The organism is Bacteroides caecicola, assembly GCF_023337095.1.
GTDB classification, from domain to species: Bacteria; Bacteroidota; Bacteroidia; order Bacteroidales; family Bacteroidaceae; genus Phocaeicola; species Phocaeicola gallinarum.
This window is the reverse complement of the sequence record NZ_JAMBLM010000015.1, coordinates 1-57,671: the sequence shown is the minus strand read 5'-3', so window position 1 is coordinate 57,671 and position 57,671 is coordinate 1. Positions and strand designations below refer to the sequence as shown.

The following is a 57,671-nucleotide window of genomic DNA, read 5'->3' as shown; positions in this document are numbered from 1 at the left end:
TGGTCATGTGGGTAGAAAGGGCATTAACACACGATACACCCACTCCGTGCAAACCTCCGGATACTTTATACGAACCCTTGTCGAATTTACCTCCGGCGTGAAGAACGGTCATAACTACTTCCAGTGCCGATTTCTTTTCTTTCTCGTGGAAATCTACCGGAATACCGCGACCGTTGTCTTGTACGGTGATTGAGTTGTCTTCGTTGATGGTCACTTCGATGTGGGTACAATAGCCTGCGAGGGCTTCATCAATCGAGTTGTCCACCACTTCGTATACCAAGTGGTGCAGACCTTTTTCACTGATGTCGCCGATATACATGGCGGGACGTTTGCGTACGGCTTCCAGTCCTTCCAGTACCTGAATACTGCTTGCCGAATAGCTGTTCCCGCTGTTTTGATTTACTTCTTCACTCATTTTTTATAACTTCTATTTTTAGCGTTCAAAGTTACTAAAAATACTTCGTTTTCCGAAGTGGTTCGATAAAAATTCAACTTCTATAAGTTTATTTCAATATCGTATCGGCGGATAAAAAATTAAGGTCTGTCGGCGAGAGCGTTTTGCCGACAGACCTTTGCGTATGGAAAAGACCTTCCTTGGAAAGTGTCTTTGGGGGATTTTCGTTTGATTTGTTTAGGATGCGTTCGGGCGACCGGGAACGGTAGCTGTAACCAATCCTACATGATGCCAAGTTCTATTACCTGAGATTGTAGTCCAATAAATAGTACTACCGACGTTTACACTGCTGATAGGTACTGTGCCCATATAGTTAGCATTTGTAAGGTAACAGTCTAAGTCTCCGAGTCCGTCAGTTCCGGTTTCTACCATTCTATTTGGTGTTCCATCGTCATTAAGTTTTATAACTTGGTTATTACTTGCTCCGCAGTGGGCGGCATCATGGGTACAACCTCTATCCCACCAAGTTTCCCCTCGATTTGCATAATGGGTTTGTTCATAATAATTGGCAGCATCTACGTTGCAAGCCACTCCCCAACATGCTGCTATATACTCATCGGGAATAAACGCTTCAATCTCCGTTCTGGGTGTAATCCATTTTGTTTTCATGATTTCTCCTCCGTTATAAAGTTATATTGAACATAATCGTTTACGAAACATCTGATTTCATTCTCCATGCTTCCGTCCTCATCATCGTGTGCAGCGCGGGCTTTCGCAAGAACCTGAGGGATGGTAGACGGCGTTTCAAACTGTTTCCACAGAAACTCCGCCGTGGGGTTAAGCGTTATCAGTGCGTTGATGTCTATCTCGAAGTTGGTGGGAACTAATACGCATTCGTCTCCCACCTTGCGCATAATCAGATTCGGATTGGCTTTATACACTTTGGCATACTCTATTTCTTTGCTTTTTTGCATGTATAAAGCAAACTCATTGTCAGAGAGAGGAATGAGTTGGGCGTTCGACAAACTTCCCATATTGGGAAGAATGTACAATTTAGGCTTTCGGTAAATTCGTTTCATGTGCCATAATTTTAAAGGTTTTTGTTCGTGTCTTTTTCCTACTTTTGTTCTTCATTCATACCTTTGGCCCATATCACTTTTAAAAGTTGCCTGTTTAGTATTAGTTGTTTATCCTTGCAAATTTGTACAGATTCGACAAGTGTTAACAGATGTAAAGCATACGTAAATTTGCTTACATAACAAATAAGAAGCTGTTTTTGAATTTACTGCCCGTGCACACACGAAAACGGATGCATCAGGCAAGAAAAACTTTTTGTAGAAATTCAAAACAGTTTCAAAGACAAGAAAATAGCCGGGAGTAGTTATCCGCCTGTGTCAGGAAATAGGATGTATTTCAGAAAGAAATAGAATCAGTTCAGACCGAACGCATCGGGGTAATGCACCGTTCCGCTTATCCCGTTCAGCCCGTTTGCTTTCAGTTCCATCGCCATGCAACATGCGTCGGGGGCATCGAATGGGAACTTAATGCCGAATGCCGATGCCTTCTTATAGCCAAACCTCGGATAATAATCTTCATGCCCAAGCAGCAGTACGCCGCCATAGCCTAACGCCGACGCCCTTTGGTGGGCTTCACGAAGAAGCATTCCGCCGATTCCCCGCCTTTGAAATTCAGGCAATACAGACAGAGGGGCGACAGACAAGACTGTATGCGTGCCGTTGGCGGATACGATTGTTACTTTCGACAGCAAAACGTGTCCCACGATTTTTTTGTCACCCGTTTCGGCCACTAAAGACAGCTCCGGAATGTAAGCGTCCGATTGCCGAAGCCGTTCAACCAAGATGTGTTCCGTGTGGTCGCTTTCTGGCATGTTACCGAACGCAAGGCGTACCACTTCTTCTACTTGTCCGAAATCTTTTTCCGTTTCTTGCCTGATTAGGATAGAATCATTCATTGCTTTTTTTTGTTAATCTGTTTTTACTGCCGGAGGGTGTCGTTTAAACGTGATCCGGCTTGGCGGGAAGCCTGAAAACGCTACCCATAGAACGAGGCAACCGTATGGGTAGAACCGGGTAACTCTACCGTTAGGAACAGCCAACGCTAACGGTAGCGTTTTGGGGGGCTGTGGAGGCGGTGAAAAACAAAAGCCGCAAAGACGTTGTTTTTATCTTTGCGGCTTTTGTCTTATTTTCTTTTCCTGAGAGAATCTTACGCTTTAACGCCGTTGTATTCGTCAGATACGGTCAGTTTCTTACGACCTTTAGCGCGGCGTGCAGCCAATACTCGGCGACCGTTTGCAGTAGCCATTCTTTCACGGAAACCGTGTTTGTTTCTTCTCTTTCTGTTCGAAGGTTGATAAGTTCTTTTCATTGTTCGTATATGTTTTATGTTATTATTCTAAGCGTTCGGGCTGCAAAATTAGTGACTTTTTTTAAATAAACCAATAGCTAATTCATTTTTAGACAAATCTTTTTGTGTTTTTTCGTGATTTCAATTAATTTTGCATCCGAATTGTTGTCGACGAATCTATAATTACACATAATAATAAAGAATACAACATTATGATTAATGCTCAAGACATTAAAATCGGAACCGCTATCCGCATGGATGGCAAATTATACTTTTGTATCGATTTCTTGCATGTAAAACCGGGAAAGGGTAACACGTTCATGCGTACGAAGCTGAAAGACGTAGTTGACGGATACGTGTTGGAACGCCGTTTCAACATCGGTGAAAAACTGGAAGACGTGCGCGTAGAACGCCGTCCGTACCAATATCTGTATAAAGAAGGTGATGATTATATCTTCATGAACCAAGAAACGTTCGAACAAGTGCCCATCGCTCACGACCAAATCGAAGGCGTTGACTTCCTGAAAGAAGAAATGGTGGTAGACGTTGTGTCTGACGCTTCTACTGAAACAATTCTGTATGCCGAACTGCCGGTTAAGGTTCAGCTGAAGGTTACTTACACCGAACCGGGACTGAAAGGCGATACGGCTACCAATGCCACGAAACCTGCAACCGTAGAAACCGGTGCAACGGTACGTGTTCCGCTGTTCATCAACCAAGATGAAATCATCGAAGTAGACACACGCGACGGTTCATACGTAGGCCGTGTAAAGGCGTGATGAAATACTAACCGGCATCGTGCGCCACTTGTGCGCACCCCGCCGTAACAAGGACGCGGATTAGCGCGGTAACGACAGACTCTTCCGTCTGTGAAGCCGGCGTTAATCCGCGTCTTTTTGCATTCTTTCCGTGCTTATCAAGCCCGTCTGAACGCTACCGCTTGCGTTCCATTACGCTACCGCAAGCGCAGATGAAAACTACCGCTTGCGTTCCATCGTCCTACGGCTTGTATTTTTCCGCCTTCCGATTCGTTTATTACGCGGCTTTTCCCTATTTTTGTCCGGTAATGTTTTAAGAAAAAATACCCCATGCGATACTCCGTTATTGTTCCCGTATATAACCGTCCCGACGAGGTGGACGAACTGTTATGCAGCCTGACGAAACAGACCTTTCGTGATTTTGAAGTCATCATTATAGAAGACGGGTCTTCGCTGCCTTGTAAGAATGTGGCAGAGAAATACCGGGACAGTCTGGATATACATTATTATATGAAGCCGAACTCCGGGCCCGGGCAAACTCGAAACTACGGAGCGGAACGGAGCAATGGTGAATATTTGCTGATTTTAGATTCGGACTGCATTTTGCCCGAAGGCTATCTGGCTGCCGTCGAAGCCGAGTTGCAGCGTGAGCCTGCCGATGCTTTCGGAGGTCCCGACCGCGCCCACGATTCGTTTACCCCCGTACAGAAAGCCATCAACTACGCGATGACCTCTTTCTTTACCACCGGAGGCATACGGGGCGGCAAGAAAAAAATGGACAAGTTTTATCCCCGCAGTTTTAACATGGGCGTGCGTACGGAGGTATACCGGGCGTTACACGGATTTTCCGACATGCGTTTTGGCGAAGACATCGACTTCAGCATCCGTATTTTCAAAGGCGGATACCGTTGCCGCTTGTTCCCCGAAGCATGGGTGTGGCACAAGCGCCGCACCGACTTCCGCAAGTTTTTCAAACAAGTGCATAACTCCGGTATAGCCCGAATCAACCTGTATAAAAAATACCCCGAATCGTTGAAGCTCGTTCACCTGCTTCCGACAGTATTCACCGTGGGCGTGGTTTTAATCTTGCTTGCCTCATTGGTTTGTGCATGGAGCCTGACGCTGTTGGCATTGTTTGCATTGATCATCTTTTTGGATGCTTCTTTTCAAAATAAAAGTATGAAAATAGGTATACTTTCCGTACTTGCCGCGTTTATTCAGTTAACGGGCTACGGGACGGGCTTTCTTCGTGCATGGTGGAAACGCTGTGTGTTAGGGAAAGACGCCTTTTCCGCTTTTGAAAAGAATTTCTATAAATGACGGATAAACTGAATATCAACCAATGGGCGGAAGAAGACCGCCCGCGCGAAAAAATGATGCTTCACGGTGCAGCTGCGCTGACCAACGCCGAACTGCTTGCCATCTTGATAGGCTCAGGAAATACCGAGGATACGGCAGTAGAACTCATGAGAAAGGTGTTAGACGGTTGCCGGAACAGTTTGAGCGAATTGGGTAAATGTACGGTCGACGACCTCTGCCGCTACAAAGGCATCGGGCCGGCAAAAGCCGTCACCATTCTGGCTGCTTCCGAACTTGGAAAGCGCCGCAAAGAAGAAGAACCCGCCCGGAGGAAACAAATCCGCTGTTCCACGGATATTTACGACTGGTTTCATCCGCTGATGTGCGACCTTCCGGTAGAAGAATGTTGGATAATGCTGCTCAATCAAGCCTCGAAAGTGATTGATACGGTCCGAATCAGCCGGGGCGGACTGGCATCGACGCAGGTAGACGTGCGCTGCATCCTGCGCGAAGCCCTGCTGAAACGCGCCACGGCGTTTGTGCTCTGCCACAACCACCCGTCGGGCAACAGAACTCCCAGCACAGACGACGACCGCCTTACCCAGTCGGTAGCTGTGGCAAGCAAAACCATGAACATCCGCCTGCTCGACCATCTGATTGTGACAGACGGCGGGTATTATAGCTATGCCGATGAAGGCAGGCTTTGATATTCAATCTTTTTTATTACATTTGCAATACAGAATAATATAATGAATATGGATAACGAACAGAAATTAAAAATAGAGGAAAAGATAATCGAGATGCTGAAGACGGTATACGACCCGGAAATCCCTGTCAACGTATACGATTTAGGTCTTATCTACAAAATAGACTTGCAAGACGACGGTGAACTGGTTATCGACATGACGCTGACCGCTCCCAACTGTCCGGCGGCAGATTTCATCATGGAAGACATCCGCCAACGGGTAGAATCAGTAGATGGAGTAAAGTCGGCACAAGTCAATCTGGTATTTGAGCCCGAATGGGACAAAGACATGATGACCGAAGAAGCAAAGCTGGAGTTAGGTTTCTTATAACGACTAAAAGCAGGAAGGTATTTATGAAAAACGTATATTTTCTTTCGGACGCCCATTTGGGTTCGCGGGCCATTCCGCACAGCCGTACGCAAGAACGCAGGCTGGTGAATTTTTTAGACAGCATCAAGCATAAGGCGGCAGCCGTCTATCTGTTGGGTGATATGTTCGACTTCTGGTACGAATTTAAACTGGTAGTACCGAAAGGATATACGCGCTTCCTCGGCAAAGTGTCTGAACTGACGGACATGGGCGTAGAGGTACATTTCTTTATCGGCAATCATGACATCTGGTGCGGCGATTACTTGGAAAAAGAGTGCGGGATGATAATCCATCGCGAGCCGCTGACTTGTGAGATTTACGGCAAAGAGTTTTTCCTTGCCCACGGCGACGGACTGGGCGATGACGACCGCAAGTTCCGCTTCTTGCGTACGATATTCCACAGCCATACTTTACAGCGCCTGTTCTCTACCCTGCATCCGCGCTGGAGCATCGAATTTGGTCTGGAGTGGGCTAAGCACAGTCGTCTGAAACGTGAGAACGGGAAAGAGCCCCCCTATATGGGAGAAGACCGCGAGCCTTTGGTCTTGTTCACAAAAGATTACCTGAAAAACCATCCCACCATTAATTATTTTATTTACGGTCATCGCCACATCATGCTCGACCTGATGCTGAACCGCACCACCCGCATGATGATTCTCGGCGACTGGATTCATGAATTTTCTTACGCCGTATTCGATGGCGAAAACATGTTCCTCGAACAGTATATCGAAGGAGAAACGATATTGTAGATTTCCCGACAGAGACAGGCGTTTTAACCATTTCTGAAAAACAGTTGGTGTGTATGAACATAAAGAGAAACAATGTTGTTTTACAAAAAATATGATGTTGTAATTGCAAATGTTTTAACCGGAAATGTTTATTTATGAAGACTAAAATTTTATTGATGTTGGCAGTCATCCTGTCATCAGCAGCCTTATCTTCGTGTATGACCATCTTTTCAAACTCCCGTCAAACAGTCACTTTTATGGGCGAAGATGGAACCAGAATCTACGACGGAACGAATAATGTAAAGCTGTCGGAAATAAAAGACGGAGGCGTAACGACCGTGAAACTGAAAAAGAAACTGTCAGACAAAATAATGATAGCCAAGAAAGAAGGTTATAAAAACACTCCGTTTATCATCGAATCCCAATTCAACCCGAAAGCCCTGTGGAATATCTTGTTCTGGCCGGGCTTCCTCATCGATTTGGGTACGGGAAAGATTAACAAATACGACCCTGTGATCTATAATATCGAAATGGAAAAAGAGTAAAAATACTGCGGTAAGTCTTGTTCAAATCATGCGGATAAGTTCTTCTATTTTATTCGGACAACCGCTCCATGCATCAGATAGTATCTTTTCAAGTTCTGAAATGAGGTCCGGTAAGAATTAAAATAGAGATTTATCAATATAAATATCTTATATTGCCGTTTAATTTAATACGTAAAGTCTGCGGACAGTTGCAAAAAATCAGCAAACTGTCCGCAGACTTTGTTTTACCTTGAATTTTATTGTAAATTCAGTTAATGTTTTTTGCTGCTTCTCTTAGGAAAAATCGGCAAAGCATCAATTCTTATTCTCAGTAAAACTTCTCTAAAACCTCGTTCTATATGCTTATAGAGCCATTTGAACGATTTTTATATGTTTCTTGCTTATTTTTTGTTAAAGTATATGTATTGTATTTTACTATATTTGTGCCCGTAAGTTAATTTCTCAATTCATAGATTAATAAAGTTGAAAGAAGAGGAAGTTAACTTCTTGAGAACTATTATCCTTAATTTTAAAACTGAGAAAAACAATGAAATCAGATTCACTACGAAAAAATCCGAAATGGATTAACTGGATGGTATGCACAGGTTTCATGGTACTCTCTCCAATTCATTCGATGGCAACGAATTCCGTTTCGGAAATTCAAGTTAGTCAGCAGCAACAGGTGATTAAAGGAATTGTTGTTGATGAGGCAGGAGAAGGTATAATCGGTGCAAACGTGATGGTTGAAGGTACAAAAATGGGTACAATTACCGACTTCGACGGTCGCTTTTCTTTATCTATTCCAAAAGGAAGTAAGATCAAAGTTTCTTTCATTGGGTATAAAGACCAAATTGTCAGTCGTTTTAGCGCAGGTAAAGAACTGAGAATTGTAATGGAAGATGATTCGCAGTTATTGAGCGAGGTAGAAGTGGTGGCATACGGTTCGCAAAAGAAAGTGTCGGTTACAGGAGCCATTTCATCTATGAAAGGAGAAGATTTGTTGAAAACACCTGCTGCTTCTCTTTCCAACATTTTATCGGGACAGGTTACCGGTATTTCTTCTGTACAATACTCAGGCGAGCCGGGAGCCGATGCTGCTGATTTGTATGTGCGCGGTATCGCTACGTGGAACAATGCTGCTCCGTTGATTCAGGTAGATGGAGTAGAACGTGATTTTTCACAAATCGATCCGAACGAGGTAGAAAGTATTACTGTATTGAAAGATGCTTCGGCTACGGCTGTATTCGGTGTGCGTGGTGCGAATGGTGTTATCCTTATTACTACCAAACGCGGTTCAGAGGGTAAAGCCAAGATTTCGTTTTCTACTTCGGCAGGTGTTAATCTGATGACTAAACAGTTGAAGTTTGCCAATTCATATCAGTATGCTTCCTATTATAATGATATGATGGTGAACGATGGAGGTGTGCCGACGTTCTCTGAAGAACAACTTATAAAATTCCGTGACCATACTGATCCTATTCTTTATCCAGATATAAATTGGTTGGATTATTGTATGAATGATGCTTCATTTCAATCACAACACAATATAAATATTACTGGTGGAACAGACCGTATGCGTTATTTCGTTTCGGCAGGTATGTTTACTCAAGATGGTATGTTTAAGCAGCTTGCAGCTTCTGATGATTTTAACTTCAATTACAAACGATATAATTATCGTGCCAATTTAGACTTTGATGCAACGAAAACCACGTTGATTTCAGTAAATATCGGTGGGCGTATTGAGACTAAACGTACTCCAGAATCGGGAGAAGATCAGAACCAGTTATTTAGAAAACTGTATTGGGCTGTTCCGTTTGCGGGAGCCGGAATAGTTGATGGAAAACGTATCGTATCTAACAGCGATTATTTGCCGTTTACGGGGGTAGATGGATTGGATTCCTATTACGGAAAAGGTTTCCGTACTACTACTACCAATGTGTTGAATATTGACTTGATGTTAGACCAAAAGTTGGATTTTATAACGAAAGGACTTTCATTTAAAATCAAAGGTTCATATAATACAAGTTATTGGACGCAGAAAGTGGCAAGTTCTTCTATTGCGACTTATACACCCGTTATTCAAGATGATGGCTCGATAGCGTATCGTAAGAATGGTTCAGACTCTCAGTTATCGTATAGCAGAAATACCAACGGGGAAGGAAAGTCACGTGACTGGTATATGGAAGTTGCGTTGAACTATAACCGAAAATTCGGCGATCATAATGTGACCGGACTTTTATTATATAACCAATCAAAACGTTATTATCCCGGTGGAACTTACGATGATATCCCTTCGGCATACGTAGGCTTTGTAGGACGTGTAACGTATGATTGGAAAACACGTTACATGGCTGAGTTTAACGCTGGTTATAACGGTTCTGAAAATTTTGCACCGGGTAAGCGATATGGTTTCTTTCCGGCAGGTTCTATCGGCTGGATTGTCAGTGAAGAATCTTTCTTTAAACCGATAAAGAAAGTCATTAATTATTTAAAATTACGAGCTTCCGTGGGTATGGTAGGTAATGATAATAACGGAAACAACCGTTTCCTTTACTTGCCCGATGCCTATGTATTAGGAGGCGACGGCTATTATTTCGGTTCGAATGCTACAAGCGCGCAGCCCGGAGCTTACGAGGCAACCAAATCGAATATGGATGTAACTTGGGAAAAAGCTGTTAAACAGAATTACGGTATTGATTTTTCTATGTTTCATGAAAAATTAGGAGTTTCGGTTGATTATTTTATTGAAAAACGCCGCGATATTCTTACGCAACCCGATTACATGCCGGGTATTTTGGGTATGACGCTTCCTATCATGAATATTGGTAAAACTGAAAATAAGGGTTATGAAGTGCAGTTGAAATGGAACGACAAAATAGGTAACGACTTCCGTTATTGGGCAAACTTTAACCTTTCATTTGCGCGTAATAAGATTGTTTATAAAAATGAAGTCGACCAAAACGAACCGTGGATGTACGAAACCGGACGTACTATCGGTTCTCGTTCTATTTACAAATTCTGGGGATTCTACGATGAAACAGCAGATGCTCGATACCAAAAAGAATTCGGTATTCCTATTGCCGATCACGGTTTGTCTCTGAAACCGGGTGATGCCGTATTCGTTGATTTAAATAAAGATGGTGTTATTGACGGTGACGATTCTACACGTGATTTGAGTTTTACCGATACACCGGAGTATACAGCCGGATTAAATCTTGGGTTTAGTTGGAAAGGATGGGATTTCTCTGCACAATTTACCGGAGCATGGAACGTTGACCGTCTGTTATCTGAGTTCCGCCAACCGTTGGGTGATACCCAAAATAAGGGATTGTTACTCTATCAGTATGAGAACACATGGCGTTCATCTGCCGATACTTATACAGCAAAATTCCCGCGCATATCAAAAGCGGCACAGGCAAATAACTATCGTGGTTCCGATCTGTATTTGTGTAATGCCAGTTATTTGCGCCTGAAGAGTTTGGAAGTTGGTTATAATTTCAGTCTGCCATTTATGAAAAAACTGAAAATGGACCAATGTCGTTTGTATGTAAGCGCTTACAATCTGTTTACGATAACCGATTTTATGTGGGGTGATCCGGAATCACGCCAGAGTGACCGTCCGAATTATCCGCTTACCCGTGTTATCAATGTTGGTCTGAAATTAGGATTCTAAATACTTAAATTTACATATAACTATGAAACATTTAACAAAGTGGTTTATAACGGCATTTGTAGGGGCTGTAACAGCTACGTCATGTGTCGATGAAATAAAGTTCGGCGACAGTTTCTTGGAGAAAGCTCCGAGTGTTGCCGTTACTCAAGATTCTATTTTCGGGAAGGCGGAATACGCCCGTCGCTTCTTGTGGACAACTTATAGCAAATTATATTACGGGTTAGCTACAAACTGGAATGATGTGGATGGAAAGATGAATACCGGTATGTTCGAGTGTTTGTCCGACTGCTTTCATAGCCATAATTCGTGGGATGGATTGAATAGACATTATTATCCCGGTACCTATACGGCTGTAACTGAAGATAATACTTCGGAAACTCGGTTTAGCTTTACGAAAGAAGAAACATGGGAGTGTATTCGTGCGGCGTGGATCTTTATTGAAAATGTTGACCGCGTACCCGATATGGATGAAATGGAGAAAGAACGTTTAAAAGCTGAAGCTAAAGTTATCATAGCTTCTCGTTATTTTGATATGTTCCGTCATTTTGGCGGATTGCCTATCGTTGAACAGGCTTTTGCGGCAGAAAACGATTATCAGGTTCCTCGCGGTACGGTAGAAGAAACGGTCAACTTTATGGTCAAGTTACTTGATGAGGCTGCATCCGTTCTTCCGTGGGATTTGACAGACGATGGCGAGTCTAACTGGCAAGGAAGAATGACTCAGGCGTCGGCTATGGGTTTGAAATGTAAGATTCTTCTTTTTGCGGCAAGTCCCTTATTTAACGATGACGAACCTTATTGTACAGAGCCTCCTCAGGAGGCGGTTACCGGACACATGGTGTGGTATGGTGGCTATAAGCCTGAATTGTGGCAACAGTGTTTAAAGGCTTGCGAGGACTTTTTCGATATGCTTGCGCAAAAAGGGCATTACGAATTGTTTCAACCTACGGGAACTACGTGTGACGATTATCGTGCGGCTTTCAATACGGCTTATTTCACACGAAATAACACTGAGTTGCTGATCTCTACCCGTATCATCGGTAAATATAATTGGGACTGGTGGTATTACTGGGGCGACTGGGTTCCCAATGGAGGATACACACCTACGTTGGAGTACATGGAAATGTTCCCGATGAGCGATGGTACACCGTTCGACTTTGACAAGGCGGTAGCCGAAAACAACATGTTCTTTGAAGATAACGATTACAACAAACCTACCCGCGACCCGCGCCTTTATGAAACCATTTTGGTAAACGGTGCAAAATGGAGCGGACGCAGCGTCGAATTGTGGGCAGGTGGGCGCGAAAATGCCAACAGCACCACTACCGAAACCGGACAATACGCTACGGGATTCGGACTTTATAAATTCTATAAAGAAGGCAAAGGTAGTTTGGCTGGCAATTTCTTGGAATGGCCTTACCTGCGCTTGGCGGAAATGTATTTAATCTATGCTGAGGCTTTGTTGAAAAACAACCGGATAGACGATGCAATCAAGCAAGTCGACATCGTTCGCGCCCGTGTAGGGTTGAAAGGGCTGGTCGCATCGAACCCCGGAAAAGACATGAGAAATACCGATAACTTGATGGAAGCCATACTGAACGAACGGGCTTGCGAATTGGGGCTGGAAGATGTGCGTTTCTTTGATATGATTCGCAACAAGCGCGCCGATTTGTTTGAACGTCCGTTGCATGGATTGTTGATTGAACGTGCCGACGGCGGCAGTGGCTCATGGTCTGATAAGCCGGAAGCAGACCGGGGTGATTTCCCTACCCGGTTTAAGTACACTCCTTTCCAAATATCCAATGCCGGACGTTCATGGTGGAATGGATTTAATCCGAAATGGTACTTGGCTGCATTCCCGGTAAAAGAAGTAAATAAAGGATATGGATTAGTTCAAAATCCCGGTTGGTAATATAACGGCTTGCCCATTAAAAATACATGCGGTAGCGTTACCCGTTTCTATGGGTAGTGTTCAAGCATCTATGCGGTAGCGTAATCTATTTCTATGGGTAAGATTTTTGAGACCGATTTTTATGATTTAAGAATTGTCTAAGTTACTAAAAAACAGAAAACAATGAAGAAAAAGATATTGGCTTTGACTATGCTGGCATACATGGGTGTGCAAGTTATGGCTCAAGAAGAGAATAATATTACCGGCATGATACTTGACAGAGCCGGAAATCCTGTTTCGGGAGCGGCTGTCAGTATCGTCGGACAACCCGGTAGTTTGGTGTCAACAGACGCTACGGGTAAATTTGAAATTTCAGCGGCAAAGGATGATAAACTTCAAATTCTGACGCCTTATGATGCTACGAAAACAGTAGATGTAGAGCCCGGAAAAACCATGATAATTGTTATGGATTTGTCATCAGAGAAGGTGAACTATGGGTTCGGGTTGAATCAGACTTTCGCCGAATCAACGGGAGCTGTTTCAACTGTTTACAGTAATAAAATAGATAACCGTTCTTCGTATACGTTGGGAAATTCGATGTACGGAAACGTAGCAGGATTAACAACCCTTCAGAAGACTGGGGTAATGTGGGAACAGATACCTTCGATGTTTATTCGCGGACAGAAAACGCTAAATGGGAATAATGGCATCTTGATTGTGGTCGATGGATTGGAACGAGACAATGCATATAATGTGTTACGTTACCTGAATCCTGAAGAAGTAGAGTCAGTAAGTGTTTTGCGCGATGCTGCTGCCATTGCGCTGTATGGCTATAAAGGTGTAAACGGAGTATTGAATATCGTTACGAAGCGGGGAAAATACAAATCGAGGGAAATCAGTTTCTCGTATGATCACGGTTTTACTTACCAGAACCGTTTGCCCGAAATGGCGGATGCCTATACTTATGCACGTGCCATGAACGAGGCGTTGGCGAACGACGGCAGGTCGCCACGTTATACACGGGACGAACTGAATGCTTTTAAAAGCGGTAAATACCCGTATTATTACCCTAACGTAAACTGGTGGGATGAGGTATACAGAGATCGTGGAAAATCCGATATTGCTACGCTTACTTTCCGTGGAGGAGCTTCAAAGATACGTTATTTTACGATGTTGAATTTGCAGAATGGACGGGGATTTATAAACAATGCTAATTCGAATGAAGGCTTTTCAACACAAGAAAAATATTCAAAGGCTAATCTTCGCAGCAATTTGGACATTGATTTGACTCCGAAGACCAAACTTCAAGTTAACATAATGGGTACGTTGAATGAGTTCAGCCGTCCCGGTCTTGGTTCAGATGATTTGATAGGAAAACTTTATACCACTCCTGCTGCGGCATTTCCCATTCGTACGGAAAGCGGTTTGTGGGGAGGTAACACCACATGGACAGGATGGGCAAACCCTGTAGCTTTGACACAAGGCAGAGGCTACTCAAAAGGGCATACGCTTGGCCTATGGGCAGATATGACTTTAAGGCAGGATTTGTCTTCCATTACTGAAGGTTTGGGTGCATCTTTCCGTATGGGATATGATAATGTGGCATCTTATTGGGAAGATCATACGATGGAGTATCGATACGGAAGTACGTCGGTTACCGGATGGGAAAACGGAGAACCTTCTTCGTTTGCTGACTATGAAGCTGGAAAGGATACAGAAATGGCAGGTGGCAGTAAATTAGACTGGCAGTATCGTTCGTTTAATTTCATGGCAAATGTAGATTGGACTCGCCAGTTTGGAGACCATAAAATCTATACCACGTTGATGTATACTTATAAATACGATAATAACGTTAATATAAACTCTACTTTATACCATTGTAACTGGTCATGGTATACTCACTATGGCTTTAATAACCGTTATTTCTTGGATTTTGCTTTGGTCGCTTCGGCTTCTAATTTGTTGGAAACAGGTAATCAATGGCATGTTTCACCTACTGTTGGTTTAGCATGGAATCTGACAAACGAAGATTTTATGAAAGATGTTTCATGGTTGAATTTCTTGAAACTGCGTGGTTCGTTCGGAATCATTAACACTGACAATATTCCTTATAACGGTTATTGGAACACTACTATGAACGGAAGTGGAGGAGGATATCCTATTCAGGATGATTTCGGAAACGGAGGAGCTTGGCAAGAAGGTCAGCTTCCTTCATTGGGCGGAACTACAGAAAAAGGATATAAGTATAATGTCGGAATTGATGCTACTTTGTTTAATGGACTTACTTTGATGGTTGACGGATTCTACGAAAGACGCCAAGATATATGGGTATATACTGGCGGTAATGTTTCATCAATACTGGGAGCAACGTCTTCTTATGCGAATGCAGGTATAGTTGACAGCAAAGGTGTTGAAGTTGGTGTTGATTATACGAAGCGATTCGGAGATTTCCGCTTGAATTTGGGAGGTAACTTCAGTTTTACTAAAAACATTATCAAAGAACAATTGGAAGAGCCGAAAGCTTACGACTATTTGTATAGTACGGGAAAACCTGTCGGACAAATATTCGGATATCAAGCCGTTGGTTACTTTATAGATCAAGCAGATATTGATAACAGTCCCGAACAGCAATTTGGTGCGGTAAGTCCGGGCGATGTTAAGTATAAAGACCAAAATGGTGACGGTGTGATTAATGAGTTTGACCAAGTTGCTTTGGGATATAATTCCAGTGTACCCGAAATTTATTATGGTTTCAGCATCGGTGCAGAATGGAAAGGAATAGGTTTCAATGTTGATTTTCAAGGATTGGGGAATTATACGTCTTGGACAACGCTGAGTGGACTTTACCGTCCGCTGACTAATGGCAATACAATTTCCAATTACTATTATGCCAACCGTTGGACACCTGAAACCCCGAATGCACGTTATCCTCGTTTGTCTACTGAAACGGTTCAGAATAATAACCAAAACAGTTCCGTATGGCTTGAAAATGGTGCATTCTTAAAGTTGCGTAACTGTGAGGTATATTACAAATTGCCTCATTCGCTTATTAGTAAATGGCATTTGAATACGGCAAAAGTATACGTAAGAGGAGTTGACTTATTCTGTTGGGACCATATCAACGAAATAGACCCGGAATCACTTAGCAACGGTATACCTACCACGCGCTCTATTAACGTAGGTCTATCTATCGGATTCTAATATTAACCTAATTAAAGAAAAAACTTATGAAGTTGAAAAACATATTATTCGGATTAGCTTGTATGTCGTTCATGGCTTCATGCGCAGATTTGGATTATCGTGAATATACAACGTACGACAAAAGCTATGTATTTACTGATTTCGGACGAACCGGAGCGGTAGTGACTAATATTTACAGCTACTTGGATTCCGATCTTCCAGCAGACGGCTCGTTATGTTCTGCTTGTGATGAGTCTGAATATGCTTGGAGTTGGTCTACAGTACTTGGGTATACAGACGGACGCTGGAGTTCGACTAACGCTTACAGCCGTTGGAGTTTTGAGGGAATTCGTAAAGCTAATTTTTTCTTGGAAGAATCGGTTAACGCAGATTTTTCAGAATTGCGCTTTGACAAGAATTATGAAGCCGAAATGAAACGTTTCAATCGTTATCAGTATGAGGTCCGATTTTTACGTGCCTATTTCTACTTTAATTTGGCTCGGGCATACGGAGATGTACCTCTTATAACGAAAGTCTTGACGGAAGAAGAAGCTAATCAGGTCTCTCGTACTCCTGTGGCAGAGGTATTCGATTTTATAGTAAAAGAATGTGACGATATTGCTGATGAACTTCCGGTGGATTATACCAAGTTGGAGAATGATGCGGCCAATGGAACAAGTCCTGAAACCGGACGTATCACCAAGCAAGCAGTTTTGGCTTTGAAAGCCCGCACTTTATTGTATTGGGCGAGTCCTTTGTTTAACGAAGACAATGATCCAACATTGTGGCAACGTGCAGCACAAGCCAGTAAGGATGTTCTTGATTTTTGTGATGCAAATAATATACAATTAGGTAAATACTCTGAAATATGGGGTACAGAGAATTATAAAGCCAAAGAAATGATATTTGTACGCCGTATCGGTGATACTAACTCGCCGGAAACGACAAATTTCCCTGTTGGAATGGAGAATGGAAATTCAGGCAACTGTCCGTCTCAAACGTTAGTAGATGCTTATGAAATGCAGGCAACAGGAAAGGCTTGGAATGAAGAAGGCAGCGGTTATGATGCTAACAATCCGTATAGTGGACGCGATCCTCGATTGGGAATGACAATTGCTGTTAATGGTGATAAATGGCCGGATACTAATCCTAATCCGTTGGAAACATATACAGGCGGACGAAATGCTCTTCCTATAGCAGGAGCTACTCCTACGGGATATTATCTGAAAAAATATTTGGATAGTACCACAGATATCAGTTCGTCAACAGGAAGCGGCGGAAAGCGTCACAGTTGGGTTACTTTCCGATTAGGAGAATTTTATCTTAATTATGCAGAAGCTGTATTTAATTATTTGGGATCAGCCGATGCTACCGATGCTGTTTTTACAATGTCTCCGGTAGAAGCTGTGAATAAAGTACGCAATCGTGAGGATGTGAAGATGCCAGATTTCCCATCGGGAATGTCTGCCGATGAATTTATTCAGAAATATCGTCGGGAACGTATGGTAGAGTTGGCATTTGAAGGTCATCGTTTTTGGGATGTCAGAAGATGGAAAGATGGAGATTCGCAGAAGAACATTATAGAAATGCAGATTACAAAAAATGGTGATAACTATACATATAAGCGCGTTACTAAGTCTCGTTACTGGAATGATAAAATGTATTTGTTCCCGATTCCGGACAGCGAAATGCGTAAGAATCCGAATTTGACTCAAAATCCGGGATGGTGATGAGATAACTTTTATGTTGAACATCAAAATAGTAATTGTATGATGAAACTGAAATATATAATACCGATGCTGGCTGCTGTGTGGATGGGAGTTAGCTGTGATGATAAATTAGAATCCTTTGAGATGCAGGGGTATGAAGGAATTCCTGCGCCAGTTGAGGGAATGACTTCAGAAGCTTTGCCCGGACAAATCCAATTAAATTGGACTGTTCCTGAAGTGGCAGAATATGCTTATATAAAAATATGGTATGAAGATCCATTGCAAAAAGAAACGATTTATAAGATTGTTTCGCCGGGAACAACTGAAATGCTTATAGACGATACCCGTGCCCGTTTTGGGGAATATGAAATTTTTTATCAGACTTTTAATATTCATGATGAAGGAGGAGAGATCAAATCGATTAAGGCTGTTTCGGGAGCTGCTCCTGCTACCTATACTTTAAGGAAATGTAATGTTACGGTCGATATGTTGAGTACGAACGCGCAAGAACCTACTGAGGGACCGATTGCGAATCTTGTAGATGGGAATAAGGGGAGCTTTTTCCACACTCGTTGGAATGAGCCTTTGATTCCGCTGCCGCATTATGTGCAGATTGATTTTGCCGAACCTCATGGAGATTTTGTAGTGAGTTATGTAAACCGAAGTGATAATACATGGACTACGGACGGACGTCCTACGGAAGTCGAACTGCAAATCAGTAATGATGGAGAGAAGTGGGAAACTATTACTACATTGACCGGTCTCCCCACAAGTGCTGGTAGTGAATATACATCGGATTATATCATGCCGGGCAAAACGTTTACTTATTTCCGTTTTAACGTAATCGCTACTTCGGGTAATACCAGTTACTTCAATATGGCAGAGCTTACGATGTCGGATTTGGAAGTGTACGACCCCGAAACAGTACCGTTGGAATAAGTTGGACGTGCTTGTGATATGAGTTTGTTAATTCATTTTCGATGTGAGCAGAAGGAGGGGATTGAAAAGTTCCCTTCTTTTGTTTTTGGAAAACCTGCTACATTTTTATACTTTTGGACAAAACTGAGAATATGAAACATTTGCGATTACTTTATAGCTTGGCGTTTGCCGCACTTTTTGCGCCGGCTCAATCCCAAGAAAATTACAAGTTGGTGTGGAGCGATGAGTTCGAGGTCGATGGGAGGCTGGACTCTACGGTGTGGAACTATGAAAACGGATATGCGCGTAACGAAGAATTACAGTGGTATCAGCCCGATAATGCCTTTTGTAAGGATGGGTTGCTGATAATCGAAGCACGGAAAGAGAGGCGGAAAAATCCGTTATATCAGGCTGGAGAAGGAGGCGATTGGCGCACTTCGAGGGAGTTTGTAGAATGTACTTCTTCATCGGTGACAACTGCCGGCAAGAAGGAATTTCTGTATGGAAGGGTGGTTGTCCGTGCACGCATTCCCGTAGGTAAGGGTGCGTGGCCTGCTATTTGGATGTTGGGCGCTTCGATGGAATGGCCCTCTAACGGAGAAATCGACATTATGGAATTTTATCGGAAACAGGGTGTACCTCATATTTTAGCCAATGCTGCATGGGGAACAGACCAAAAATGGGTGGCAAAATGGAATAGCAAAGCCATTCCTTTCAGCCATTTCTTGTCGCAGAACCCTGATTGGGCTTCGGAGTTTCATATTTGGCGTATGGACTGGGACGAAGAAGCCATCCGGATTTATTTGGATGATGAGCTGCTGAACGAAATTTTGCTGAAAGATACTTATAACGGTACGATAGGGGAAGGGAAAAATCCGTTTATGCAGCCTCAATATTTGTTGCTGAACTTGGCTGTGGGAGGTATCAACGGCGGACCTGTGTCGGAGAACGCTTACCCTATGCGTTACGAAATAGATTACGTGAGAGTTTATCAGAAATAGCGGGAGAGGACGCAACATAAACAAAAAGAGGATAGACCTTTCAACAGGTTTATCCTCTTTTTGTATGGCTAAAAACCGATTTTTATTTTTTCATGCGGTTACCGTAGCGGCTCATGAACTTATCAACACGTCCTGCGGTGTCTACCAGTTTAGACTTACCTGTGTAGAACGGGTGTGAGCTGCTTGAAATTTCCAACTTAACCAACGGATAAGTTTCGCCTTCGAACTCGATTGTGTCTTTAGTGGCACAAGTAGAACGAGACAGGAACATGTCGCCGTTTGACATGTCTTTAAATACTACCGGGCGGTAGTTTTCAGGATGAATGCCTTTTTTCATTTCAGTATATACTTTTATTGTTATTATTTGCTATATACGGTAACACTTTTTCTGTAAAGTGTGTAATGGTCTGTTTCGGGTTGCAAAGATACAGCTTTTGCTTGAATTAGAAAAACTTTTACCGCTTAAAAATATTTTTTATTTTTTATGTGCCCATCTTATGGGGGGAGCCGCTGGACTTATTGAAACTTTCCTGCCCGCCGAATGTATGGGCAAGAGTTATCCCTGTTGTCCCCCCCCGAAAACGCTACCGTTAGTGTTATCCATTTCATGCGGATGCGTTAACCATTTCTACCCATAGCGTTCACCGGTTCTATGGGTAGCGTTTTTCATGCCTCTGACCAATCCGGATAACGGCTTCCACAGCCGGTTATTCCCGGTTGTCTTTCAGTTGGAAATCTTTACGGCGAAGTACGAAACTGTTGCTGAGGTATTTTTCACGCACGATTTTGTTTTCAGCCAGTTCTTCCGGGGTTCCCTGAAACAGAATCTTTCCCTCGAACAGCAGGTAGGCGCGGTCGGTGATGCTCAGCGTTTCCTGTACGTTATGGTCGGTAATCAGAATACCGATGTTTTTGTCCTTCAGTCGCCATACGATGTGCTGGATATCCTCTACGGCAATCGGGTCGACTCCGGCAAACGGCTCGTCGAGCATGATAAACTTCGGGTCGATGGCAAGGCAGCGGGCGATTTCCGTACGCCGGCGTTCACCACCCGAAAGCTGGTCGCCTAAGTTTTTGCGGACTTTTTGCAGGCGGAACTCATTGAGCAGACTTTCCAACTTCTCTTTTTGGTATTCCACGGGCTTGTCGGTCAGTTCCAGTACCGAAGCGATATTGTCTTCTACGCTCATTTTGCGGAAAACCGAGGCTTCCTGTGCCAAATATCCTATTCCGTTTTGCGCACGCTTATACACGGGATACGATGTAATATCTTGGTTGTTAAGGTAAATGTGACCTTCGTTGGGGACAATCAATCCGGTTGTCATATAAAAAGAAGTCGTCTTGCCGGCTCCGTTAGGACCCAGCAATCCCACTATTTCCCCCTGTTTTACGTTGATGGAAACGTGGCTTACTACGGTACGCTTCCCGTACTTCTTTACCAGATTCTCGGTACGTAACACCATGCGCCCGTCTTCGGGAAGCTGGAATTCCTCTTGCTGTGTAGTTGGTTGGTTATCTTCTGCCATGGCCTAAAAAAGTGAGAGAATATTCTTCGTTTGATGTCGCAAAAGTAGTAAAAATCTTGGGTTATGTGGTAGTTCGGGCGAATTTCGCTTCATTTTTATAATAATATAGCTAAAAAGCCTTACTTTTGTACCAAATAATTTTGTGAAAACAATATGGTTAAGCCAATCACCACTTTAGGAAAGTATCTGATATTGATGGGGAGGGTGTTTTCCCGTCCCGAACGTGTCCGGATGTATTTCAAGCAATATGTCAGCGAAATGGCGCAACTGGGCATCAACTCCATCGGTATCGTGTTACTGATTTCGTTTTTTATCGGTGCAGTTATCTGTATCCAGATAAAATTGAATATCGAAAGCCCGTGGATGCCCCGTTTTGTAGTAGGGTATACCACACGTGAAATTTTGTTGTTGGAGTTCTCGTCTTCCATCATGTGTTTGATTTTGGCGGGAAAAGTGGGGTCGAACATCGCTTCCGAAATCGGAACAATGCGCGTAACCCAGCAGATAGACGCGCTTGAAATCATGGGAATCAATTCGGCTTCTTACCTGATTCTGCCCAAGATACTCGGACTGATGACAATGATTCCCTTCTTGGTGGTATTCAGTATTTTTGCGGGTATTTTCGGTGCGTTTTGTACGGCATGGTTCGGCGGCATCATGAATGCGACCGATTTGGAATACGGTTTGCAGTACATGTTTGTAGAATGGTACATTTGGTGCAGTTTCATCAAATCACTGTTTTTTGCATTTATCATAGCCAGCGTTTCGGCGTATTTCGGCTATACGGTAGAAGGAGGCTCTATCGCCGTGGGTAAGGCAAGTACCGACTCGGTAGTGTCGAGCAGCGTGCTGATATTGTTTTCCGATTTAATACTTACTCAACTGTTAATGGGATGATAGAACTGAAATCTGTAAGCAAGTCGTTCGAGGGGCGTACCGTCCTCGACAATATAAATTTTTCTTTTGAAAACGGGAAAACCAATCTGATTATCGGTCAGAGCGGTTCGGGAAAAACCGTGCTGATGAAGTGTATCGTGGGGCTGCTTACCCCGGAACAGGGCGAAGTGCTTTACGACGGCAGGGACTTTATCCACATGAATAAGAAGGAAAAACGATCGTTGAGGCGCGAAATGGGGATGATATTCCAAAGCGCCGCGCTGTTCGACTCTCTGTCTGTGTTAGAGAACGTGATGTTTCCGCTCGATATGTTTTCGAACGCTACCTACCGCGAGCGTGTGAAGCGTGCACAGTTCTGCCTTGACCGTGTGAACCTGATTGATGCGCAAAACAAATATCCGGGTGAGATAAGCGGCGGTATGCAGAAGCGTGTGGCGATTGCCCGTGCCATCGTGTTGCAGCCTCAGTATCTTTTCTGCGACGAACCTAATTCGGGGCTCGACCCTAAAACGTCGTTGGTTATCGACGAACTGATACATGGTATTACCACGGAATATAACATGACCACCATCATCAATACCCACGATATGAACTCGGTGATGGGTATCGGCGAAAGTATTCTCTACATCTATCAGGGACATAAAGAGTGGGAAGGTACTAAAGATGATGTGTTTACCGCCACTAACGAGCGCTTGAACAACTTTATTTTTGCTTCCGACCTGTTGCGGAAAGTAAAGACGGAGGAGAACAAAGAGAAAAAATAAATTATACGGCTTTGAGGCTCAAAGGAAAGGCGGCAAAACAATGAGATGAAAATCTCTTGCTTTGCCGCCTTTCTTTTGTTATAGAAGGATAAAAATCTTACTTCTGTCGGATGAAGATATTGATCGGAGTTCCCGACAGTTTCCAGCGTTCGCGTATTTTGTTTTCCAAGAATCGGCGGTACGGTTCTTTCACGTACTGCGGAAGGTTGGCAAAGAATACAAACGATGGAACCCGCGTATTGGGAAGCTGGGTAATGTATTTGATTTTGATATACTTCCCTTTGTTTGAAGGAGGCGGATATGCCTCTATCAGCGGGAGCAGCTCCTCGTTCAGTCGGGCTGTCGGGATGCGGGTATTGCGTGCTTTATACACTTCCTGCGCAGACTCTAATACCTTAAAGATACGTTGCTTGGTGAGTGCCGAAGCAAATATTATCGGGAAGTCGGTAAACGGAGCGAGGCGCTTGCGCACAGCGTCTTCATAAGTCTTCATGGTCTTGTTAGACTTTTCTTCCACCAAGTCCCATTTGTTGATAACTACCACAAGCCCTTTCTGATTGCGCAATACCAGTGAGAATATATTCAAGTCTTGGCTCTCTATGCCCCGTGTGGCATCCAGCATCAGGATACACACGTCAGAGTTTTCGATAGAACGGATAGAGCGTACCACCGAATAATACTCCAAATCTTCGGTTACTTTATTCTTCTTGCGGATACCGGCAGTATCTACCAAGTAAAAGTTGAACCCGAATTTGTCATAACGTGTGTAAATCGAATCGCGTGTGGTTCCCGCAATTTCGGTTACGATATTACGGTCTTCGCCGATGAAAGCATTGATGATAGACGATTTTCCTGCATTAGGACGTCCTACAACAGCAAAACGGGGAATGTCATCCTCCAATATTTCGCCGGTCTCTTTGCGGAATTTGCTTAAAATCAGGTCGAGTAAATCGCCCGTTCCGCTTCCGCTCAAGGCAGAGATACAAAATGGGTCTCCTAATCCCAGCGAATAAAATTCTGCTGCATTATATTGTAAGTCGTTGTTGTCGGTCTTGTTGGCAACCACAATGATTGGAGTTTTAGAGCGGCGTAAGATGTTCGCCACCTCCAAGTCGAGGTCTGTAATTCCATTAACGATGTCTACCACAAATAAAATAACATCGGCTTCATCTATAGCCAACATTACCTGCTTGCAGATTTCTTCTTCGAATACGTCGTCAGAGTTTACCACCCATCCTCCGGTGTCTACTACTGAAAACTCTTTACCTAACCATTCACATTTACCGTATTGACGGTCGCGGGTTGTACCGGCCTGTTCGTTTACGATAGCCTGACGGCTTTGCGTCAGACGGTTAAACAGTGTCGACTTTCCCACATTGGGGCGTCCTACAATAGCTACTAAATTTCCCATATTTTCTATACTTTGTGCGGCTTCGCAGCCGGTATTAATCTAATTGATAGCCAAAGTTTTTTAATTCCTTATCAGAGTTTCGCCAGTCTTTATCCACTTTGACGAACGTTTCAAGGTAAATCGATTTCTGGAAGAAATGTTCCAGTGTTTTGCGTGCTTCGGTAGAAACCTTTTTCAGCGCCTTTCCTTGATGTCCGATGATGATTCCTTTTTGCGATTCGCGTTCAACGTAGATAACGGCATTGATATGGATACTTTTGGCTTCTTCTTTGAATTTCTCTACGACAACTTCTACAGAGTAAGGAATTTCTTTGTCGTAATACAGCAAAATCTTTTCGCGGATGATTTCAGTGACAAAGAAACGTGCCGGCTTGTCCGTCCATTGGTCTTTTCCGAAGTAAGGAGGTGAGTCGGGAAGCAGGCTTTTGATGCGTTTCATTACTGCATCGACGTTGAATTTTGCTTTTGCCGAAATCGGGATGATTTCAGCTTTTGGCAACATTTCGTGCCATTCATCGACCAGCTTTATCAGATTTTCTTGATTCGTCAGGTCGATTTTGTTGATTAACAACAAAACGGGGATGTCCAGTTTAAGCACTTTCTCCATAAACTCAGAGTTCTTGTCTGGCTTTTCGATTGTATCGGTCACATACAGTAACACATCGGCATCTGTCAACGCCGATTCCGAAAAATTCAACATAGACTCTTGGAGCTTGTAGTTAGGCTTCAATACTCCCGGCGTATCGGAAAAGACGATCTGCATATCGTCAGTATTGAGTATTCCCATGATACGGTGACGGGTAGTTTGTGCCTTGAACGTTGCAATGGAAATTCGCTCTCCTACGAGCAAATTCATCAGGGTAGACTTACCGACATTCGGATTGCCTACGATATTTACAAACCCGGCTTTGTGCATAATCTTTGTTTATTTTTGTTTGCCGACAAAAAAACGCATCGGGTTGGGATGCGTTTTTTATGTGCGTTGGTTATTTCCTTTTTTATTTTTTAGTACCGTCATAACCCCATTTCACGTAAGTGGCTCCCCAAGTAAATCCGGCGCCGAATGCGGTGAAAATGATGTTGTCTCCTTTTTTCAACTGGCTTTCATAGTCCCACAAACAAAGCGGAAGTGTTCCGGCGCTGGTATTACCGTAACGCTGTATGTTAATCATTACTTTATCTAATGGAACTTCAAGGCGAGAAGCTACTGCGTCAATGATACGCAAGTTCGCCTGATGAGGAACAATCCAGTCGATATTATCTTTATTCAGCCCGTTTCTTTCTGCGATAGCTGCTGTTACGTCCGACATGTTTGATACGGCATATTTGAACACCGTTCTACCTTCTTGGTGCAGATAGTGCATCTTATTGGCTATTGTGAAATAAGAAGGAGGACAAACCGAGCCGCCGGCTGCCATGTGAAGGAAAGGAAGTCCTTTACCGTCTGTGCGCAGAATAGAATCCATGATACCGTAATCTTCAGTGGTGGCTTCTACCATGCAGGCAGCAGCTCCGTCGCCGAAAATCGGACAAGTAGCACGGTCAGAGTAGTTGACCATAGACGACATTTTATCTGCGCCTACGATAATAACTTTTTTGCTTCTTCCGGATTGAATCATGCAAGCGGCAGTTTCCATAGCATATAAGAATCCGCTACATGCTGCCTGCAAATCGAATGCATAAGCATTTTTCAATCCCAGCTTGTCGCATAAGATAGAAGCTGTGGAAGGGAAATGATAGTCAGGAGTAGTGGTCGCAACAATTACGCAGTCGATAGAATCTGGGTCCGAATTTGTTCGTTGCATGAGTTGTTTGGCAGCTTTACGCGCCATGTAAGAAGTACCCAGTCCTTCTTCGTTGAGGATACGTCTTTCTTTTACTCCGATGCGTGTCATAATCCACTCATCGTTGGTATCGACCATTCTTGATAATTCTTCGTTTGTCAAAACATAGTCGGGTACATATCCGCCGATTCCTGTAATTACAGCATTGATTTTTTCCATCATTTCTAATGTTTGATAGTGTATTGAAAAAAAAGAAGCCGACAGAGCCGAAAGGCTCTCCGGCTTTATTCTTTCACCAACACGTTAAAGTGTCCAATGAAGTGCTTTTTATTTAGAGGGCTGCTTCTTTTACAATCGCAACTTTTCCTCTATAATAACCGCAAGCTCCACATACAGTGTGGTAAACGTGCCATTCGCCGCAGTTCGGGCAGATAGCTAAAGTAGGAGCAACTGCTTTGTCATGAGTTCTTCTCTTTGCAGTTCTCGTTTTTGACTGTCTTCTTTTAGGATGTGCCATTTTTCTAATTTATTTAATTGTTATCTAATATTTTCTTCAGTTCGTTCCAACGTGGGTCTATCTCGCCGCTTCCTTCTTCCTCGTCGGCAGGATAATCCTCTTCTTCGGTAACGTTGGTAGCCAAGTGTCTGCTCAAGGCTTCCGCCATTGCTTGGTTACATTCTCCGGGGGCATGTACGTGTTTCATCGGCAGGCTGAGCGCTACAAACTCATAAATAAACCATGCTATGTTGATGTAACCCTCCTCTTCGGGAACGATAACAATCTCGTCATCGTCTGCATACTCACTGCCAAGTTTTACTTTCAACGTTTCGTCGGTGTTGACCGGCAGCGTTAAATCATCCAGACAGCGGTCGCATGAAACCACCACATTGCCCTCAATGTGGAAATTCAATATATAAATGCCCATGCTTTTCTTTACGGAAAGTGATACCTTTAAATTACCTTTCTGTATCTCCGGGGCATCAATGTCGGTAAAGAATTGATTGGTCAGCGCATACTCATGCTGGCATGAGTCTTCACGCATGTTCTTTAATTCGATATTATATATATTGAGTTCTCCCACTTTGTAATGCCATAAAACTGGGCGACAAAGATACGAAGAATTATTTATTTAATCCAGTATTTCTACTTTTATTTCCTAAAAAATAACATAACTCAACAGAATAGCATGTCGGATTTCGTCTTATCGAGACTGATTTTTAAGCAGAAAAGCAACTGTCCGAAGTATAAGTTCCTCCGGCAGTTGCTTTTCGTCGTGTCGCTCTTATTCTGTTTTTGGTTAGAATTATTCGATGGCGATGCTGTGTTTAACAGGAGTCATGATGAACGTAAATTCATAGTCTCCATAAGGCAACATGTATTCATTCAGCGGTAAAGCTCCCCAACTGTTTACACATCCTAAGCCCATCTGTGCTTTATCAATCAAAACGTTTGTCAGGTCGGCTTCTTCTACTTCGTTGGAGTGTTCTTGACGTTTTTCCCAGCCTGAATCAAGCGATTCGATTGTATAGTGAAGGGCTGAAGCCGAGAACGGAGCTTCGGCGATGAATTGCAAGCCGCAACCTTCGTCATTTAATTGTTTCCACCAGCGGATGTCTGATTTCGTTCCGTTTTCTTGCGGGCGGATGTAGGCATAGAATTGGTCACTTACTTTTTGGTTGTAGATACCGAGGTCTGTCCATGTTTTGCGGTCGGCATAGTTTTCTATCGGTCCGCGTCCGTAATAAGAAATCTGCTCAAATGATTTCGGCATAACCAGTTGCATACCAAAGCGGAACAGGTTGGCTACTTTAGCTCCTTTGTCTGCTACCATTTTTTGGTTAACCTTTACAGCTCCTTTGTTATTGATGGTGTAAGTGAGGTAAAGTTTGGCAGATACGTTCTTCATGTCATATTCAGCAGAAACCACAATCTGGTTGTTTACCGATTCGCTCTTCAGTGAAACCAGTTTGATTCCCGGATTCTTCCAAGCTACGTATCTTTGCTGTAAGCCGGCTCCAAAGTCATTGTCGGTCGGTGCGCGCCAGAAGTTCGGTGTAAGCGCTGCTCCTTCTTTTATCATTTCCGTACCGTCTACGGTGTAGCGGTCGATATAGCCCGTAGCTTTGCTGAACTGGATGTTGAAGTTTTCACCGTTCACTTCCAGACAGTTGTAATTTGAGTCGTCTGTCTGAGGAGCAATAACGGCAAGATTACTTTCGGTAACGTTATTCAGTTCAAGTTTCGGAGCCTTGTATGGGTTCATCGTAAGCTGTGCTTTTGCTACAACATGTCCGGCAGGAATCAAGCCTTCGCGATTCTTCTGAACATACTTCACATTGAGCAGCCATTCGCCGCAGTTGCAGGTCTTTCCTAAATCAAGCTTCAGGGTTGCTGTTTGTCTCGGTGCGACGTTCAGTTTTTCTACCTGTCCGCTACGCATCACTTTGCCGTCTTTCAGCACTTCCCATTCCAAAGTATATGCCGAAAGGTCGCGGAAGAAATATTCGTTATACACTTTTATTTCGCCCTTGCTCAAATCGCCGGCAGTAGTCCAGATGTTTTGGTAATAGTAACCTACTTCATACATGTGTGGATTAGGTTTGCGGTCGGGGCTGATTAAGCCGTTGTCGCAGAAGTTGAAGTCGCTGGCATCGAAGCGGTTGAAATCGCCACCGTAGGCGTAAATCATTTTTCCGTTCTTGCCTGTCCAGCGGCATGACTGGTCTACAAAGTCCCAGATAAATCCGCCTTGATATTTCGGATATTTGCGCACCAAGTCCCAATATTCTTTAAATCCGCCTTCCGAGTTACCCATTGCATGTGCATATTCACACTGGATAAGCGGTTTCTGTTTGCTGTTGTCTTCGCAGTATTTTATACAGTTGTTGTAATCGTAATACATCGGGCAGAAGATATCTGTCTTTCCTGTTTGTCCGGCCTGTTCGTATTGAACCGGGCGGCTTGGGTCTTCCGCCTTAATCCAGTCGTAAGCCGCTTCAAAGTTAGGTCCGTATCCGGCTTCGTTTCCTAACGACCAGAAAATGATGCTGGGGTGGTTGAAGCTGCGCTGTACGTTACGCTGGTTACGTTCCATGTGGGCTTTTTTGTACGATGCGTTTTTTGCCAGCGTTTTATCGCCGTATCCCATTCCGTGCGATTCGATGTTGGCTTCGGCAACCATATATAATCCGTATTGGTCGCACAGGTCATACCAGAAATTATCGTCCGGATAATGGCAGGTACGTACGGCGTTCAGGTTAAACTGTTTCATTACCTGAATATCTTGAATCATGCGTTCGCGTGAAACGTAATATCCTCCGTCGGGGTCCATTTCGTGGCGGTTTGCACCTTTGAACAATACGGGCTTGCCGTTAACCAATACTTGTGAGTCTTTCAATTCTATTTTGCGGAATCCTACTTTGATGGGGATGACTTCGCTTATCGTGCTGCCGTTTTTCAGTGTGGCACGCAGGGTATAGAGGTAAGGAGTTTCGGCAGTCCATTTGTTCGGATTGTCAACGTTGATGGTAGTCGAAACTTTGCCCGAACCTTTTACTTCTGAAGTGGCTACCGTTTGGTTTTGTGCATCAAGAAGTTCGAGAGTCACGTTTCCGCTACCTTTCAGGCTGAGGTCAATGGCAAGTGAGCCGTTTTTATATTCGCTGTCCAGATCGGGAGTAACGCGGATATCATCGATGCGTTTTTTGTTGCGTGTATAAAGGTAGCAGTCGCGAGCCACGCCGGTATAGCGGAAAAAGTCTTGGTCTTCCAAGTAAGTACCGTCGCACCAGCGGAATACTTGAAATGCTATCACGTTCTTTTGTCCCGGTTTCAGGTAAGAGGTAAGGTCGAATTCGGCTTCCAGCTTGCTGTCTTCGCTGTAACCTACATATCTTCCGTTAACCCACAGATACATGTTCGAGCTTACAGCTCCGAAATGCGCTACAATGTCTTTGCCTTTCCAGTCGGCAGGAACTACGATTTCGCGGCGATAAGAGCCTACATGGTTTTTCTCCGTCGGAACATAAGGCGGATTACTTTCATATTGGTTTCTCCACGCATATCCGGTGTTTACATAAATGGGATCTCCGTATCCATTCAGTTCCCATACTCCCGGCACTTGCAGGTTATCCCAACCCTTGTCGTTGAAATCTGTTTTCCAAAAGTCAGTAGGGCGTGCGTCAGCGTTTTCCACCCAGAAAAACTTCCATGTTCCGTTCAGCGACATGAAGTTGCTTGATTTTTCTTTTACAGCCTGTGTTGCGGCTTCCGTAGTTTCGTAGGCGAAAAAGTTGGCGTGCATCGGGGCGCGGTTTACCGCATTTACCTCCGGGTCTTGCCATTCTTTGAAAGTCTGCCCGTTAGCAGCGAGGGTACATGCACCTAAAATGCCTAATAGAAATTGTTTTTTCATGATAAAAATTTAAGTTTTGTATAAATGTTTCGCCCACAAAAATAAACAATTTCTTGATATGCCACTGTATAAAAATCGGTCAATCAACTACCCAATTTTTGTCATGTGGCAGGGTCATCAGCGGATTGTAATACATTCCTTCCGTGTCGGGAAGATAAATGATATATTCCTTGTGGCTGTGGTTGGGAAGCGACTGTGAGCGCAACCACGGGTTCAGGTTTCGTAACAGCGCGTAGCTTGTACCCTGACTTTTGGCAAACCGGGGCAAATCGCTGATGGTCGAGGTTACTTTTACCGTATGATAAGGAATAGGAGGGTAGAGGTCTTTGCGCTTCAGACGGAAACCGAACTTTTTCGGGTCGGACAGCATGATCTTCACAGCCAGTATGCGGTAAACATAGCGCGATGTTTCTTCTACCAAGTACAGATCGAGCGCATTGTCGGTATACTGCCGGTCTTGCTCACGCGATATGCGTCCTTGTCCCGCGTTATACGAGGCTGCCACCGTTTCCCAGTTGCCAAAGCGGGCGTATGCCTGCTTCAGATACTTGCAGGCAGCTTCCGTCGATTTTTCTATATGATAACGTTCGTCTACATGATTGTTTACTTCCAGCCCGAATTCTTTGGCGGTAGTGGGCATGAATTGCCAAAGCCCCGCTGCACCGGCATACGAGCGTGCCGTAGGGTTGACGTTGCTTTCTATTGCCATCAGGTATTTGAAATCATCGGGCACACCGTTTTTCCGCAAGATAGGTTCTACGATGGGGAAGTAGCGGTTGGCACGCTTGATGATTTGTAACGACGTGCTGTGAAGGTAGGTAAACGCCATCAACTCCCTGTCCATCCGTTCGCGGCGGTCGAAGCGCGTGAGGTCGATAGGTATGCCGCAGAAATCAATACTGTCGGGCACTTCCACGCAACTGTACGTTTCCGGCTCCACCGGTTCTTCGTGCGGCACAGCGCGGCAGTATGTAAAGCCTTGTAAAAACGGCGCAACAAGTAAGATGAAAAAAAAGATTCGCGTGCGTATATATTTCTTTATATTCATGTCGTTTCAGGAGTTATTCTTCCATTTTGAAGCTGTGTAATATTGATTCGGCAGTCTGTTCGTGAGCTTTCGGGCAAACGATGGATACATAAAAGCCGCAACTTGCGTCTTTAGCCATCAGGTAGCTGTACACACACCGTTCGGATTCACAGTTACCGGTTAGTTTGGCGCCATAAAATTGCGGCAGTTCAAACGATGTAACGTCCGTCTGTTCGGTCACCTCGTCGTCTGCCGCGATGTTTTTCAGTTCTTGCGGGAGTTCGGACACCTTAATACCTTCTCCGGCAAGCAGTTGTACCGTAATGTAATAATTCGGGTTAGAAACGATGTATCCTTCTTCCGAGTCATCCTCTACTTCGATGTCCTCCGGAGCCAGAAACGAAATGTCATACGATGCCCACCGGGTCGTTTTCAACTCTTGTGCCCCGACGGGAGCGATGCCCCCAATCAGGGTGGCAAGCGTAATCAAAATCAAATGTCTCATGCTTTTCTTTCCGCCACTACTTTCCGGGCGTATACTTCTTCTTCTTTATTAACCATTACCAATACATTTCCTGCCGTGCCCGAATAGGGTGACGTCACTACCGACAGGGTTTCATCTTTCAGCATCGCGTCAACACCAGCCGATGCCAGCAAACCTTTAACCAATTCAGCTTCCCAGAGGTCTCCTCTGAAAACTTCTACCAATGTGTCATACGCAGCCTCTTTCATAATCGTAACGTTTTTGTTTATAGCAAAGATAAGTATAAAAATTGAGATTATGAATTTTTGAGCAGAATTTAAATAAGCTCTAAGTAGGTTCTTTGTCTCTTTAGAAAGGGGTTAGCAGCGTGTTTCGTTTGATATTGTTACGCATTCAGGTAAAAGGTTATCCTGTTACCGCCTGTAACTATCGTAGCATGTTTAGGGAAATGTGTAAATATCTATGTAAAATATGGCGGATAATGTGAAATTTCAGCTTGTTTTGATGTGGAATAATGTGAAAAAATCTATTTGCAGGTGTTATAAACTTTATTATGTATGTATTAATAGTTAAAGTTTTATGTATCATATTACTATGTGATAAATTTTTCTTTTCTTTGTACGAAAATTATAAGTAATAGAATTATATACGTATTATATGGCATACAGTGTTTTAGATATAGCAAATAAATTGTTGTGTAAAGCAGCGAATTATAGGGGAGGAGAGTTGATGTCAAACCTTAAATTGCAAAAAATGTTGTATTATGAACAGGGGTATCATTTGGCTAAATTCGGAACTCCACTTTTTCAGGAAGAAATAGAAGCGTGGATGTATGGACCGGTAGTACCTTCTGTTTATGAGTATTACAGCAAGTTTGGAGCTAACGGTATTTCTCCGGAAAGAGAAGAACTTGATTTGGATAATGAGTTGGAAGAAAAATTATTTGATGAAGTTTTTATTGCATATTCTCCCTATTCGGCTATCGGTTTGATGAATAAAACCCATGAAGAAAAGCCGTGGAAAACTACTCCTGCTAAAATGGGTAGTATCATATCAAAAGAAAAACTTGAAAAATTCTTCAAGACCCGTATAAAATGAGTAGTTATAGAAAGAGAAAGATAAGGATAATGATTTCGAGTTGATAAAGCGAGTTGTTGATTCGAATCAAATAAGTAGAAAAGAGATAGAGGATTTGGTTTCAATAGATCATCCTCTTTTTTCTTTTAAATACTTGCAAAAGCAGTCTGTTGAAAACTGTACGGATGTTAAATTCTTCCAGAGTTTTATATTCAGGTTGAAAAAATTATCGGAATTGGGGTGGAGTGAGATAAGGAAGTCGGACAGACATTCTTTTGGGATGGAAAAAATACCGTACTATAAAATAAAGCCCAAATCTCAACTTCCAGATTTCATAACTCCGGATGTTGAGTTTTGTGTTTTTAGGGCAACGGGGTCTAATCTTCCTTTTTTAGGTATTCAAGAAGGAAAGATTTTTTATATTATATTCATTGAAACTAATTTTGGTGACATTTATGACCATTGATTTTACTAGTCGGTCGCAATACAAAAGATGTCGGGAATTTCTGTTTTCAAGAGCTTCCGGCATCTTTTTGTATATTGATATTTTCTCTTGTTAGTCACCCTAAAAATTCTACCCATAAAGCAGTTAGGTTTTACGGGTAGCATCAGACAATTCTACCGTTAGAAATGACCAACGCTTGCGGTAGCGTTTTAAGGGATAAACAAGTGCTGTTATTCAGCGATTTATGAAAATAGTAATGCCCGGTTTCTTCCGCCGAAGAACCGGACATTGCCGAAGGAAAAGATTCAATGTTTATCTACGTAAACCGACTGAATCTAAGGTTTCTCTTTTCCGCAAAGAGGGATATTTATGTATATGAAGTTTTTGCTATGCCAACTTTTATTAATAACCACTGCGGAGTGTAATTGTTCGTTGGTCTATCAATTTTCCTACCGTGATTTCTCCGCGATAGTTGGTAGTCAAGATCATGCCCTTACTACTATATTGGAAGTAAAGTTTGGTATTTTCCGTCCAACCAACGAATGTTTGGAATGTGATTTTTCCATTATCCGATTCAAAATCCCGAATCCAACTCTGGTAACTGCTGTCTTCGTATATCGAAATGGTTGCTCCGTCGGGGACAGGGTCGGTTTTTGTTTCGCTTCCTCCCCAATTCCATTCTGTATGAGTATAATTTACTGATATCTCGCAAGGCGGAGTAGTATAACTGATGATAGCCGTTCCGTGGTCATGAGAAGATAACTGAATGTCTTCTGTGGAGAGATTCTGTTTTACTTCAAACCGGATCTCCTGACGGGCATACGGATCGTTCGGTGTATACAGCAGGCAGTGTTTTTCTTCATCTACTGTATACGTTCCGGTTGAACTGGATAACGGGATCAAGTAGTCTGTATAGATTTCTACTACTTTGTGTTCTCCGCCTGCCCATCCATCACCTTGTTTATGAAGGTCGAAACGAAGGGTTAATTCTTTTCCGCTGTTTTTGTATTCGCTAAATTGGTAAGTATCTTCATGTTCCACACCGTCTGCACCAGCTAAAGTAACTCTGCCAAAGTCATAACGGTTGTCTCCTTCATTGATAAACTTGGCTACGTTATTTTCATCGTAGAAGTAAGGATTGGTTACATGGATACTTGTTGCACTGGTAGCCACGTTTGTTTTGAAATGATAGTAGAAACGGCCGCTTGCCATACGATAGTCGTTAAAACTAACGGTTGCTTTATAGCTGAATGTCTGGTCGCCCGATTCCACCGGAATACGGTTTTGGTTTACATCGGGGTAGATGGATTTGCGTTCTACCGGCTCGATGTCGAGTACCAACGGGAATGCAGCCGTAGGCATGTTTTCCGGCAGACGGACTATCAGGGTCACTTCTTCGCCTATTTGACGGGGCACTACATCCTCACAGTCTACAGCCTCGAAGCGGAACGGTTCGCGTACGCGCACTGTTACCCTGCGCGATAATCCGGATGGAGTAGACAAAATGAAATCTTGTGTTTCCATCAGTGCGGGCAGAGCTGCCGGGGTAACGGTAAGTACACCGTCTTTGGCATTCCAATTAGAAATGGCATTGCTATTTACCGCACCGATTTCGCTGCCGATAACCGGGGTGACAGTTACAGATTCGTTACTAAGGTTTCCTTCGTAGTTGTCGGTTTTATCTGTATAGTATTCATAGCGGATGGAAATAGCTTTGGTGTCTACCAGCAGCGTATCAAGCGTTTCTACCCACAATTCATTGCCCAAACCATCTTCGATGCGGTTTACTTGGCTTACTTCGATGGAAGCCCCGATGTTGTTCGAAGCTACTGCTTGCATCGCTTTTTCGGGTGTTTCATATCCTTCTCCGTTTACCTTAGTCAGATGAATCTTATACCAGAAGTTGCGGTAAAGGTTCAGGTAGGTAGTGATATAGGTTGTTTCATCGGTTTGTACGATGTCTAATTTGTAATACGATGTTTTGTTGGTCAGTGTATTGCGTATTTTTAACAATACGTATGCCGGACGTTCCGCATTGTCCTGATTACGTTCGTACACGTACTTGTCGCTCATTGTAAATCCTGTTTCAGCATCAGGAGCTTCTTTTTCATTGATAACTTCCCCGGCGGTATTTCCTCCGAAGTTGTTGTTCATGTTGATAAATTGAGTGTAGTCGTAAGGAGTCTTTTGGTCTGTTCCTCCGGCAAAGGTGGCAAATTCTCCGTTTGCTGTTTTGCCACCTGTGTAGGGGGCTACCGTACCTTCGCTTGTATTGCGCATGATGGCGTAGCCCAGCAGCTCTATTTCCTCCAACTGTTCGTCTACCGTAATTTTAGCAAAGTTGCGCACCAAGCTCACCATAGGTAGTTGGGTTTCACCCTTAATGTTATCCACCTCAATGCGTTGCCAGTAAGCATCCGTACCGTTGCTAACGGTAAGTCTGCTGAAAATACTTGTTTCGCTTTCATCGGGCACATAAGTGTCATACGTTACATTGCCCAATACAAAATGCAAAATACATTTTTCGTTAGAGGGTGGGAGGCTGACTGTATAAGTGCCTGTTTGTCCGGCATCATCAAACGAATTGACCGTTGCTGTTTGGTTGGCAACGAAGAAACCCTTTTCATCGAACACCAATACGTGCATCGGCATCGTGGTTACATCCGTTGGTTTATCTCCCATAGCACGTGTGGCAGCCGTCGGTTCGGGAATTGTTACCGAGAAACGATACTCACCCGGTTTCAAATCCGGCATTACCGCCATGTTTTCATCCTGTTGGCAAGATACAGCCAGCAGGGTTATTAACATACTTATATATAAACAAATCTTTTTCATAACTGAATCATCATTTTAAAGTTATTGACGTTCTTCGTCTCCCCATGTAAACTGATTCGGGTTCTGAATTTTGTCATTTCCCCAATACCATACATCGTAAACGCAACGGACTACATGCTTGTTGTTGTCACTATAGAAACCTTTATTGTAGGTGTCATTATTGTAATATCTACCTGAAGCATAATAATCTCCGCTAAACAGAACAGGTATTTTATGAGCATCAGAAAGACCTATTATATACTCAATTTCTCCTTCTGTCGGAATTCTCCAACGCCCTGCCGGATAACCGTTTTCTTGATAAGAGGCACAACGTCTTTGTGCTGTTTCATAGGTAAGCGAGCCGCTGTTTACTATTCCCCATGAAGAGGCAATTTTAAAAGCAGGAGCAACGGTGGAACCATATTTTTCAATATCTTCTACATTTTCTTTTATGGTTGGATAATAATAGGTCAAGTGCTTGCGAGTATTGTCTGCTTTATCCTGCAAATAGAGTAGGTTATCCACTTTTTCACTTCTCGGATCACCGATCGCATACTTATCATCCACATCGAATGAAGTAATATAGATGGTATATTGATTTTGATTATTGTTTGAAGAACTACCGTTATTAGGATTATTTACTCCTCCTAAAGTGTTATTATCATCATCTCTTACATTTGCATCACTCCCACCTACACCATATATAAAACGGTTATTTCGCCCATTGTTATTCAATTCTCCTACAATATACATGGCAGGATATTGCTCTATTGTCCAAGTGTCTGTATGAATCCCATCCAAGTTATAAACTTCTACTGTAATGATATAAGGTACATGGTCGTTGGCATCCAAAGGGTGGGTTAATTTGATGGTATTTTCTTTATTTCCTTCAGACACTTTAAATTCACTGAAAGTAACCGGACGGTTAGAATTATTTCTGTCTTGAGTATAATCAGCGTTTAAGGTTACTTGGTAAGCATTTGTTTTATGATAATCCATGTAAGTAACCTGTGTAACTTTCGTTTTATTCCAATCAATATTACTACTGCTGATGTAAGGCATTTCCAATTCATCCACATTGTTCATTACAGAATGATATTCATCCAGTACGAGGTATTGGTAATTCTGCATTTCGGTAGAGATTTCCATTGTTGACCAATCCATAATCAGGAAGTTGGCTTTTAACTCTATGGCATCTTTCGGGTCTAAACTTCCTAATACGCCTACGTTGACGTTTATTTTATAATAACGGTTACGCAGTAATGTGGCAGGAGAGTCGTCGCCCGTGATGGGAACACGATAATAATAATTTACAGCTTGTTGTGAAGTACCGTCAGCACTTACCGCACTCCATGGAACACAAAGAATCAGGTAAGAATCTTGGCGTCCGGCAGTAGTTTCCGGATTCGGGTAAGAATAAAACGGAACATGTTCGTAATTCGTCGTTGTCTCCGGTTCATCGGCTTTCGGGGTGTACGTGCGCTTCAAGCGTGTAATGTAGTCTGATTCCTGTACGGCATACTGTCCGTCTAACTGTGTGGATTTCACTCCGTAAACCATTGTTACGTTCATTTTGTTGCGTACCGGTTTATAGGTTATGGCATCATCCCCTTCTCCCACTACGATTTCATCTTTTTCCACCGTAGGGAAAAGCACTACCTTAGCCATTGCGCGAGTCAACTCAACCGTTCCCGGTGTAGTTCTTGAGATGGTAATCGTATTTCCGCCATCCATCAACAAAGAAGATTCTTTTTCGGCATTTGTACCGCTTAAATCCAAATCGGCTTTCCATTCGGTTGTTACCTTTGCTGCTTTCAGTTCAGCAAGCGTTTTGCCTTTAGCTGTATCGTTTGTATAACCGAAATCATGGTTAGCTATTACATATATATAATAAGAAGAGCCTTCGTGTATGATGTCATAATCCAATGTTACATTGAGTTTGTTCTCTTCATCAGCCTGTAAACCGGTCTGTGCATAAATACACTCTCCCGTTTGGTCGGCGTTAAAGAAAAATACATCGGCACGTTTTACCGTATTTTCATTATAACGATCTTCGCCCGCTTCCTTATTATCGCCATCGACTCTCGTGGTCAAGACAATTGTCTGATCTTTACCGTTCGCACTTTGTCCGTTGCCCATGTCGTCTTTTTGACAAGACGAGAAGCTGCAGATCATCATCAGTGCGCATACGATATGATAGTATAGTTTTCGTTTCATGATTATTGAGCTTGAATTAAAGTAAAACGATTTATCGGGTCGGTCTCTTCACCGGGATTCATCACTTTGTTTGGATCGGTCAAATCCAACTCATACGTATTTCCTGCGATATCGGCAAATACATGGAGTATCACTTCGGGTTGTCTATCTTCCAAATCAGGATTGGTTACTTGTACTTTGATAGTCTGTTCAACCGGATTACCGTCTGAGTAAGCTACGCCTGAAGTGAAGCCTTCAACAATTTGGATGTCGTTTACGTCTCCCGTAAGCTGGGCACGCCAAGTAGCACTATTGGGTGCCTGAATGGTGAATTTCAGTTCTGCCGGGACTGTCGGACTGAGGTGAATAAGATTATTCTCCAGATCAGAGCCTTGTTCCAAATAGGTACCCTCCATCCAACCTGCGCTGCTATAACTCAGATTGTCTTTGAAGTCAATGGTAACATCTTCCACATCCCACGGTTTCACATTACATTGCAATTCCCATCCTGAAGAGTTTGCCGTGGCATCAATACTTAATATGTTGTTTCGTATCAGTTCGGTGATAGGCGTTGGGCCGTCTTTTTGGTATATTTGCGTAAGCGGGAATTCGGTATTATCATTCAAACCTACGGTGAAATTGCTGCCGGCGTTCGATTCGTAGAGGTAATAAGTAAATGTTTCTGTTTGTTCGGTTGGTATGGAATACCCTTCTGTAAACGACTTCAATTGATATGTTTTGGTGTCGGTGGCGTTTACCAAATGGCTTTCAGCCGGAAAGAATTGTCCGAAGTTCACTCTGTCTATTTGCAAAGCAGAGCCTGTGGCATTTGTGATGTTCAAATCGATGCGGGCTACGGCGCGTGTCACGAGGATTTCAATCTCCTGACCGTCGGAAAGCTCTTTGGCTGTTGTCTTGCCTGCCATCGGAAGTCCTTCAGTGGCTATCTCGTCGTCTCGTTTGGGGAAGGTGTTAGCATCGGCTGTCAGCGTGGTGGCATTAAATGTCGGTTCTTCGAACGTTGTTCCTACGCCGTAATTCGTTTCAAAATCGCCATCGATGCTTTCCTCATTTACCACAGCATAGAACTGTGTAGCTTTGGCAGGTAATCCGATGATATTGATACCCTGCTGCAAGAGTGGGTCGGTAGCCGATGTAAATACATGTTTGCTGTTTATTACAATCGTTCCGTCTTGTACGATGATGAGGCGCAGGGTTTTGATACCTTCCTCCGGGGTGACATTCAGGTCGGTTGTGTCGGTAGCGCGCGAATCTAATTTGACGGTGACGTTTGCCATATCGGAAGATGCGGCGGGGGCTACATCGTCTTTGATGCAGGAATTCAGCGTTCCCGCCAACAGCAATGCAGCCGCTAAACCTATATATTGTTTTATTCGTTTCATACTCACATTGATTTAAAGGTTAGTTCCACTCCGGTTTGCCATCTACAATCACCCAGTCGGGCACAACGATTTCGGCATTCAGTCCGTGGAATTGTATTTCGATCGGAAGTGTGGCTTCTTGAAGGGTTACCGATTCTTCGATTGCATCGTTGCGCGTGATGTAGTTATAAAGATTTCCGCTGATGAGCGGTGCAGCATCTTCGCCCGCTGTCAGGTCGCGAAGCACGAGGGTGTGTTCGCAGCAGTCGGCAGTAACGTCACCGTGGTCGTCCATACGGAAAAGAGCGAGGTCTTGCGTGCGGTAACACTGATTTTCGGCATCGTATACCAATTCGGGGTAAATCGTACCTTTTTGTGAAGCGTCCGTATTGATTTCGTTATTGAAAGAACATTGGGCATTCGAGTTTTCGATGCTCAACTGGTAAGGGATGGATGCGTCTTGTTGGCGTGTGGGGGCAGGCAGACCGTAGATGCGCACATCCACATTTACGTGGGCGCTGTACAGTGTTACCGTGTCGCGATACATCACGCCTTCTTGCGAGGGCATCGTAAATTCATGCTGACCCAAATAGTTGTGGTCGTGATTGGTTACGACATCCTCGGTCTCGTCTCCCCAGTTCGGGCTTTGGAGGAAGATGTCATCAAAACTGGTAGCAGTTACGTTTACTACTTGCGTAGCGTCGTAGGCATTACCCACAGCAACTACTTTGTAGCGTTGTCCGGGTTGTAGCTTGAACGACGGTTTGGCGGAGAATGTCGCCAGTTCGTCCTGATTGTAAGTGCCGACACCTAAGATGTGCCCGCCTTCGTCGAAAACATACAGGTCTACTTTATCCATGTATTGATACAGCACATCCTTATCGCCGTCGGCGAGATATTGGAAGTAGATGGTTACGTTATCGCAATCATCGAAATCTTCCTTGATGCAGCCGGTTGCCAGGACGAGCGCAATCGCTGCGGTAAACATTATTCGTATATATCTTAGCATAAATTTCTCGGTTTTTTAGAAAACTGTATGTTTGAATCTGAAGATAACCGGGGCGGGCAGAACGAGTGGACCGCCCCGGTTTTCCTTTATGCTCTTGCTTGTGGAGCAAGAAAAAAACAGTTGTTTATATGGAGGATATTAGTTCCAAGTAACAGTACCGTCGACCAATTTCCACGGTTTGATAGAAACTTCAGCAACTACGTTTACATCTTCAGCACCAATAATAGTATTACCGATTGCTTTATCGGGTACTTTCAAACCGTCAAAGTTATATACATAACCTGCTTTAAATTCGGTAATTTTACCTTCATCATTAATTCCTAATCCGGCTTGTTCTTCTGCTGTCAGATCAGCAGCGTTTGAGACAATATAATCTTTTACAGTTGCATAACCAGCACCTTTGATAGGACCATCAACCCAAACGCGGTCTGGAGTAACTGTAATATTGCTGTAACACAAAGTCAGGATAGGCTTACCCGGGAATACATTGTAGCTGTAAGGACCTGCCCATGGACCTTCTGTTTTCCAATCAGCACCAATGGCATCGCTAATTGAAGTATTAGCAGATGCTTCAGCCCAACTATTGTAAGTTGTAGATACAGCATCTTCGCTCAATTTAACGCCGTTCATAAACAAACCGTCAAAAGTAATAGTCTGGAACCAGCAGGCACCTTCGCTATCATCGTGGCTGATATTAGAGAAGTTCAGATAAGCAGTTTTATGTTCCGGATTCAAAGCTACGGTATAAGTCTTAGATGCTTCATCGTAATCTTCTGCCGTAATGTTTTCTTCTGCAAACATCGGAGCTGCAAGTCCTGTTTGAACAACATCCAAAGTCATGGTTGCTTTACCGTCATTGATAGAAACAGCAAGTTTTTGCGGGCCACGTACTCCTTTAAATACAAATTCATTAGCTTCCTCTATTGAAGTAAATGGACCTGCTTCCTTACCACCGACACTTGCAGTCAATGTTAGTGTAATTTTTTGAATTTCTACATCTTCAGTTTCAAGTGTTGATTCACCTACTCTACTTGCTAAAGCATCAGTAGAAATGTGTACTCTTACCGAAGCGTCACCTTCAATGCCACCATTTTCTACAACATCTTCATTTGAGCACGCGAACAAACCCAAGCCCGCAAATGCTAAAAACAAACTCTTTGAAAGTTTCATAATACAAAAATTTTTAGTTAAACAGTTTGATATTAATAGTTCTCGTTCTTTATTTTGATTGACTTCTATTATTCAGCCATGTACTCGTTATAGCGGAGGAGCTGATTCAAGTTGTCGGATGCTTGTGTGTAACCGGCTTCGGCGGCGCGGCGGAAAGCGGCTTCGGCCTTTGCTGTTTCGCCCATGCTGCTGTATGCCGCACCCAGCATGTTCTGCAGGGCACCGTCTTGCGGAGCACGTTCCAACATTTCGGCAGCCTCGGCAGCGCGATTGGCTTCAATCAGCGCCAGCGCAGCGTTGTTAAGTGCAGTAACATCGGTGGGATGTCCTTTCACTCCCGCTAACAAACATTCCGTATATTCGGGCGTGCCTTTTCCGTAACTGTCTGCCACCTGTTGTATTTCGCTTACACTCATCAAGTCGGGGCGAGACTGAATCATCTTCCGTCCTTCTTCGATGGTGAAATGACGCACATTATACTCTACGCGGTATTCGTTGCGGCGTACGGGAGGATACATTTCGTTGAGCAAACGCTGGTAGATTTCAGGCGGTACAAGGGCCTTCAACTGCTCTTCGCAGGCATCCTTGTCGCCTCCGCAGTTGTCTATGATGTCTAATACCTTATTCTGTTTCAACAGTTGCGGGCGTTTTTCCACTTCGCGGCGCAGCCCTTCCCAGTCTTCACCTTTCCATGCCACATGATAGATGGCAGGGTCAATGTTCTCCATGTCTTTCTTTACGTATTCGGTAAAGGCTTTCGCACGGCGTTCCGAGAGGTTCATGTTATAGTCGAACTTGCCTTCGGGCGAAGCATATCCTGTAACGTAGATGCCCGTAATAGTCAGGTCATCATTGTCTTTCACTACTTCGATGGAATGATGCACACTGTCAAGCTCCGAACGATTGTTTAAATAGTTCGGGTCAATCCGATGGCTGTCTTGCCGGAACTGGATATGAGCCGCGCGTGTTTCGGAACGGCGTTTCACCACCTCTTCTTTCGGAGCAATAAACGGCTTGTAATAAGTAGGATTCATGGGCGGGAAAATGTCGCCTGTGGTAGCTGTTTCGCCACCCTCATTGCAGAGTGCACATCCGATGACCTGTCCGCGTAACTGAATGTTTCCGCCTATCATCCAACGTTTGAACGGAATCGATGCCGTGTATTCCACGGTTTGTTCCGAACCGTTTTTACGGCGTATCACCGCTATGGCATCAGGATTCAGCCGCACATGGTCGAGCGTTTCTACGCGCTGCTGTACACGGTCGCGCACTTTACCGTTGATAACCACCGGAGGCAATTCCGCCTCTTGGCTTCCGTCTGCCGAAAGGATAACCGGTGTGAGTCGCAACGAGTGTTGCCGTTTCATGTCCAGCTCATCAAGGTTCAGCTCCATGCTCACATTCGCCTGCCGGTCGGCAGTTTTCGTCACCTCGCGGTTTGTCACTTTGATTTCACTCAGGTAAACCGTTTGCCCGAAGGCATATCCGCCTGCTGCCAGCAGGATAGCTAAAGATAGAATATGTTTTTTCATTGTGCGTTCCTCCATTATCATTTAATTATGTAAATCAGCGATACGGCAGCTTTGGTCACACCGAAATAGTCTTTCTTGTCGCTTCCTTTCCACTCCCCGCAGTGAGGGCATTCGTACTTGTCATAATCGGCATGAATCCATCCCGCTCCTATTTCAAGCCCTAAGTTCCAATGTTTACCCAGCACAAACTGATAGCCGTAGCCGATGCCTGCGCCTACCATCCATCCTTGATAACGATTGTCTTTAAAAGACGGGAAAATCCCCAAGTCCATGCCCGCTACGTTAAACTGTCCGCCCAGTGCATGGAGCGCAAAGAAATGACCGTTAAATGCCTCGCAGAGCCAGTAGCGTGCTTCGGGTTGCACGAGCCAGTGTTTCATTTTCTTGTCATTTTTAAAGTGGAAGGGATTGTAATTTCCCGATACATCTAATGTCCACTTGGGAGCTAACCGGAACTCTGCCCCTAAGTTGAGCGTGGTAGTCACGTCGTACAGCAGGTTTGTCTTGACAGCAACTTTCTGTGCCGAAGCCGTCAGTGTGACAAACAGGAACATAATCCAAACGAATACCTTTCTCATAATATTAAAATCTTTTTTGTTCTCTTAATATTTCGTTTTCGCTGTCAAAATTAAGCTAAGGAGATAATTTTTCGTCGTGAAGCAATTCCCAATATGTCAGAAACGGATTCCTATTTTGTCATAAATACTGAAAGACAAATTGGTAAATTATTTATATATAATTGGTTATCCCATAAATCGGGCCGATAGCTTCTTATTCCGTAAATGAGACGAATTGACAAATTGGGAAATCTTTTGGTTATGAATTTTATTGAAACCTATGTAAAGAATTTCAGAAGAAAAGCTAAATTTGCCGATAAAGTGCCTAATAAAACAACAGAAATGAATTTACTTGAAACTTTTCAGAGCGTTCGTTCCGCTTCGCGCCGGTTGGCAATGGCGGACGAAAAACTTATTAACGATGTATTGCGCGCTACCGCGGATGAGGCTTTGCGGTCTGCCGATACCATTCTTGCAGCCAATGCCGAGGACTTGTTACGTATGAATCCTGACAATCCCAAATATGACAGACTGAAATTGACGCCCGAACGTTTGGAAGGCATTGCCTCCGATATGCGGAATGTGGCAAACCTGCCTTCACCTCTGAACCTGACGTTAGAAGAACGTACGTTACCCAACGGGTTACACCTGAAGAAAGTCAGTGTTCCTTTCGGCGTTATCGGTGTCATCTACGAGGCGCGTCCCAACGTTAGCTTCGATGTCTTTTCACTTTGTCTGAAGAGCGGAAGTGCCTGCCTGTTGAAAGGCGGCAGCGATGCCGACTGCTCGAACCGGGCGATAGTGGAAGTGATTCACCGTACGCTGGAGCGTTTCGGTGTCGACCCGAACACGGTGGCTCTGCTTCCGCCCGACCGAGAATCGACTGCCGAACTGCTTCATGCCGAAGGATATGTTGACCTGATAATTCCGCGCGGCAGCAGCGGACTGATTACTTATGTGCGCCGCGAAGCAACTGTGCCGGTCATTGAAACGGGGGCGGGGATTTGTCATACGTATTTCGATGCGGCAGGCGATGTTACCAAAGGAGCGGCGATTATCAACAATGCCAAGACGCGCCGCGTCAGCGTATGCAATGCGCTCGACTGCCTGCTGGTTCACTCCGCGCGTTTGGCAGATTTGCCGCAGCTTTGCGCTCCTTTGCAGGCAAGCCGCGTAATACTTTATGCCGATGAGACGGCATATCGCGCATTGGAGGGTAATTATCCTGCCGAGTGGCTCTGTAAAGCAGACGCCTCCAGCTACGGAACGGAGTTTCTGGACTACAAGATGGCGATAAAAACCGTGGGCAGCGTAGAAGAAGCGGTTACACATATATATAAATATGGTTCGAAACACAGCGAGAGCATCGTGACCGAAGACTTGAAAGCCGCTTCGTTTTTCCAGCGTGCGGTAGATGCCGCCTGCGTGTATACCAATGCCCCCACCTCGTTTACCGACGGCGCACAGTTTGGCTTGGGAGCCGAAATAGGCATCAGCACCCAGAAGCTGCACGCCCGCGGTCCGATGGGGCTGCGCGAGATAACCACCTATAAGTGGCTGATTGAAGGTAACGGACAAATCAGGAAATAAGGATTGAAACGCAGATAATAATTTAATTATCAATTCAATCTGCGTGAATATGCGAAAATCTGCGTTTCTTCGTCATATCAATTAATTTTGTACTTTATTATATGTATATTTGCCAAAACCTAATTTATAGATAGCTTATGAGAACCTATACCAATGTATTCGATTTGGGCGATTTGAAAACAGCCCTTGCCGAGGCCTTTGAAATTAAGAAAGACCGTTATAAATATGAATCGCTGGGTCATCACAAAACCTGTTTGCTGATATTTTTTAACAACAGTTTGCGTACTCGCCTGAGTACCCAGAAGGCAGCCCGTAACTTGGGTATGGACGTAATTGTGTTAGACGTAAATCAGGGCGCATGGAAGCTCGAAACGGAGCGTGGCGTAATAATGGACGGCGACAAGAGCGAACACCTGTTGGAAGCGATTCCTGTTATGGCATCTTACTGCGACATCATCGGAGTACGTTCGTTTGCCCGCTTTGAAAGCCGTGACGACGATTATACCGAAAAAATCCTCAACCAGTTCATCCGGTATTCCGGCAAGCCGGTATTTTCGATGGAAGCCGCTACGGGACATCCCTTGCAGGCGTTTGCCGACCTGATTACGATTGAAGAGTACAAACGGACGGAACGTCCGAAGGTGGTACTGACGTGGGCACCTCATCCGCGCGCACTGCCTCAAGCCGTGCCCAATTCGTTTGCCGACTTTATGAATGAAGCCGATGTGGATTTCGTGATTACCCATCCGCACGGTTATGAACTCGACCCGAAGTTTGTTCGTGGGGCACGGGTGGAATACGATCAGATGAAAGCCTTTGAGGGCGCTGACTTTATTTATGCGAAAAACTGGGCATGTCCGGGCGTGACGAATCCTGCCGATTACGGAAAAGTATTGAGTAAGGATATGAGTTGGACGGTAGATGAGGCACACATGGCGGTGACGAACAATGCTTTCTTTATGCACTGTCTGCCCGTCCGCCGTAACATGATTGTGACCGACGACGTGATAGAAGCACCCACCTCGCTCGTGATACCCGAAGCTGCTAACCGGGAGATTTCGGCAACGGTCGTATTGAAGAGAATGTTGGAAGGGCTGAAGTAATCCCGCGTATCAGCTGATGTAGGGGCGTATGCGATACGCCCTGAATACATGGGCTTATTGGCGTGGATGTTTTTTGGCGTATGCGATACGCCCCTACGTTTATGCTTAAAAATGCGTAGGAAATACGCCTTTTTTGCTCTGCGTGTGAAGCCTGAAAATTCATGCGGAAGAGTTGACCGGTTCTATGGGTAGAAACTAACAACGCTACCCATAGAACCGGTCTGTTTTATGGGTAGCGTTTTCGCTTGTTTCCAGTCACGGGTTTATCGGCTAAGAAATCCGATTCAAGCGGTAGTGTGTGAGAATGCTTTCGTGATGCAGGCGGTGTGCTGTCGCCAGCCGTTTCGCATTGAAAGCCGTTAGTTAAGTAAGTGGTCGAAGTCGTTTATCGTCCAACTGTCTCTCCACTGGATAACCGGTTTGCCTTCGTTAAACTGAATCGGCAGCCAGATATACCGTGCGTCGCTCGGATGCTTCGGCCGCCAGTTATCAGCCATGAAAATGAAAGCATCCTTTTTACCGGGAACAGGAAGTACAAACGTACTCTGTCCGTGGAAGGTGAGTTCGGCATCCTTGCCTACACACGGATTGGGGTGTTGCGTCCACGGTCCCCAGATACTCGGTGCGGAAAACATGCGTGCCTCGTTCGGGTCCCAGCCTGTACATCCCGAAGTAATCATCCAATACGTACCGTCTTTCTTGAACAAGGCAGGCGCTTCATTGTGTCCGGCAGGTGCGATGCGCGTATATTTTCCCGTGTGGCTTTGGTAATCGTCGCTCAATTCGGCTATATGAAGAGTCAAGTTATCTTCCGATGAATAAATGTGATATGCCTTGCCGTCGTCGTCTACAAATAACTGCATGTCTCTTGCCATCTGTCCGCCCTCCAAATCGCGTTTCACGAACAGTCCTTTGGCGATGGCGTCATACCAAGCCGGTGTCCACCATTCGGTATATTTCCCGGCATCCAGCGTATCCAGTACCGCACGCTGCTCGTCAGTCATGTCGAACGGCAATTTCCCCGGATTGATGCGTCCGGAACGGAGGTATTTGAAAGGTCCTGTCGGACGGTCGGCTACCGCCACCGCCGAACGTGCGGCCGCATATCCCTTGCCTTTCAGCTCCAAGTGAAACCACATTACGAATTTGCCCGTCTTTTCATTGTAAATCACCTTCGGGCGTTCCATGATACAGCCTTGCGTTATTTCGCTGGTCGTGTCGTTGGTCACTACGGGCAACACGGCACCTTCGTTTTTCCAATCGGTAAGATTCGGTGATGAATAACACATGATACCCACCATCGCACTGCTTGTTGTGTCCGATTTGTTTTCGCCGTACCAATAATACGTACCCTCGTGATAAAGAATACCGCCTCCATGTGCGTTGACATGTACGCCCGCATTATCCGGCCATATTTCCATCGGACGAATCTCTTTAGCCTCTTGTTGTTGTGTGCAAGCCGAAAGAGCCAGCGTGCAGATACACACGGCCCATACAAATAAAGTTGTCTTTTTCATATACATAATTAGGTTTTAGTGGAGGCAAACTTACGGAAAATCAGCAGGAGAAGCCGATAAAAATCAAGCGGAATACAATAAAAATCAGGCAACATGTATCTTTTCGGCGTTTGGAGTGCGCTTATGGGGTGGATTTCTATTTTCCGATGCGGGCGTCAGGCGGTTCTTGTTTTCATGAATTTATCTGCTTTTCGCCCCTTTTTTTCATTTATAGTTTGTACTTTTGCATTGATATGGAAGAACAATTCGACATACGAGACTATAAACCGACGGGTAAAGAACGTGATTTCGAAAATGCACTTCGCCCGTTGCAATTCGGAGATTTTAGCGGACAAGACAAGGTGGTGGATAATCTGCGCATCTTTGTAAAAGCTGCCCGTTTGCGTGCCGAGGCACTTGATCATGTGTTATTACACGGTCCTCCGGGATTAGGTAAAACTACATTGAGTAATATTATTGCCAACGAATTGGGAGTGGGATTTAAGGTCACTTCAGGGCCGGTCCTCGATAAGCCGGGCGATTTGGCAGGAGTTTTGACCAGTTTGGAACCGAACGATGTGTTGTTTATCGACGAAATACATCGCCTTAGTCCGGTAGTGGAGGAGTATCTGTATTCGGCAATGGAAGACTACCGCATTGATATCATGATAGATAAAGGGCCTTCGGCACGAAGCATCCAACTCGATTTGAATCCTTTCACACTGGTGGGTGCCACCACTCGCAGCGGTTTGCTTACGGCTCCGCTCCGTGCCCGCTTCGGCATCAACTTGCATTTGGAGTATTACGACGACTCGGTGCTGACGAAAATTATCCTTCGCTCATCGAAGATACTGAATGTTCCCTGCGACGTGGAAGCCGCCGGCGAAATCGCTTCACGCAGTCGCGGAACGCCCCGTATCGCCAACGCTTTGTTACGCCGCGTGCGCGATTTTGCCCAAGTAAAAGGCTCCGGACGTATCACCATCGAGATAGCCCGCTATGCGCTTGAGGCATTGAACATCGATCGCTACGGACTGGACGAGATAGATAATAAGATACTCTGTACGATTATAGATAAGTTTAAAGGCGGCCCTGTGGGATTGACCACCATCGCCACGGCGCTGGGTGAAGATCCCGGTACACTGGAAGAAGTGTATGAGCCTTTTTTGATCAAAGAAGGATTCTTGAAACGTACGCCTCGCGGCAGGGAAGTGACCGAACTGGCTTATAAGCATTTGGGAAGGAGTATTTATAATGGTAATAATAACAGGACTTTGTTTGATTAAGTTTTATGGCTGAGTTGAAATCTTTGGCTAAAGATACTGCCATTTATGGAGTGAGCAGTATTGTAGGGCGTTTCTTGAATTATCTGCTGGTTCCGCTTTATACGGTTGTATTGCCGGCAGCGTCGGGAGGATATGGTGTGGTTTCTAACGTGTACGCCTATACAGCTTTGATATTGGTATTGCTTACTTTCGGAATGGAAACCGGCTTTTTCCGTTTTGCCAATAAGTCGGGCGAGAACCCTGAAAAAGTTTATGCCAATACGTTGCTGTTTGTAGGCGGGCTGTCGTTAGTATTTGTGGCGCTCTGCATCATTTTCTTACATCCTATCTCGGCATTTTTAGGTTATCCCGACCATCCCGATTACGTAGGGATGATGGTGCTGGTGGTTGCACTCGATTCTTTTCAGTGCATACCCTTTGCCTATTTGCGCTATAAGAAACGTCCCATAAAGTTTGCCGCGATAAAGCTGTTTAATATCATCGGGAATATCTGTTTGAACCTGTTCTTTTTGTTGCTCTGCCCGTGGCTTGATGCACAGGGTTACGATTGGGTTTCATCTTTTTACAATCCCAATTATTTAGTAGGATATATCTTTGCGTCAAACCTTATCATGTCTGCCGTACAGATGTTTTTTTTCTCATCGGAACTGCGCGGATTTTCTTACCGCATTGATTGGGGACTGATGAAGAAAATGATAACCTATTCATTTCCTATTCTTATCTTCGGGCTGGTAGGCATTTTGAACCAGACGATTGACAAGATGATTTATCCCTTTTTGTTCGATGACCGTCAGGAAGGTTTGGTTCAGTTAGGTATTTATAGTGCAACCAGTAAAGTTGCGCTCGTTATGGCGATGTTTACACAAGCATTCCGATACGCTTACGAACCCTTTGTATTCGGGAAAACAAAAGATGCAGACAACCGTAAGGTGTATGCTGCCGCCATGAAATACTTCTTCATCTTTTCGCTGCTCGCATTCTTGGCGGTGATGGGATACATGGATATTTTGAAATACATGGTGGCGAGCGACTATTGGGAAGGGCTGGGCGTAGTAGCCATCGTAATGGGAGCTGAAATCTTTAAAGGCATTTACTTTAACTTGTCATTCTGGTATAAACTGACCGACGAGACCCGATGGGGAGCTTATTTTTCGTTGATAGGCTGTATAGTGATACTTGTATTAAACGTTTGTCTTGTGCCCCGTTATGGATATGTTGCCTCGGCGTGGGCATCAGTTGCGGGATACGGAGTGATTACGTTGCTTTCATACGTTATCGGGCAAAAGAAATATCCGGTTTCCTATCCTTTGAAGGAAATGGCAGTTTATTTGATACTGGCTGTGGTACTGTTTGCTCTTTATCACGCAGTAGAGATACCAAACGTTGTGTTGCGTTTGATATACCGCACGCTGTTAATCCTTGTATTTATAGCTTATATAGTAAAGAAAGATCTGCCGCTGAAAAGCATTCCGATAATCAACCGGTTTGTAAAGTAAGCCGCTTATAATGAAAGAGGGAGGAATATCCGGATAGATGCTTTTGCATGTTCCGGTATTCCTCCCTCTTTCTGCTTTTATGTTGTGATGTGAATCGGCTTATTTTTTACGCTTCTTTCCGCGTTTTCCCCAGTTTTCATCCATGAAACCTGCATCGAAATCCTCATTATCCTGTTGGAAGAACTGCTTCCAATCGTCTTTCCGTTTCGATTTGGAAGGTTTTACCGCTTCTTCTTTTTTCCGTTTGCCCGACTCTTTTTTATCGCGCTTTTTGCCTGCCTTGTCGCTCTTTCCACTATTCTCATCGGCATATTCCACTACCACTTTACGGCCGTTAACCGAAGTCTTGTTTAAAGCCTTCACTACCAGTGCGGCTTGCGGCTCAATAACTTCAAAGAAAGAAAAGTTCTGCATCAAGTCGATTCGTCCTATCTGGATGCGTTCTTTCTTGATATGACGGTTAATCATGTCGATAATCTGATTAGGGAAGAAGCCGTCCGTCTTTCCTAAATTCAAGAACAGTCTCGTGTAACCTTTCTCAGCCTTGCGCGAACGTTCGCCGCCCCGCTCTTTGCGCTCCTTGCGTTCTCCCTTCTTGTTCTCGGCATTCGGTTGTTCGATTTCAGGCGCATTCTTATAGTAATCAAGGAATCGGTTGAACTCCATTGATACCACGCGCTTAATCAAATCTTCTTTGCTCAGCCACTCGAATTTGCGGTAAATGCTTGGCAAGAACGTTTCGATTTCTTCCTCATCTACTTTTACCTTTTCGATGTCGTCGATAACCTTGATGAGCTGTTGCTCACAGATTTCCTTTCCCGAAGGCAATGTGCCGAGGTCGAATTTCTTTTTGATAATCCGTTCTATTTCGCGCATTTTCCCTTTCTCGCGCAGGTTGATGATAGAAATAGAGACACCCGTTTTTCCGGCACGTCCGGTACGTCCGCTGCGGTGCGTGTAACTTTCCGTATCGTCGGGCAGTCCGTAGTTGATAACATGAGTCAGGTCGTTAACATCCAGTCCGCGGGCAGCCACGTCGGTAGCCACCAGCAACTGCAAATGACGCTGGCGGAATTTCTGCATCACCAAGTCGCGTTGCGCCTGACTCAATTCACCGTGCAGCGAATCGGCATTATAGCCGTCTTGAATCAACTTGTCGGCAATTTCTTGCGTTTCCTTGCGTGTGCGGCAGAAAATGATACCGTAAATTTGCGGATAAAAGTCGACCACACGTTTCAACGCCAAGTATTTATCTTTGGCATGTACAGTATAAGCAATGTGATGAACGTTTTTGCTTCCCTCGTTTTTCGTACCGATGGTAATTTCTTTGGCATCGTGCAGATAGGTTTTGGCGATACGTGAGATTTCAGGGCTCATCGTAGCCGAGAACATCAGCGTATTGCGGTCTTCAGGTACTTGTTCCAAGATGGCATTGATGCTGTCGGTAAATCCCATGTTCAACATTTCGTCAGCCTCGTCCATAACCACATCACGGATGGTTTCCAGACGAGCCACCTTGCGCTCCATCAGGTCGATGAGACGTCCCGGAGTAGCCACGATGATGTGTACCCCTTTTTTCAAGCTCCGTATTTGGCTTTCTATGGACGAGCCGCCGTATACAGGCAATATTTTCAGGTCGGTGATATACTTGGAATAATCTGTTAAGTCTCCTGCTATCTGCAAACACAGTTCGCGTGTAGGACAAAGGATAAGTGCTTGCGGCACACGGTTCTTAATATCAATTTTTTGTATCAGCGGCAGACCAAATGCGGCTGTTTTTCCGGTTCCGGTTTGTGCCAGAGCCACTACGTCATTACCGTTCCCCAGCAAATAAGGTATTACTTCTTCTTGTACGGGCATGGGATGCTCATATCCCATTTCTTCGATTGCTTTGCGTATTTCCGGGGAAACGCCCAATTCTTCAAATGTTTTCATTTATCGTTTCAAATATCTAATTCGGCTGCAAAGATACGCACATTTACTGATATATAGGTATTTCTATGCACTTTTTTACCAAACTATCAGCGATTGAAGAACCGGGCTTTTACTGTTCGAATGCTCAAGCCGTTTCTTCTTGCCAGTCAGCCGGTTGCGGAAGCAGCTTTTTGCGGAAAATATAGATACAGGCAAGGGTAAGCACTACGCCTGCCGCAGCGATACAGATGGCATCGGTTGTTCCGAAAGCCTCTTGCATGGTGGCATCGGGATTATCGGAATAAAGAAAGACTACGACGGAAGTTCCGTTGTTGATGAAGTGCATCAGGATGCTGGGGATGAGGCTTCCGCTACGGTAATAAATCCATCCCAAAGCCAGTCCGAGTACGAAAGCGAACGGGATTTGTGCCGGATTGCCGTGGATGGCACCAAACAGCAGTGAAGAAACAATGATTGCTGCGGCGGGTTTCTTCCATTTGCGTAACAAGTGTCCTTGAATAGCTCCCCTGAAAAGCAATTCTTCGGCAATGGGTGCCATGACAACGATGGCGATGATGCCCGCCGGGTGGTGCATCATGGTTTCAAACGTAGCTTCCATGTTGTTGGGGAGGTTGACCAGCTCGCTCAAGTAGTTACACCATAGTCCCATGCCGATGATGAACAGGATAGATACTGCCAATACGCTGCCCGAATTGTAATAAGCAAGTGTCTGTCGGTTCAGCCGGACGTATTTCCACACAAGCAGGTGAACGACCAAAGCGAGCGTTCCGATTAATTGCGACATCAGCAGCAGAGTCACTCCGCTTGGATCTGTCAGGTTAGGAAGTTGGGTGGTGTGATGATAAACCATGTAGCCGCAGGTAAAAACTCCTTGCGTGGCAAACTGATAAATGAGATAATAGAGCAATAGTTTGATGGTACGTCCCATAATGAATAACAGTTTTTATCTTGTTAAAAATATTGAACCTCTTAAACCTTTCCTGACCCTGCGGAAGCACGAAAAAATTTCCACCGCTATGCCCTGAAAAAACGCTACCGTTAGTGTGGTCCATCCCATGCGGTAGTGTTAACAGGTTCTACCCATAGCGTTGCCCGGTTCTACCCATAGAATTTTTCAAGCCTCCGGATAGGCTGGAGAAGGCTTAAAACAAGCTCATTATAAGTTTTAATCACTTCATTACAAATGTAGGCGATATTCCTTTGCCGTAAAAATAAAAATGTAAAAATTTAAACAAGTGCAGAGAAACAATTGTTCACTCCGCTTTCTTTTGTCGTCAAAAAATCCGAAATTTGCATGTACGGAAATGTCTGCAATCGGGGTAAGTGACACAAGTCGGTTCTTTTGTCCGTTTTATCGCATGAACCAAACAGTTTATCCGCATGTTTTATCAGAGGCTTCGGATAGCGGCGGAACAAGCAGGGGAGAGGTGAGGAATGGAACCCTGAACGTTAAGTATTTCTGTGAGAAAGGTTGTTATCATTATAACCAGATGCTCTCAGCAGATTTTGGAGGGCATATTTTATTATTAATAGTGTAAAGTAAAAATGTTAATCATTAAAACCCGTATTCTATGAGACTTATCATTTTTATCGGTATGTTGTGTTGGATGGTGGCAGGAACGGTTTCTGCGCAAACGTTGGATTCGCCCGATGGTAATTTAAAGCTGAATTTCCGTCTGCTGGATGACGGTACGCCCGTTTACTCCCTTCAGTATAAGGGAAAAGACGTTATTAAAGAAAGCAAGATGGGCTTCCGGATACGTCCGTCGTATGTATTCAATAAAGATTTTACGATAACCGATACGCGCTTTTCTGAATCGGACACCACGTGGAAACCGGTGTTGGGCGGAAACAGTGAGATTCGAGACAACCATAAAGAAATGTTTGTAGCCTTACAGCAAAACGGAACCGGCTGGCTGTTGAACATCCGTTTCCGCCTTTTCAACGATGGCTTGGGCTTCCGTTACGAATTCCCCGTACAGAAAGAACTGCGTAACTTTACGCTCGATGGCGAAACCACAGAGTTCCGGTTGACGGGCGACCATAAGGCTTTCTGGTTGCCGGGCGATTACGATACCAACGAATATCCTACCACGGTGTCGAAACTATCGGAGGTAGCCTCGCTGACCGAGAAAGTGCGTCAAGAACCTTTGGCAGCGAAAGCCTTCACGCCGGGACTTGCCGTACAAACACCGCTGATGCTGAAGTCTGCCGACGGACTGTATATCAACATCCACGAAGCTGCGTTGGTAAATTATCCGGCAATGTGCCTCGACTTGGATGACAAGGCTTTTGTTTTGACCTCTCATCTGACGCCCGACCGTAACGGAGCGCGCGGTTTTATCCAGACTGGCAGTGTTACTCCGTGGCGTACGGTGGTGGTGAGCGACGACGCGCGCGACATACTTGCTTCGAACTTGATATTGAACTTAAACGAACCCTGCAAGCTGGCAGATACATCGTGGATTCACCCGGTGAAGTACGTCGGTGTGTGGTGGGAATACTTTACCGGACAAGGCTCTACGTGGGCTTATACCAATAATCAGGACATCGTAATCGGTGAAACAGATTATACGAAAGAGAAACCGAACGGAACACACGGGGCAAATACGGCTCACGTGAAAGAATACATCGACTTCGCTGCAAAACATGGTTTCGACGGCGTATTGGTAGAAGGATGGAACGAAGGTTGGGAAGCGAACTTTGCCTACATAAAGGAACACATTTACGATTTTGACAAACCCTATCCCGATTTCGATGTGGAAGAGCTTCATCGTTATGCGGCAGAGCGTGGCGTGAAAATCATCATGCACCACGAAACCACTTCATCGGTTGCCGATTATGAACGCCAGATGGAAGATGCTTTCCGCTTTATGGCAGATAACGGATACGATGCCGTAAAGACCGGTTACGTAGGCCCGATTATTCCGCGCAGCGAATATCACGACGGACAGTGGATGGTAAACCACTACCTGCGTGTGGCGAAAACGGCTGCCAGATATAAGGTGATGGTCAACTCCCACGAGGCGGTACGTCCTACCGGATTGTGTCGTACTTATCCCAACTGGTTCGCCCAAGAATCTGCCCGCGGAACAGAGTTTGAGTCTTTCAACGGCAATACGCCTGAACATACCACCATTCTTCCGTTTACACGCTTGATGGGAGGCCCGATGGACTATACGCCGGGAATCTTCGAAGGCGACCTTTCGGTTTACGGTTCGAACAAAGCGAAACTCAGTACCACGCTCGTCAAACAGTTGGCACTTTACGTAACCATGTACAGTCCGCTCCAGATGGCTGCTGATTTGTATCAGAATTATGAAAAATATCCCGACGCTTTCCAATTTATTAAAGATGTGGCAGCAGACTGGGACAATACATATATCCTCGAAGCCGAACCGGGTGATTACATTACGATAGCCCGTAAAGCAAAAGGCAAAAACGAATGGTACATCGGCGGAATAACCGATGAAAATGCCCGCGAAGCAGTCATTGACCTCAGCTTCTTGCCGGAAGGAAAGAAATATGAAGCAACGATTTATGCCGACGGAAAGAAAGCCGACTGGCGCACCAACCCGAAAGATTATGTAATATCCACGAAGAAAGTAACCCGCAAAACCGTATTGAAGCAACGCCTTGCACCGAGTGGGGGAGTGGCTATCAGCATCAGGGAATTATAAAAAGGAGTTATAAAAGAAGTATCATCCTTTGATAAGATAGTAGCAGTAAATCTGCCCGGACCAAGCTACTTTTGTGCAGAAACTTTAACCGGTAAATCTTATGATGAAACAATTTTTCTGCGCTGTGGCGGTAGCTTTGTTATGCATATCCTGTTCATCGCCCAAGCAAAAGGCGGAACAGGATATGTTTGTATCTGTAAAAAACGGTCAGTTTATCCGTAATGGTAAACCTTACTATTATGTAGGGGCGAATTTCTGGTATGGAGCCATCTTGGGTTCGGAAGGAACGGGCGGTAACCGGAAACGTTTATGCCAAGAACTGGATTCGTTGAAAGCATTGGGAGTAAATAACTTGCGTGTGTTGGTCGGGGCGGATGGAAAATCCGGTGTTCCGACAAAAGTAGAGCCTACCTTGCAAACTGCTCCCGGAGTGTATAACGATACGATTCTGGCAGGACTGGATTATCTGTTGATGGAAATGGGCAAGCGCGACATGCTGGCTGTGCTTTACCTGAATAACTCGTGGGAGTGGAGCGGCGGTTACGGGCAATACCTTGAATGGGCAGGTTTCGGAAAAATCCCCGTCCCGGCAATAGACGGCTATGAGGCTTTCATGAATTATGTAAAACAGTTTCCGCAATCGGAGGCGGCGAAAAGGCTTTTTTCAAACTATGTTAACGATATCGTGACACGTACTAACCGTTATACGGGGAAGCGTTATACCGATGACCCCACCATCATGTCGTGGCAAATAGGTAACGAACCGCGTGCTTTCTCCCAAGATAATAAAGAAGCATTTGCCGATTGGTTGGAAAAGGCAGCAACTCAACTTGATTCGCTTGCTCCCCGTCAGTTGATATCTACCGGGAGCGAAGGTAAAGCAGGTTGCGAAGAAGACATATCGCTGTTCGAACGGATTCATCAGAATGAACATATTGATTACTTGACCATCCATATCTGGCCTTATAATTGGGGGTGGGTATCGGAAGACAGTTTGCAGCAGAAGCTGGATAATGCCAAGCAAAAAACCGAAAAATA

General features: G+C 44.4%; 47 protein-coding genes (1 of these 47 running past the window's edge). 21 read left to right on the top strand and 26 right to left on the bottom strand.

The genetic code is table 11. From position 1 onward, the window contains the following. From gyrB to rpmH, 5 genes are all read right to left on the bottom strand, one after another. Positions 1 to 415, bottom strand: the beginning of a protein-coding gene (gyrB, locus tag M3085_RS12485) for a DNA topoisomerase (ATP-hydrolyzing) subunit B (protein ID WP_178257324.1). 1,550 nt of this gene lie to the left of the window's left edge; 415 of the gene's 1,965 nt are visible here — the first part of the coding sequence; it begins with the start codon at positions 413 to 415; the stop codon falls past the left edge of the window. 216 nt (positions 416 to 631) lie between these two features. Next, positions 632 to 1,063 (bottom strand): hypothetical protein, encoded by a 432-nt coding sequence (locus M3085_RS12480; RefSeq protein ID WP_249053158.1) that lies wholly within the window; start codon positions 1,061 to 1,063, stop codon positions 632 to 634. Further along, on the bottom strand, positions 1,060 to 1,473 hold the full coding sequence (locus M3085_RS12475; RefSeq protein ID WP_191709878.1) for a PqqD family protein: 414 nt from the start codon (positions 1,471 to 1,473) through the stop codon (positions 1,060 to 1,062). The genes M3085_RS12480 and M3085_RS12475 overlap by 4 nt, the downstream gene beginning before the upstream one ends. Before the next feature lie 350 nt (positions 1,474 to 1,823). Beyond that, positions 1,824 to 2,366 carry a GNAT family N-acetyltransferase gene (locus M3085_RS12470; RefSeq protein ID WP_178257321.1) on the bottom strand — a complete coding sequence of 181 codons (543 nt, stop codon included), beginning with the start codon at positions 2,364 to 2,366 and terminating at the stop codon, positions 1,824 to 1,826. A gap of 254 nt (positions 2,367 to 2,620) precedes the next feature. Then, complete coding sequence (rpmH, locus tag M3085_RS12465) at positions 2,621 to 2,782, bottom strand: 50S ribosomal protein L34 (protein ID WP_007571228.1); 162 nt, start codon at positions 2,780 to 2,782, stop codon at positions 2,621 to 2,623. Positions 2,783 to 2,973: 191 nt separating this feature from the next. On the opposite strand from rpmH, the gene efp reads away from it, so the two are divergent. The 12 genes from efp to M3085_RS12405 all read left to right on the top strand — a co-directional run bounded on the left by efp (position 2,974) and on the right by M3085_RS12405 (position 19,557). Continuing rightward, the gene (gene efp, locus M3085_RS12460; protein ID WP_178257320.1) at positions 2,974 to 3,540 is read left to right on the top strand and encodes an elongation factor P; all 567 of its coding nucleotides are present in this window, start codon (positions 2,974 to 2,976) and stop codon (positions 3,538 to 3,540) included. 309 nt (positions 3,541 to 3,849) lie between these two features. Continuing rightward, positions 3,850 to 4,839, top strand: a complete 990-nt coding sequence (locus tag M3085_RS12455; RefSeq protein ID WP_249053157.1) for a glycosyltransferase — start codon at positions 3,850 to 3,852, stop codon at positions 4,837 to 4,839. Then, positions 4,836 to 5,525 (top strand): RadC family protein, encoded by a 690-nt coding sequence (gene radC / locus M3085_RS12450; RefSeq protein ID WP_178257318.1) that lies wholly within the window; start codon positions 4,836 to 4,838, stop codon positions 5,523 to 5,525. Before M3085_RS12455 ends, radC begins: the two co-directional genes overlap by 4 nt. Positions 5,526 to 5,573: 48 nt before the next feature. Continuing rightward, a complete protein-coding gene (locus M3085_RS12445) occupies positions 5,574 to 5,894 on the top strand; it encodes a metal-sulfur cluster assembly factor (RefSeq protein ID WP_178257317.1) in 321 nt (106 codons plus the stop codon). A gap of 23 nt (positions 5,895 to 5,917) precedes the next feature. Then, positions 5,918 to 6,682: a UDP-2,3-diacylglucosamine diphosphatase gene (locus M3085_RS12440; RefSeq protein ID WP_178257316.1), complete on the top strand. Its 765-nt coding sequence runs from the start codon at positions 5,918 to 5,920 to the stop codon at positions 6,680 to 6,682. Positions 6,683 to 6,816: 134 nt separating this feature from the next. Then, on the top strand, positions 6,817 to 7,206 hold the full coding sequence (locus M3085_RS12435) for a hypothetical protein (RefSeq protein WP_178257315.1): 390 nt from the start codon (positions 6,817 to 6,819) through the stop codon (positions 7,204 to 7,206). Between the two features lie 613 nt (positions 7,207 to 7,819). Then, positions 7,820 to 10,858 (top strand): SusC/RagA family TonB-linked outer membrane protein, encoded by a 3,039-nt coding sequence (locus M3085_RS12430; protein WP_225230904.1) that lies wholly within the window; start codon positions 7,820 to 7,822, stop codon positions 10,856 to 10,858. Between the two features lie 22 nt (positions 10,859 to 10,880). After that, positions 10,881 to 12,770, top strand: coding sequence for a RagB/SusD family nutrient uptake outer membrane protein (locus M3085_RS12425; protein WP_204501237.1), 1,890 nt, complete (start codon positions 10,881 to 10,883; stop codon positions 12,768 to 12,770). Between the two features lie 162 nt (positions 12,771 to 12,932). Continuing rightward, complete coding sequence (locus M3085_RS12420) at positions 12,933 to 15,950, top strand: SusC/RagA family TonB-linked outer membrane protein (protein WP_191709883.1); 3,018 nt, start codon at positions 12,933 to 12,935, stop codon at positions 15,948 to 15,950. Positions 15,951 to 15,976: 26 nt separating this feature from the next. After that, positions 15,977 to 17,659, top strand: coding sequence for a RagB/SusD family nutrient uptake outer membrane protein (locus M3085_RS12415; protein WP_191709884.1), 1,683 nt, complete (start codon positions 15,977 to 15,979; stop codon positions 17,657 to 17,659). Positions 17,660 to 17,698: 39 nt separating this feature from the next. Further along, on the top strand, positions 17,699 to 18,577 hold the full coding sequence (locus tag M3085_RS12410) for a discoidin domain-containing protein (protein WP_306666766.1): 879 nt from the start codon (positions 17,699 to 17,701) through the stop codon (positions 18,575 to 18,577). 131 nt (positions 18,578 to 18,708) lie between these two features. Continuing rightward, a complete protein-coding gene (locus tag M3085_RS12405) occupies positions 18,709 to 19,557 on the top strand; it encodes a family 16 glycosylhydrolase (protein ID WP_249053156.1) in 849 nt (282 codons plus the stop codon). A gap of 82 nt (positions 19,558 to 19,639) precedes the next feature. On the opposite strand, the gene M3085_RS12400 is transcribed toward M3085_RS12405, so the two are convergent. Continuing rightward, positions 19,640 to 19,894: a type B 50S ribosomal protein L31 gene (locus tag M3085_RS12400; RefSeq protein ID WP_178255657.1), complete on the bottom strand. Its 255-nt coding sequence runs from the start codon at positions 19,892 to 19,894 to the stop codon at positions 19,640 to 19,642. A gap of 370 nt (positions 19,895 to 20,264) precedes the next feature. Beyond that, positions 20,265 to 21,083, bottom strand: coding sequence for an LPS export ABC transporter ATP-binding protein (gene lptB, locus M3085_RS12395; RefSeq protein ID WP_191709886.1), 819 nt, complete (start codon positions 21,081 to 21,083; stop codon positions 20,265 to 20,267). Between the two features lie 153 nt (positions 21,084 to 21,236). Between lptB and M3085_RS12390 the strand changes: the two genes are divergently transcribed. Continuing rightward, positions 21,237 to 21,980: an MlaE family ABC transporter permease gene (locus M3085_RS12390; RefSeq protein ID WP_178255655.1), complete on the top strand. Its 744-nt coding sequence runs from the start codon at positions 21,237 to 21,239 to the stop codon at positions 21,978 to 21,980. Beyond that, complete coding sequence (locus tag M3085_RS12385) at positions 21,977 to 22,744, top strand: ABC transporter ATP-binding protein (RefSeq protein ID WP_249053155.1); 768 nt, start codon at positions 21,977 to 21,979, stop codon at positions 22,742 to 22,744. Before M3085_RS12390 ends, M3085_RS12385 begins: the two co-directional genes overlap by 4 nt. 97 nt (positions 22,745 to 22,841) lie before the next feature. On the opposite strand, the gene der is transcribed toward M3085_RS12385, so the two are convergent. From der to M3085_RS12340, 9 genes are all read right to left on the bottom strand, one after another. Then, positions 22,842 to 24,155 (bottom strand): ribosome biogenesis GTPase Der, encoded by a 1,314-nt coding sequence (gene der, locus M3085_RS12380; protein WP_178255653.1) that lies wholly within the window; start codon positions 24,153 to 24,155, stop codon positions 22,842 to 22,844. 34 nt (positions 24,156 to 24,189) lie between these two features. Further along, positions 24,190 to 25,071, bottom strand: coding sequence for a GTPase Era (era, locus tag M3085_RS12375; RefSeq protein ID WP_178255652.1), 882 nt, complete (start codon positions 25,069 to 25,071; stop codon positions 24,190 to 24,192). An 82-nt stretch (positions 25,072 to 25,153) separates the two neighbouring features. Then, positions 25,154 to 26,158: a beta-ketoacyl-ACP synthase III gene (locus M3085_RS12370; protein ID WP_178255661.1), complete on the bottom strand. Its 1,005-nt coding sequence runs from the start codon at positions 26,156 to 26,158 to the stop codon at positions 25,154 to 25,156. A 112-nt stretch (positions 26,159 to 26,270) separates the two neighbouring features. Further along, positions 26,271 to 26,456 (bottom strand): 50S ribosomal protein L32, encoded by a 186-nt coding sequence (gene rpmF / locus M3085_RS12365; protein ID WP_178255651.1) that lies wholly within the window; start codon positions 26,454 to 26,456, stop codon positions 26,271 to 26,273. Between the two features lie 13 nt (positions 26,457 to 26,469). Then, on the bottom strand, positions 26,470 to 26,982 hold the full coding sequence (locus tag M3085_RS12360) for a YceD family protein (RefSeq protein WP_178255650.1): 513 nt from the start codon (positions 26,980 to 26,982) through the stop codon (positions 26,470 to 26,472). A 261-nt stretch (positions 26,983 to 27,243) separates the two neighbouring features. Next, the gene (locus M3085_RS12355; RefSeq protein ID WP_249053154.1) at positions 27,244 to 30,354 is read right to left on the bottom strand and encodes a glycoside hydrolase family 2 TIM barrel-domain containing protein; all 3,111 of its coding nucleotides are present in this window, start codon (positions 30,352 to 30,354) and stop codon (positions 27,244 to 27,246) included. 79 nt (positions 30,355 to 30,433) lie between these two features. Next, positions 30,434 to 31,402 (bottom strand): lytic transglycosylase domain-containing protein, encoded by a 969-nt coding sequence (locus M3085_RS12350; RefSeq protein ID WP_262921573.1) that lies wholly within the window; start codon positions 31,400 to 31,402, stop codon positions 30,434 to 30,436. Positions 31,403 to 31,415: 13 nt separating this feature from the next. Then, a complete protein-coding gene (locus M3085_RS12345; RefSeq protein WP_178255647.1) occupies positions 31,416 to 31,886 on the bottom strand; it encodes a hypothetical protein in 471 nt (156 codons plus the stop codon). Next, on the bottom strand, positions 31,883 to 32,113 hold the full coding sequence (locus tag M3085_RS12340) for a DUF2007-related protein (RefSeq protein ID WP_178255646.1): 231 nt from the start codon (positions 32,111 to 32,113) through the stop codon (positions 31,883 to 31,885). Before M3085_RS12340 ends, M3085_RS12345 begins: the two co-directional genes overlap by 4 nt. Before the next feature lie 409 nt (positions 32,114 to 32,522). On the opposite strand from M3085_RS12340, the gene M3085_RS12335 reads away from it, so the two are divergent. Beyond that, positions 32,523 to 32,963 carry a Panacea domain-containing protein gene (locus M3085_RS12335; RefSeq protein WP_249053153.1) on the top strand — a complete coding sequence of 147 codons (441 nt, stop codon included), beginning with the start codon at positions 32,523 to 32,525 and terminating at the stop codon, positions 32,961 to 32,963. 826 nt (positions 32,964 to 33,789) lie between these two features. Here the strand turns inward: M3085_RS12335 and M3085_RS12330 are convergent. The 7 genes from M3085_RS12330 to M3085_RS12300 form a co-directional block, all read right to left on the bottom strand. Then, positions 33,790 to 36,222 carry a hypothetical protein gene (locus tag M3085_RS12330; RefSeq protein WP_249053152.1) on the bottom strand — a complete coding sequence of 811 codons (2,433 nt, stop codon included), beginning with the start codon at positions 36,220 to 36,222 and terminating at the stop codon, positions 33,790 to 33,792. A gap of 21 nt (positions 36,223 to 36,243) precedes the next feature. Beyond that, positions 36,244 to 38,418, bottom strand: coding sequence for a fimbrial protein (locus M3085_RS12325; protein WP_249053151.1), 2,175 nt, complete (start codon positions 38,416 to 38,418; stop codon positions 36,244 to 36,246). 2 nt (positions 38,419 to 38,420) lie between these two features. Next, complete coding sequence (locus tag M3085_RS12320) at positions 38,421 to 39,800, bottom strand: hypothetical protein (RefSeq protein WP_249053150.1); 1,380 nt, start codon at positions 39,798 to 39,800, stop codon at positions 38,421 to 38,423. Between the two features lie 19 nt (positions 39,801 to 39,819). Then, positions 39,820 to 40,788 carry a FimB/Mfa2 family fimbrial subunit gene (locus M3085_RS12315; protein WP_249053149.1) on the bottom strand — a complete coding sequence of 323 codons (969 nt, stop codon included), beginning with the start codon at positions 40,786 to 40,788 and terminating at the stop codon, positions 39,820 to 39,822. 138 nt (positions 40,789 to 40,926) lie between these two features. Then, entirely contained in the window at positions 40,927 to 41,958 is a 1,032-nt protein-coding gene (locus M3085_RS12310; RefSeq protein ID WP_249053148.1) for a hypothetical protein, read from the bottom strand. Positions 41,959 to 42,026: 68 nt separating this feature from the next. Next, positions 42,027 to 43,490: a DUF3868 domain-containing protein gene (locus tag M3085_RS12305; protein ID WP_249053147.1), complete on the bottom strand. Its 1,464-nt coding sequence runs from the start codon at positions 43,488 to 43,490 to the stop codon at positions 42,027 to 42,029. A gap of 17 nt (positions 43,491 to 43,507) precedes the next feature. Then, positions 43,508 to 44,068 carry a DUF3575 domain-containing protein gene (locus M3085_RS12300; protein ID WP_249053146.1) on the bottom strand — a complete coding sequence of 187 codons (561 nt, stop codon included), beginning with the start codon at positions 44,066 to 44,068 and terminating at the stop codon, positions 43,508 to 43,510. Positions 44,069 to 44,389: 321 nt separating this feature from the next. Here M3085_RS12300 and M3085_RS12295 point away from each other — a divergent pair, with 321 nt between their 5' ends. Beyond that, entirely contained in the window at positions 44,390 to 45,637 is a 1,248-nt protein-coding gene (locus M3085_RS12295; RefSeq protein ID WP_191709894.1) for a glutamate-5-semialdehyde dehydrogenase, read from the top strand. A gap of 137 nt (positions 45,638 to 45,774) precedes the next feature. After that, positions 45,775 to 46,740 (top strand): acetylornithine carbamoyltransferase, encoded by a 966-nt coding sequence (locus tag M3085_RS12290; RefSeq protein ID WP_178255638.1) that lies wholly within the window; start codon positions 45,775 to 45,777, stop codon positions 46,738 to 46,740. A gap of 359 nt (positions 46,741 to 47,099) precedes the next feature. Here M3085_RS12290 and M3085_RS12285 read toward each other — a convergent pair whose 3' ends face one another. Further along, positions 47,100 to 48,257 carry a glycoside hydrolase family 43 protein gene (locus M3085_RS12285; protein ID WP_191709895.1) on the bottom strand — a complete coding sequence of 386 codons (1,158 nt, stop codon included), beginning with the start codon at positions 48,255 to 48,257 and terminating at the stop codon, positions 47,100 to 47,102. Positions 48,258 to 48,490: 233 nt separating this feature from the next. Here M3085_RS12285 and ruvB point away from each other — a divergent pair, with 233 nt between their 5' ends. Both ruvB and M3085_RS12275 read left to right on the top strand, forming a co-directional pair. Then, positions 48,491 to 49,522 (top strand): Holliday junction branch migration DNA helicase RuvB, encoded by a 1,032-nt coding sequence (ruvB, locus tag M3085_RS12280; protein WP_178255636.1) that lies wholly within the window; start codon positions 48,491 to 48,493, stop codon positions 49,520 to 49,522. A 5-nt stretch (positions 49,523 to 49,527) separates the two neighbouring features. Continuing rightward, a complete protein-coding gene (locus M3085_RS12275; RefSeq protein WP_178255635.1) occupies positions 49,528 to 51,018 on the top strand; it encodes a polysaccharide biosynthesis C-terminal domain-containing protein in 1,491 nt (496 codons plus the stop codon). A gap of 99 nt (positions 51,019 to 51,117) precedes the next feature. On the opposite strand, the gene M3085_RS12270 is transcribed toward M3085_RS12275, so the two are convergent. Both M3085_RS12270 and M3085_RS12265 read right to left on the bottom strand, forming a co-directional pair. Further along, positions 51,118 to 52,953 carry a DEAD/DEAH box helicase gene (locus tag M3085_RS12270; RefSeq protein ID WP_178255634.1) on the bottom strand — a complete coding sequence of 612 codons (1,836 nt, stop codon included), beginning with the start codon at positions 52,951 to 52,953 and terminating at the stop codon, positions 51,118 to 51,120. 124 nt (positions 52,954 to 53,077) lie between these two features. Next, positions 53,078 to 53,881 carry a CPBP family intramembrane glutamic endopeptidase gene (locus tag M3085_RS12265; protein ID WP_249053145.1) on the bottom strand — a complete coding sequence of 268 codons (804 nt, stop codon included), beginning with the start codon at positions 53,879 to 53,881 and terminating at the stop codon, positions 53,078 to 53,080. Positions 53,882 to 54,524: 643 nt separating this feature from the next. On the opposite strand from M3085_RS12265, the gene M3085_RS12260 reads away from it, so the two are divergent. After that, positions 54,525 to 56,633, top strand: a complete 2,109-nt coding sequence (locus M3085_RS12260; protein ID WP_249053144.1) for a glycoside hydrolase family 97 protein — start codon at positions 54,525 to 54,527, stop codon at positions 56,631 to 56,633. Positions 56,634 to 56,736: 103 nt separating this feature from the next. After that, the coding region (locus tag M3085_RS12255; protein WP_410554702.1) for a glycoside hydrolase 5 family protein at positions 56,737 to 57,671 on the top strand (935 nt) is incomplete at its 3' end.

Coding starts and splice junctions, on each gene's coding strand:
- M3085_RS12360 (WP_178255650.1), bottom strand. CDS start 26,982: ATGCGTGAAGACTCATGCCAGCATGAGTATGCGCTGACCAATCAATTC.
- rpmF (WP_178255651.1), bottom strand. CDS start 26,456: ATGGCACATCCTAAAAGAAGACAGTCAAAAACGAGAACTGCAAAGAGA.
- M3085_RS12400 (WP_178255657.1), bottom strand. CDS start 19,894: ATGAAAAAAGGCATTCATCCTGAAAACTACCGCCCGGTAGTATTTAAA.
- M3085_RS12300 (WP_249053146.1), bottom strand. CDS start 44,068: ATGAGAAAGGTATTCGTTTGGATTATGTTCCTGTTTGTCACACTGACG.
- M3085_RS12355 (WP_249053154.1), bottom strand. CDS start 30,354: ATGAAAAAACAATTTCTATTAGGCATTTTAGGTGCATGTACCCTCGCT.
- M3085_RS12435 (WP_178257315.1), top strand. CDS start 6,817: ATGAAGACTAAAATTTTATTGATGTTGGCAGTCATCCTGTCATCAGCA.
- M3085_RS12430 (WP_225230904.1), top strand. CDS start 7,820: ATGGCAACGAATTCCGTTTCGGAAATTCAAGTTAGTCAGCAGCAACAG.
- M3085_RS12385 (WP_249053155.1), top strand. CDS start 21,977: ATGATAGAACTGAAATCTGTAAGCAAGTCGTTCGAGGGGCGTACCGTC.
- M3085_RS12350 (WP_262921573.1), bottom strand. CDS start 31,402: ATGAATATAAAGAAATATATACGCACGCGAATCTTTTTTTTCATCTTA.
- M3085_RS12270 (WP_178255634.1), bottom strand. CDS start 52,953: ATGAAAACATTTGAAGAATTGGGCGTTTCCCCGGAAATACGCAAAGCA.
- M3085_RS12390 (WP_178255655.1), top strand. CDS start 21,237: ATGGTTAAGCCAATCACCACTTTAGGAAAGTATCTGATATTGATGGGG.
- M3085_RS12415 (WP_191709884.1), top strand. CDS start 15,977: ATGAAGTTGAAAAACATATTATTCGGATTAGCTTGTATGTCGTTCATG.
- M3085_RS12470 (WP_178257321.1), bottom strand. CDS start 2,366: ATGAATGATTCTATCCTAATCAGGCAAGAAACGGAAAAAGATTTCGGA.
- M3085_RS12265 (WP_249053145.1), bottom strand. CDS start 53,881: ATGGGACGTACCATCAAACTATTGCTCTATTATCTCATTTATCAGTTT.
- M3085_RS12345 (WP_178255647.1), bottom strand. CDS start 31,886: ATGAGACATTTGATTTTGATTACGCTTGCCACCCTGATTGGGGGCATC.
- M3085_RS12320 (WP_249053150.1), bottom strand. CDS start 39,800: ATGAAACGAATAAAACAATATATAGGTTTAGCGGCTGCATTGCTGTTG.
- M3085_RS12315 (WP_249053149.1), bottom strand. CDS start 40,788: ATGCTAAGATATATACGAATAATGTTTACCGCAGCGATTGCGCTCGTC.
- radC (WP_178257318.1), top strand. CDS start 4,836: ATGACGGATAAACTGAATATCAACCAATGGGCGGAAGAAGACCGCCCG.
- M3085_RS12305 (WP_249053147.1), bottom strand. CDS start 43,490: ATGAAAAAACATATTCTATCTTTAGCTATCCTGCTGGCAGCAGGCGGA.
- M3085_RS12420 (WP_191709883.1), top strand. CDS start 12,933: ATGAAGAAAAAGATATTGGCTTTGACTATGCTGGCATACATGGGTGTG.
- M3085_RS12325 (WP_249053151.1), bottom strand. CDS start 38,418: ATGAAACGAAAACTATACTATCATATCGTATGCGCACTGATGATGATC.
- M3085_RS12290 (WP_178255638.1), top strand. CDS start 45,775: ATGAGAACCTATACCAATGTATTCGATTTGGGCGATTTGAAAACAGCC.
- der (WP_178255653.1), bottom strand. CDS start 24,155: ATGGGAAATTTAGTAGCTATTGTAGGACGCCCCAATGTGGGAAAGTCG.
- M3085_RS12370 (WP_178255661.1), bottom strand. CDS start 26,158: ATGGAAAAAATCAATGCTGTAATTACAGGAATCGGCGGATATGTACCC.
- M3085_RS12425 (WP_204501237.1), top strand. CDS start 10,881: ATGAAACATTTAACAAAGTGGTTTATAACGGCATTTGTAGGGGCTGTA.
- M3085_RS12260 (WP_249053144.1), top strand. CDS start 54,525: ATGAGACTTATCATTTTTATCGGTATGTTGTGTTGGATGGTGGCAGGA.
- M3085_RS12340 (WP_178255646.1), bottom strand. CDS start 32,113: ATGAAAGAGGCTGCGTATGACACATTGGTAGAAGTTTTCAGAGGAGAC.
- lptB (WP_191709886.1), bottom strand. CDS start 21,083: ATGGCAGAAGATAACCAACCAACTACACAGCAAGAGGAATTCCAGCTT.
- M3085_RS12440 (WP_178257316.1), top strand. CDS start 5,918: ATGAAAAACGTATATTTTCTTTCGGACGCCCATTTGGGTTCGCGGGCC.
- M3085_RS12480 (WP_249053158.1), bottom strand. CDS start 1,063: ATGAAAACAAAATGGATTACACCCAGAACGGAGATTGAAGCGTTTATT.
- M3085_RS12295 (WP_191709894.1), top strand. CDS start 44,390: ATGAATTTACTTGAAACTTTTCAGAGCGTTCGTTCCGCTTCGCGCCGG.
- M3085_RS12275 (WP_178255635.1), top strand. CDS start 49,528: ATGGCTGAGTTGAAATCTTTGGCTAAAGATACTGCCATTTATGGAGTG.
- M3085_RS12310 (WP_249053148.1), bottom strand. CDS start 41,958: ATGAAACTTTCAAAGAGTTTGTTTTTAGCATTTGCGGGCTTGGGTTTG.
- M3085_RS12285 (WP_191709895.1), bottom strand. CDS start 48,257: ATGAAAAAGACAACTTTATTTGTATGGGCCGTGTGTATCTGCACGCTG.
- M3085_RS12410 (WP_306666766.1), top strand. CDS start 17,699: ATGATGAAACTGAAATATATAATACCGATGCTGGCTGCTGTGTGGATG.
- M3085_RS12455 (WP_249053157.1), top strand. CDS start 3,850: ATGCGATACTCCGTTATTGTTCCCGTATATAACCGTCCCGACGAGGTG.
- M3085_RS12445 (WP_178257317.1), top strand. CDS start 5,574: ATGGATAACGAACAGAAATTAAAAATAGAGGAAAAGATAATCGAGATG.
- rpmH (WP_007571228.1), bottom strand. CDS start 2,782: ATGAAAAGAACTTATCAACCTTCGAACAGAAAGAGAAGAAACAAACAC.
- M3085_RS12405 (WP_249053156.1), top strand. CDS start 18,709: ATGAAACATTTGCGATTACTTTATAGCTTGGCGTTTGCCGCACTTTTT.
- ruvB (WP_178255636.1), top strand. CDS start 48,491: ATGGAAGAACAATTCGACATACGAGACTATAAACCGACGGGTAAAGAA.
- era (WP_178255652.1), bottom strand. CDS start 25,071: ATGCACAAAGCCGGGTTTGTAAATATCGTAGGCAATCCGAATGTCGGT.
- M3085_RS12335 (WP_249053153.1), top strand. CDS start 32,523: ATGGCATACAGTGTTTTAGATATAGCAAATAAATTGTTGTGTAAAGCA.
- efp (WP_178257320.1), top strand. CDS start 2,974: ATGATTAATGCTCAAGACATTAAAATCGGAACCGCTATCCGCATGGAT.
- M3085_RS12475 (WP_191709878.1), bottom strand. CDS start 1,473: ATGAAACGAATTTACCGAAAGCCTAAATTGTACATTCTTCCCAATATG.
- M3085_RS12330 (WP_249053152.1), bottom strand. CDS start 36,222: ATGAAAAAGATTTGTTTATATATAAGTATGTTAATAACCCTGCTGGCT.